Source organism: Asticcacaulis sp. MM231 (assembly GCF_964186625.1).
In the GTDB taxonomy this organism is placed as follows: domain Bacteria; phylum Pseudomonadota; class Alphaproteobacteria; order Caulobacterales; family Caulobacteraceae; genus Asticcacaulis.
Map to the genome: position 1 here is coordinate 427,501 of NZ_OZ075110.1, position 57,671 is coordinate 485,171.

The following is a 57,671-nucleotide window of genomic DNA, read 5'->3' on the forward strand; positions in this document are numbered from 1 at the left end:
GACCGATAGTGAACAAGTACCGTGAGGGAAAGGTGAAAAGCACCCCGACAAGGGGAGTGAAACAGATCCTGAAATCGGAAGCCTACAAGCAGTCGGAGCCCCCCAGCGGGGTGACGGCGTACCTTTTGTATAATGGGTCAGCGACTTCATGTGCCGAGCAAGCTTAAGCCGTTAGGTGTAGGCGTAGCGAAAGCGAGTTTGAATAGAGCGTTAAGTTCGTCGCATGACGACCCGAAACTAGGTGATCTATCCATGAGCAGGATGAAGGTTGGGTAACACCAACTGGAGGTCCGAACACGTGAATGTTGAAAAATTCTGTGATGACTTGTGGATAGGGGTGAAAGGCCAATCAAACCTAGACATAGCTGGTTCTCCGCGAAATCTATTTAGGTAGAGCGTCGAATGTATTCCTTGGGGGGTAGAGCACTGGATGGATGCGGGCTGCGCGAGCGGTACCAATTCTAACCAAACTCCGAATACCCAAGAGAACTGTTCGGCAGACACACTGTGGGTGCTAACGTCCATGGTGAAAAGGGAAACAACCCTAACCTGCATCTAAGGCCCCCAAATTATGGCTAAGTGGGAAACGATGTGGGATTGCTTTGACAATCAGGAGGTTGGCTTAGAAGCAGCCATCCTTTAAAGATAGCGTAACAGCTCACTGATCAAGCGATCCTGCGCGGAAAATGTAACGGGGCTAAAGCCATGTGCCGAAGATCAGGGCTCCTTCGGGAGCGGTAGCGGAGCGTTCTGTAAGCCTGTGAAGGTCAATCGTGAGGTTGGCTGGAGGTATCAGAAGTGAGAATGCTGACATGAGTAGCGATAAAGAGTGTGAGAGACACTCTCGCCGAAAGACCAAGGGTTCCTACGTAAAGCTAATCTGCGTAGGGTTAGCCAGCCCCTAAGGCGAGGCCGAAAGGCGTAGTCGATGGGAACCAGGTAAATATTCCTGGGCCAGTATGAAGTGACGGATGAGGTAACTTGTGAGGGCTTATTGGATTGCTCCTTGCAGGGAACTTGTCCCTGGAAATAACTCATACAGAGACTGTACCCGAAACCGACACAGGTGGTCAGGTAGAGTATACCAAGGCGCTTGAGAGAACTATGCTGAAGGAACTCGGCAAATTACACGCGTAACTTCGGGATAAGCGTGACTTGTATTTGGGCAACCAGATGTAAGTGGCACAGGCTAGGGGGTAGCGACTGTTTATCAAAAACACAGGGCTCTGCGAAGCTGTAAAGCGACGTATAGGGTCTGACGCCTGCCCGGTGCCGGAAGGTTAAAAGGAGTGGTGCAAGCTGCGAATTGAAGCCCCGGTAAACGGCGGCCGTAACTATAACGGTCCTAAGGTAGCGAAATTCCTTGTCGGGTAAGTTCCGACCTGCACGAATGGCGTAACGACTTCCCCACTGTCTCCAGCATAGGCTCAGCGAAATTGAATTCCCCGTGAAGATGCGGGGTTCCCGCGGTCAGACGGAAAGACCCTATGAACCTTTACTATAGCTTCGCCTTGGCGTTAGCAGCAACATGTGTAGGATAGGTGGGAGGCTATGAAGCGAGGGCGCCAGTTCTCGTGGAGCCATCCTTGAAATACCACCCTTATTGCTGTTGACGTCTAACCGAGATCCGTTATCCGGATCCGGGACATGGCGTGGTGGGTAGTTTGACTGGGGCGGTCGCCTCCCAAAGTGTAACGGAGGCGCGCGATGGTGGGCTCAGAACGGTCGGAAATCGTTCGACGAGTGCAATGGCATAAGCCCGCCTGACTGCGAGACTGACAAGTCGAGCAGAGACGAAAGTCGGCCATAGTGATCCGGTGGTCCTGCGTGGAAGGGCCATCGCTCAACGGATAAAAGGTACTCTAGGGATAACAGGCTGATTTTGCCCAAGAGTCCATATCGACGGCAAAGTTTGGCACCTCGATGTCGGCTCATCACATCCTGGGGCTGGAGCAGGTCCCAAGGGTATGGCTGTTCGCCATTTAAAGTGGTACGTGAGCTGGGTTCAGAACGTCGTGAGACAGTTTGGTCCCTATCTGCCGTGGGTGTACGAGACTTGAGAGGATCTGTCCCTAGTACGAGAGGACCGGGATGGACATACCTCTGGTGGACCTGTCGTGGCGCCAGCCGCGCAGCAGGGTAGCTAAGTATGGAATAGATAACCGCTGAAAGCATCTAAGCGGGAAACTAGCCTCAAAACAAGGTCTCGCTGAGGATCGTGGTAGACCACCACGTTGATAGGCTGGGTGTGGAAGCTCCGTGAGGAGTGAAGCTAACCAGTACTAATAATCCGATAGGCTTGATCGTTCCTCAATCAAATTTATGGAACAACATCAACATACACTGAAATTAATGTCATACCTGCTTGCCGCCTTAATCAGCCGGGCAAGCACGTTTAGCGCTAAAAGCGCACGCAATGTCTTCTCAAAACCCCTGTAATCTGTTGACCTGGTGGCTATGCCGGAAGGTCCCCACCCGATCCCATTCCGAACTCGGTCGTTAAGCCTTCCTGGGCCGATGGTACTTTGTCTTAAGTCACGGGAGAGTAGGTCGTCGCCAGGTCTACAGATTACAGAGGTTTATAGTGCTGAAAAGCACAGCCCTTCATTACAAATACACACTCGACCGTCAGGCCATTCGCTTGGCGGTCGTTTGTGTTTCTTACATATGGATCCGCTTCAAAGTACCCAAGGGCTAAGCCCGAGGAAAACCTGAAAGTGATGTTGGTGACGCGGGGTGGAGCAGCCCGGTAGCTCGTCAGGCTCATAACCTGAAGGTCGTCAGTTCAAATCTGGCCCCCGCAACCAATATTTATAACAACAATATCAAATAGATAGCCGCCTCACAAGGCGGCTTTTATGTGTCCGAAATCCACCTTCGGCTACCGCATAGCTACCATTTGAATCAAAAAGACACACACGGAAAAATGTGAACAAGGGTGGACGGTGAAGTCGGCCTGAGTTGGCCCTATCCGGACCTGGCGCAATTTGATCGACACCGGAAAAGCGGACCTTCCAGCGATCTTCCAGAGTTGGATCTGTTAGCCGATCATCCTGTGCCTTGCTTTCAACTAGTCAAACGATATAGTCTAAAATGGCTAGCTGTGGCTGGAGTTTGGGGGGGGGGAATGGGCCGATTACAAACGCGTATGCTGTTTGCGTCACGTATTGGGTTTGTGACTTTGTGCATGTTGACGGTGGCAGGTATCGCCTCTGCAGGGGATAAAATTCTGTATGAAGCCCCCGCCGGCTGGGTGAAAATTGTGGAATTGCCCAAACCGGATCCAGCGTACAGTGGGGCTCCCGGACAAATTCTCTTGCAAAACATGCAGGTGAATTTTTCTGATGACGGCACCAATACATATTTTACGGAAGTCGCTCTTCATATACAGACGCCTGCCGGCCTTCAGGCTGCGCAGGCGTTTGTTGTCTGGAACCCTGAGACCGACGAAGCAGCGGTTCACAAACTACAAATCATTCGAGGCGACCAGGTTATCGACGTGCTGGCCAGCGGCCAGACTTTTACGACGCTACGGCGGGAACAGAACCTCGACCGGGCGATGCTCGACGGCAATTTGACGGGGGTGCTACAGCCGGAAGGCCTTCGTGTCGGTGACACCATGGTGTTTGCATCTTCCATCAGGCGGCTTGATCCGGCCATGGGCGGAAACAATGAGGCTGTCTTGCAGGGACTGTCTGCCAACCCGGTTGTCCAGCAGTCGATACGCGCGACCTGGCTAGGCCAATCGGTGCGTTGGCGTCAGAGCGACGACCTGCATGGAAAAGTAATTCAGAGTGCAGACACCCGGACCTTCACGATGGACCGATCTCATGTGGTGGCGAAGGAATTGCAGGGAGATGCGCCCGCAAGGTTCAATCAATTTGGTTTGATTGAATTCTCACAATTCGCCACTTGGCAGGACCTGTCGAAACTGCTTGCTCCGCGCTACGACAAGGCGACGGTTCTGACGCCTAACTCTCCCCTTATGAAGGAGGCAGCCACCATCCGAGCGGCCTCAAACGATCCGAAGGTGCGGGCCGCGATGGCCTTGCAACTTGTCGAAAATCAAGTCCGTTATGTTTTTCTAGGCGTGAATTTGGGGGGATATACGCCAGCCGATGCCGACAGCACCTGGCAAAGGCGGTTTGGTGACTGCAAAGGCAAGACAGCTTTGCTCATCGCCCTCTTAAAAGTATTGGATATCAAAGCCGAGCCTGCCCTTGTAAGCACGGACGGAGGTGATGGGCTTGACCAAAGATTACCTAGTTTTGAGCTTTTCGACCATGTCGTCGTGCGAGCCGAGATCGAGGGCAATATTTACTGGATGGATGGCACTCGTCTGGGCGATACCAAACTTGACAGCTTGCCTGTACCGGCCTTGCGTTGGGCGCTGCCGATCAGTGATGCGGGCGCTACCTTAGAGGCCCTGCCAACAAAGCCGCTTGCACAACCTACCTCTGATACCTTTCTGCGGCTGGATGCCTCTGCAGGCCTAGATGTAACGGCCCTGGCCCATGCCGAAGCGGTTTTCAGGGGGGACACGGCGGTCCAGTTCAATATGGCATTGATGTCTATTCCTGCAGGCGACCGCGACAAGGGGCTGAGAGCATACTGGAACGGTCAATACGACTGGATTGAGCCGCGTAAGGTGTCCGCAGTCTTTGATCAGGCCACGGGCGAGGAGCGCCTCACCATGGATGGCGCTGCCAAGATGGAGTGGAAAGAAAGCGAAGATGGCAAAACCTGGCGCTACCAGACCGACATCATGAATATCGGCTGGTCATATAGCGCGAAACGCGAAGCAGGACAAAAGCGTGATATTCCGATCGTTATAAACTTCCCATACTTTCAGAGGACGCGCGAAGAGATTGTATTGCCTAAGCGTGGCGATGGGTTCACGACAGAAGGCGGCGATGTCGACCGGACGGACGGCGGCAGTGAGTTCAGGCGAACGATCGCCATGAAGGACGGAACCCTTTTTCTGGAATCGTCTAAGCGGGCGCTTGTCTCTGAAATAAGCTATGCTGACGCGATGGAAGTGGACAAAGCACTGACGGACCTGTGGGCTAAAGAGGTTATCCTGGTAGCGCCAAGGCGATACCACAAGGATACCGCGACAAAACCAAATCCGGAAACAACTGCTAATGCGTCGCCGGCGGATTCAGTGGACGACCTTTTGGCACAAGGCAAGAATTTCGCATCTCAGAACAAAATCGACGAGGCTTTGGTGGCCTACAACAAAGTGCTGCGCCTGGATGATCACAATGTGGCGGCTTTACAGGGGCGCGCCACTATCTTGGGGATGAGAGGGAACTTCGCCGCTGCTGCGGCGGACTATGAGCTAGCCCTTAAGCTGGACCCGACGCAGTGGATAACGCTCAATGGGCTGGGGGCTGCACGTCTTTCACAGGCTAGGTATGATGAGGCCATCGCCGCCTTTACCGCAGCATTGGACCTTTACCCCAACGATGTCATGGCGTTAATCTTCAGGGCTCGAGCGCATGTGGCCCAAAAAAAATTCGATCTGGCGCGCCAGGACGCAAAGTCCGCTAAGGATCTTTATGGTGAGCAGGCAGAAATATTGGTGTTGGAAGCTGATATCGAGGTTGCTGATAAACGTGTAGACGTTGCCAGAGATATTATTCGCCAGGGACTGTTGAAAAATCCCGAAGATTTCGATCTTCATGAAAAAATGGCTTCCCTTCTCGAAAACTGCACTGCGCTTGATGCTGACCAATGTGCTGAGTCCAAGAAGGGGGCGGTAGATGAATATGACGCCATCATTGCCCTCAAGCCCAGTGCCTGGGCTTTCTCAATGCGAGCGCAAGATCGTCCGAAGGCCGATCGGAAAAAGAGGCTTGAAGACATTGATGCCGGCATAAAAGCAGACCCTAAATCAACGCTCCCATTGCTCGTGCGTGCGGCCATCCTAATCAACGAAGACAAAGCCTATGACCAGGCATTGACGGACCTCGATGCGGCGGTAAAGCTCAATCCGAAGGATAGCCAGCCATATAGCATTCGCAGCGGGGTGTATTTCAAGCTCGGAAAACCCGAACTCGCCCTGGCAGATCTGGAAGCGGTAAAGCGCATTAACCCACAGCAGCCATGGGCTTTCAACGCGAGCTGCTGGAGCCGAGCAACTCATAATACGGAGCTGGACAAGGCGTTGGTCGACTGTGATATGGCAGTCAAAATGGCACCGCAGGCGCCAGCTTATTTAGATAGCCGTGCCTTTGTGAAGATGCGTCTTGGCCAACTCGATGAGGCCTTGACAGATTACAATTCGGTGCTCGCGCTTCAGCCGGACATGGCTCCGTCCCTTTATGGGCGTGGTCTTGTCAAGCTTCGAATGGGGGACAAGGCTGGAGGCAACTCGGATATCGCTGCTGCGCGCAAGAAAGTCGCCAAAATTGACGAGCAGTTTACTGAGTATGGTTTAAAACCATAATGTTGCGCCTTTTTCCGGGGGGAAGCGCAGTCAGCCCGATCTGTCGTCTTGATATTAGCTGACAGGCATCGCTCATGTCCAGTTGCGGGCCGACCACACAAACAAATGCAGCGGGTCTGGAATGGGCGCACAGGTGCCGTGTGTAATTCCGCCCATGTCGCGCGCGATTCGGGAAATCGATCTAGCGTCTCGTTCCGTACTCTTGCAGCCCGCTCGTTCTAAGCGTAGGAATTCATGTGAGTTGCTATTTGGGGGGGCATCATGTCGAGTACAGAAGAACGTTGGCGGCGCGAGCTCAACGCGGACGAAAAACTCTTATGGTCGGGGACACCTATCCAGGGCCTTCGCTTTCATCAGAGCGATTTTCTTCTCGTGCCTTTTAGCTTAATGTGGGGCGGCTTCGCCTTCTTCTGGGAGGCTAGTGTCCTCTATAGCTCCGGCGTTCGAGTCTCAGTCTCACCACCCTATATTACCGGCACTTTTTTTAGTTTTATGGCCCTCTGGGGAATACCGTTCTGCCTAGTTGGCTTGTACGTGATATTCGGCCGTTTCTTTTTTGACGCGGCAGCACGCGCAAACACAGTTTACGCAGTGACAGACCGTAGAATCATCATTGTTGCTCGTACTTCAGTCCGATCCTTGGCTTTCGGTACCTTGCCGCAGCTCGAACTGAAAGAAGGCAGCAACGGTCGCGGCTCGATCATATTTGGAGAATCGAGCTTCTTCATGGGAGCTGGATGGCCGGCATGGGGAAATCGTCGTTATAGTCGGCCCATGACGTTCGATGGAATTTCCAAGGTGCGAGAGGTTTATACATTGATAATAGACGCAGCGCACAAGGTCAGTGGTCGTTAGCCTCGATTGCTTCCGCTTTTGGGAATCGAAAGTTGAAGCGCTATATGTTCAGTTGCAATTCCGCAATAGGCGCAATCCGGCCTTGCATCTCGGCCGTGAAGCCTAGCTTAAGGGCGATATCCTCGGGGCCTTAAGTTGCGCCCTGTGGCTGAAAGTTGTTGTCCACTTTTAAGCCACTGTCTTAGCGCCAATTATAGGAGAAGCTCGAATGAAAGTCCTGTTCGCGATTCTGACAATTGGACTTTCGCTCATTGCTGCGCTTCCTCTCGCAGCGCAGGTGCCGTGTTTGGCGGGCAAGCAAAAAGCTTTAATCGAGGGTCATTTCAGTGGTCCAGTAATATGTTCAGCACGAGATGCGACCTTTGCCTTGGTCGGCCGAACATCTGGGAACGGATTTTCAATATATGACTATCGATTTAGATTCCTCCCTCAAGGGGGAAACGTCATGCATGGCGGCCAAAGGATCGTTGTATTCCAGCATGGCAGATACCTCGGCCAGTATATGTTGTCTCCGCCGCCCTTTTCGACGCTAACCGTTGACGGATCGCATGTCGTCGTAACGAAAATGGGGCACCTGGAGAATGATGTGCTCGATTTTTCAGCAGGGCCGGCTAAAGAGGCATTTCTGGATGGGCAGATTGAACAATTCGCCCGCTAAGCATGTCTTTCAAGGGCGAATACCGCCAAGGCCGGTAACCCGCCGACATTGCCCATTCTTGATCTCCCCGGCCGTATAAGAAGAAGTCCTCAATGACCGCTTGCGGGCGCTCTGTCGTTCGAACTCGGCAGTTGTCCGGATTGGTATAGGGTTATCGGATGCCTGCCGAGCGCCGACGTTGATCCAATCCTGAAGGCAGGCGTCGGATAAGCCTCCAGGGAGGAAGCCGCGGGAATGTCGAGCTTTGATTATGCCAGCCTATGGGGATTTGGTAAGTTTGGCACTTGGGGTGATGCCCATTTGAGCCTTTTTATGCATCCCGTTGGTTGCGAAGACGATCACAGAGTGTGGCTTTTGATAGGTTCTCTGCCAACTGCTATCGGCTGACTGGCCCAGGCATTGACCGGAACGCCAATTTGGCAACGACGGTGCCGATCGCTGTCTTTTAAGACAGCGGCACATTGCCCAACATGCGTTGTTCTGTTGCGCGATAGCGTCAGTCATGATGTGTCGATCCGGATTTTAGGTACGGGCTGATGCCGGGGCAAACACCCGCGCGCGAAGGTTTCGATCATGACCATACGCCCCCCGCAACAGCGGCAAGGATTGGGGCGTGATGGGAGCTCGTTATCATTCGCGGGCTCTGGTTCAGTTGGACATTGTGGTTCCGGCACATTGAGCAATTTGCGCGCCCGCGCGATATTCTCAGTCCGGCCACCATTGGCGAACAAGCCGTAATGGCGGATGCGATGGAATCCACTGGGAAGCACATGGATAAGGAAGCGACGGATAAATTCGTTAGGGGATAGCGTCATGACCTTGGCCTGGTCTTTGCCGCTGGCCCGGTAGTCTTTCCATTTAAAGGTTATCCCGGCATCGTTGATGGCGATCAGTCGTGAGTTGCCGATGGCAACGCGATGGGTATACCGCGACAAGTAAGCCAAGACAGCTTCTGGTCCGCCAAAGGGTCTCTTCGAATAGACGACCCACTCGGTTCTTCGAAGTGGTGCGAGATAGTCATTGAAGGTGTCTGGATCTGCCAATCTGGCGAGTTCATTGAAGACCTGAAGTCGCCCTTCGTTGTGTGCGGCCTTGAGCTTTTCCAAAAACAATCGGCGAAACAGGCGTGAGAGAACCCGGACGGGCAGGAAGAAGCCGGGGCGGCAGGCAATCCAGCTCAGGCCATCGCGTGATATGCCCCCTCCAGGCACGATGATGTGGACATGGGGATGGTGGGTCAAGGCCGATCCCCAGGTGTGAAGCACGCCTGTCACACCGATCTTTGCGCCCAGATGCTTGGGATCTCCAGCGATGGTGATGAGCGTTTGCGATGCGGCCTTGAACAGGATGTCGTAAACGACGGCTTTGTTCTGATAGGCGATGTCGGCGATAGCTGCCGGGAGGGTGAAGACGACGTGATAATAGGGAACCGGCAAAAGTTCGGCTTCACGATCTGCCAACCATTGCTTGGCGGCCATTGCCTGACACTTTGGGCAGTGCCGGTTGCGGCAGGAGTTGTAGAAAATAAGCAGGTGCGCGCAATCCATACACGCCTCGACATGGCCCCCAAGGGCTGCCGTTCGGCAAGAACTCGATGGCGGACATGACCTTCAATTGTCCAAGACTGATCCGTCCGGCGTTGGCGGATCGCCAAGCCGAGCCAAAGCGGCGGAAGATATCCGCGACCTCCAGTGTTGGGCGTGACACGGAATCTACCGGTCAGGCTGGCGGCCTTACTTCCGCAACGGGCAGAAAATCAAGGGGGCTGGTGATCTCGCCAATCGCTTTGAGGGCAACCCGGGTGTAAAGCGCCGTGGTGTCAAGTTTCTTATGGCCGAGCAGAACCTGGATGACGCGAATGTCGGTCTTGTTCTCGAGAAGGTGGGTGGCGAAACTGTGACGTAAGGTATGTGGGGACACACGCTTAACTATCCCGGCCTGTTCCGCGGCTACGTGGCAGAGGCGATTGATCTGGCGGGGCGTCAATGGCGCTATGCCTTCATTCCAGGGGCTTGGGAACAGCCAATAGCGCGGGCGATACTGAGACCAATATGTACGCAGCAACTCAAGGAGTTGCGGCGACAACATGACATAACGGTCTTTACGACCCTTGCCCTGTTCAACTCGAACGGCCATCCGTTCGCTATCAATGTCGCCGACTTTTAGAACGGACACCTCATGGACCCGCAGCCCGGTCGCATAGGCCGTGGTCAACATCGTCCTGGCCTTCAGGTTGGGCGCGGCAGCCAGAAACCTGGCGACCTCCTCCTGGCTAAGAACGACCGGCAAACGCCGTGCTTCCCGGGCGAAGACAACCCGATCCGTGACCTCAGGCCGGTTCAGCGTCGCCCGGAAGAAGAAAGTAGGGCGGTCATGGCAATATTACGGCTCGGAACGCCAAGACCAGAGGTGGACAGGTGAAGTTGGTATCGGCGGATATCCTCAAAATCCGCCTTGTCCGGGGAACGACCCAAAAAAACGGCAAAGTTCTTCACATGCCGCAAATAATCTTTCTGGACCTTTGGAGAAAACTGACGGATCGTCATCTCTTCAATCATGCGCCGGCGTAGCGGACTAACTGTCTCGTCGCTCATGGGGGAGCTCCTGTCTTGAGTGAGGTGGTTCGAAGCCCTCTATCTCAAGACAGGACATGCCCATCGCGCTACTGTTCTCTACTATTGACGTGCAAAACTACCGCGCCAGCGGTTTAGTCCTTGGGCGCATAGGCGAATAGTCGCTTTTTAGGTAGAATTGGGGAGCGGGTCGGTTCCCTCGCTCAGGATGGCGAGGTAACGCTGGTAACTGAACACGCGGCCACGTTTGCGCCCGGTAATTTCCTCGACGATGCCAAATCGCTCCAGATCGACGAGAGCCGCATTGACCGTAGGAGCCGAAAGCCCGGTTTGTTGGACGAGTTGGTTGGCCGTCAAGTACGGGTTCTGCTGAAAAAGATCGTGGATTCGCAGTGCTGAACCGGCACGGTCGCTTTCCGCAGTAATCCGTTCATGGTCTTCCTTGAAGAGATCGACGATGCGCGTAGCGGCCTCGAAGGCCTGATTGGCAGTATCCGCGACGCCGGAGAGAAAGAAGTCGAGCCACGCTTCCCAGGCCCCGTGTTCGCGTACCTGCTGAAGTAGGCGATAATAGTCGGCGCGATGCGATTTCAGGTATAGGCTCAAATAGAGCAGCGGCTTGCGCAGCACGCCGTTGACGCAGAGATACAACGTCACCAGGAGGCGGCCAATCCTTCCGTTTCCATCTAGGAATGGGTGTATGGTTTCGAACTGAACATGTAGCAGCCCGGCCTTGATGAGGGCGGGCAGACGCGACCCTTCCTCGTGCATGAAGCGTTCAAGCGCGTCGAGGCAACCCTCCATTTCGATCGGTGGCGGTGGCACGAATAGCGCATTGCCGGGGCGCGTCCCGCCGATCCAGTTTTGCGACCGCCGGAATTCACCGGGACTTTTTGTGCCGCCCCGCCCGCTCTCTAGCAACCGTTGGTGCATCTCGCGGATCAGTCGCAAAGAAAGTGGTAATTCTTCCAACCGTTCCAATCCATACATCATGGCATCGACATAGTTTGAGACTTCGCGGATATCATCGATCGGTTCGCCTGCCTGCGCTTCGGTCTCGAAGCGCAGAAGGTCTGATAAAGTCGATTGCGTACCCTCGATCTGGGATGAAAGGACCGCTTCTTTCCTCACATACATATACAGGAACAGTTCCTGACGTGGCAGCAACATGGTGATGCCGTCCAGCCGTCCGAGCGCACGTTCTGCAAGGCTGAGTTTTTCCAACAGGGCGAGTACGTCGATCGCTGGCGTCGGCGGCAGCGGTGGCGGCACAAAGGCACGCACGATTTCGCCCGCAACGGGGGTTTCGATGTAACGTCCAAGCCGAAGGTTGGGTGTTGATTCTGCCATGACCCATTATGTGACCGCAACGTTATTTAAGCAATATCCGTTTCGCTTAAATAGGGGCTGGGCTAAAGTAAGCGCACTTAAATAACGGACAATACAGTCATTGGTGGTTTGAATGAGTTTGGTTTTGCGAGAGCGCCACCTTACACCTTACGGTCGTTTTAGTCAGGACGGGACGACCATTGCCCCGTTGATACGCTGCATGGAGCGACGTTGCCCCGTTGATTGATCTGGCCTGTCAGAGTAAACAGAAGGCTCGATGACCGCTTACGGGCGATCCGACTTTTGGCTCCGCAGATGTCCGGAATGGCCGCGAAGGCGAATTTCTCCTGAGCCTTTTTCGACAGTTTTTAAAACGGTATATGGATTGATGCGGACGCTGGTTCGACATTGTTTTTATCGAGCAATTTTCTGACTTGGCGCACGGCTTAGCGGAAGATAGGGTGGCAGCATTTTACCGAGGCGGTGGCGTCGCGGTTGTTAGTACTTACGGAGCCGCTGTGCGTCGCGAAGCTGGATAGTATGAAAATCTGCGAGGAATTGGGAATTGTCAGTAGATCAGATTTTTGATGAGATAGAGTTTGTTGGCGAGATCTCGTTGGCAAAAACTTCGGCGGCTCTTATTTTGATAGGCCTTTGTCTGGAAAACCTTTTAAACAGTACTGTCCGTGATCATACCTATTATAGGTGGCTCTTTGAGCCATGGGCCACGCCTCTGAGGATTATTCTGGGGATGATTGCGGTCGTTGGAATAATACTAATTGCGCGAAGAGCTTTACAAAGTGCTTTGAGAATTCCAGCTGTCGAGGTCAAACAGGGCATAGTTAAGATAAACTACGATAAGAAGGGTGTGTTTCAGATATCCGATATTGACGAAATGGGTATTTTTTCAAATGGAAACTACTTCTTTCTTGTAAATGGAAAAAAGTACGGCATTTCACTTAGCTTTTGTAGTGATTCAAAATTGCTCAGGCAAAACTTGGAACTTTTACGAGTTTCGGTGTCGAATCGATTGGCTAAGCCAGTGTGTTAAAGCTAGGCCAAGCTCGCGGCGTTTTGTGTCCGGTAGGTGAGAGAGCTGATCGGCCAGCATCGAGATTCCTGTAAGGTGGAAATCTGAGTCTAGCACCGCTGCCGGGCGTGGGCTACCGCTTTTGCGGTCGCTCTATTACGAGTGAGGCCTACCTACGCTTCTTCAATGGCAATTCGAGCTGCGTCCATTGTGGAAGCCTGTTGGCGTCGGGCTTCGTCGTCGGCACAATCGCGGGCGCGGGTGGCGCGGGCGGTCTCACTGAATGCCCGCCGTCGATAAACTCCAACAGGTCACGGCGCATACTCAGACGCCGCCCGCCCACCTTCACCGACCGCAAAGCCCCTTCGGCGATCCTTTCGTAAAGGAATGACCGGCCCAGACCTGACGCCTTTACAGCCTCGTCTATGCGGTATGAAATCTTGTCGTTGGTGTCTGGCATATGGAAGCCCTCCAGACCGGATAATACCATGCCAAGCCGGTTTCGCTGATAGGCCTACGAGGGACAGGCACCGCCAAATGAGGCCAGCGAGCGCAACAAGCACGAGCCGTCGAAATTGCATTGAGGGTCTAAACATCATGCCGTGCGGGCTCTTGCAGGTCCGGCCAACCATAGGCCTGGGACCTGCCAAGAGGCTCTTTCGTGAGACATTTTTTGTGTGTCGCGCAAAAAGTCAATTAAATTAATAAAAACAATAAATCACAGCGAAATAACTCCTGTTTTTTCGGTAAATCCTTAAAAGCGATGTGCAGACAAAGACTTACGCGAAACGGGAGTTGAGCCTTTATCTTGCCTTCACTACGTACCCATTTTGTTCCGATTTTAATGCGGTGTTCAGTTGCCACATTTCGTGCGTTGCACACAATGGCGAGCGGGCTGCTGAAATAGCGTCGCCTGCGCCATCTTAGCGTGGCAGCGATTGCCTCATAACTGATAAATCGTTATCTTACCCCGCTTATCTGGCGGATAGCTATGTCCGATCAATTCTCGCTAAATCTTCAGCCGAGAGGGATAAAATTTTACCTTATAAGAGTCAATTTGCGATTGACTTGCAACATCAGCAGCGGTAATTGCGAGTAATTCGCATTAAGTGTTTCTGGGGTTTATGATGTTGTCCAAACTTTTATCAACCAGCGCCCTTACGGGCGTTTGGGCTGCGCTTGCCTGTGTCTGCGCATCTGCCGCTTTTGCCGCGCCGGACGCGCCGGTGCAGGTTCCAGGTGATGCCGCAGTCGAGGTGGTCGTGACCGGCCAAAAAGTCAGCCGCTCGCTGCAAAAGACAACGGACTCCGTGGCCGTAACAAGCGCGCGTAAGATTCAGGACGAAAACCTGCAGGATATCTACGATGTCTTCGCCCGCACCGCCAATGTCACCGAGACCTATGGCGGCACCGGTTTCAGTATCCGCGGCATCCGCAATGACAGCATCACCGGCGGTGGCGCCGGATCGCTGTCCACCATCTATTTCGACGGCGCGGCCCTGCCGGATGGTGCGGTCGCCTCGACCCCCCTCGATATGTGGGACGTGCGTCAGGTCGAGGTGTATCGCGGTCCGCAATCGACCCTGCAAGGCCTGAACGCGCTCGCAGGTGCGGTGATTATCAACTCTGTGGACCCCTCCAATGATTGGAATGTCAAGGCCCGCGTCATGGGGGCAGATTCTGGTGACCGGTCGGTTGCGGTCGCCGGCGGCGGTCCGCTGGTCACCGACAAACTGGCCTTCCGGATCGCGCTTGAAGACAGCCATACAGAGGGTCTGGTCTATAACCCAACCCGAAAGGAATATGTTGACGAAGCGGACGCCCTGAATGCTCGTGCCAAGCTGCTGTGGACGCCAACAGCGGATGCGAAGATTGGGCTGACCTTAAGCCATATCGAACGCGATGGCGGCTATCTCTATACCTATTCCCGCACCGATGTGCCGAACTGGTACGATAACCGCACCGATTATTCAGATGCGCCCAATGACGGCAGAAATCGCACCGATATCGTTACGCTCAAGGGCGACTATAACCTGTCTGATCGCTGGACGATGAGCGCCGTCGCGTCCTGGAACCATGTTAAGACCTATGGCTCCTATGACGGTGATTATACCGCGGCTGACGTCGCCTACGGCGTAAACCGCTACGACGACAAGACATTTTCACAAGAATTGCACTTCAACTATAAGGGTAACCGCCTGCAAGGCCTCGTCGGCATCTATCACGTCAAGCGCGACAGTTCCACCGTCACCGCCAGCCTGACCAATGTCGACCTGCCCAAAACGACTCTGGCCAGTGCTCTGATCGCTTACGGATTACCCGCCACGACCGCCAATGCGGTTGTCGATCTCTATGCGGCAGCCTTTCCCGTTATTCCTGTGGATTTTTCGGCGGACACGCCCGAGACGACTGAGAACGCGGCCATTTTTGCCGACGGCACCTACCAGTTGACGGAAAAGCTCTCCCTGATCGGCGGTCTGCGCTACGATTATGAAGATTACACCACGGGCACCAGCGCGACGGCCAAGCTCAAGGGTTCCTATCCCGATCCTGCTGCCTATGGGGCCTATGCGGCGCTTATCACGGCGCTCAATGGCGCCATCGATTCGCAGGTGACCGCCGCTGGCCAGACCACGCCGGCCTCCACACGCACCTTCCGCGCCTTTCTGCCCAAGGCGGGTGTGAAGTACGCCTTCACGCCGGATATCTCCGGCAGCTTCACGGTGCAGCGCGGCTATCGCGCCGGCGGTTCATCGGTCAATACGGCGCGCTCGTCGGTCGTGGCCTACGATCCGGAATATACCTGGAACTACGAGGCCTCGCTGCGCAGCGCCTGGTTTGATGGCAGCCTGATCGTCAATGCTAACGCCTACTACATCGACTGGACCGATCAGCAGGTGCTAGTTAATCTCGGCCTCAACGCCTATGACTACCAGACGGAAAATGCCGGCAAGTCGCATCTCTACGGGTTTGAGGTTGAGGCGTCGCAGCGCGTGTCTTCCGCCTTCCAGTGGTATGGCTCGCTTGGTTATTCACGTACAAAATTTGATGAGTTCGTTGTTACGAGCGGCACCTTGTTCGCCGACTATACCGATGCGGAATTCGCCTATGCCCCGCACTACACGATAGCTCTCGGCGGCACCTATCGCTGGACAAACGGGGTCTTCGCCAATCTGAACGCCAACCACACGTCGGGGGCTTATAGCGGCACCGATGTGACCGAACAGCAGGCCTACAGCGTTGACGCCAAGACCCTGGTCAATGCCAAGGTCGGTTATGAAACCGAGCACTGGGGCCTCTATCTCTATGCCAGCAACCTGCTCGACGAGCGGTACGTATCCTACTGGCGCAGCGAGTATAACCTGGCCTTGCCTGGCGCGCCGCGTAAAATCGGCATCAGTCTGGAGACACACTGGTGATGTTGACGGATATCCTTCATGGATTCGTTGTTGAAGCGCTCGCACTTGCGGGCGCTTTGGCGCTTCGCCGGGCATGGATCAAACCGGACGGCTTGCGCCCGTGGCTGATCGCCGGTGGCTGGATGCTGTGGCTTGGCGCCGTTATCATTGGCCAATCTTTCTGGGGGCTTGTCCTCGGCGTCGCCATTGTGGTGTCTCTGATCTGTATGACAGGCACCCTGGTCGTGCTTAGCAATGTCGAGCGCCGCAATATAAAGACACGCGTGCCGCGCGAAGCAGCTCTGGAACCATCTGATCGTAAGCGGGTGGTGTGGCGTGGCTGGTTGCGCGGCGTTCTGGCGGGGCCGTTGGCGGGCATCGCTGCCCTTGGCGTAGGCCTGGCCATCGCCATCTGCTCGCCCGGCCCACCGCAAACGCGCATGGTCATCGGCGGTCTGCTGGTGCCCTTCCTGTGGGCCGGTGGCATGGCCTGGACGCTGTCCGATAACAAAATCATTCGCGCCACCTGCGTTTTGGTGGGTGTCGCGGTCGTGTCCTTGGGCGCGGCCTTTCTCAAGGGGACCATCGCATGAGTGGGCAACCTATCTGGCCACGTATCGCGCCCGGCTTCGTGCGCGCCATGCTGGCCGGCCATTCGGCGCTCGGCCTTGCCTTTGCCGCTCTGATCTGGCTTGTCTGCTTCACGGGTTCGGTCGCCGTTTTCACGCAGGAATTCGCCCGGTGGGAACAGCCGGTTGCGCCCTTGAGCGAAACCGTCACGCCCGAGGCGGCCAATACCGCCTTCCAGGAAGGCATGAAGCAGATGCCATGGGCGCATGACGCCTATATCGGCCTGCCGACCAGGGCTCTGCCACGCCTGACCGTTCGGGCGTCGACTCATGAACCGTCCGAACACGAGGAAACCTGGCTGGCTGATGCCGGGGGGCGTTTGGTGCAACGCAGCCATGACCGCTGGTCGGACTTTCAGGGGCGATTGCATTTCGAGCTCCATCTTCCGCGTCCGTGGGGCGGCTATCTGATCGGCCTGACCGGGGTGGCTCTGCTCAGTTCGATCATTTCCGGCGTCCTGTCGCATCCGCGTGCCTTCAAGGACGCCTTTTCGCTGCGCCTGGGGGGCGCCAAGCGCCTGCAGGAGGCCGATCTGCACAATCGTCTGGGCCTGTGGGGCCTGCCTTTCTACCTCGTCGTCTCCCTGACCGGTGCTTTTCTTGGCCTCACGACCCTGATCGTCGGCGTCCTGGCGCTGGCCGTGTTTAAGGGCGATGTCAAACAGGCCTACGCCCTGTTCCTGGGGCCAACACCGGTCGATAATCCGGCCGCGGCTCCTCCACCCGACCTGACCCGGATGTTCGCCTATGTGAAAGCCGACGCGCCAAGGGCGGAGGTCCGCTATATTATGGTTGAGCATCCGTTCGAGCAGGGGGGGCGCTTCAGCCTCAACGCGTCGACGCCCGGCAAGATATCGCGGGGCGAAACCTATGTGTTTGCTGCCGACAGCACCTATCTGGGTGCGCTCGGTTATGAAAAGGGCGAATTCGGCCAGAAAATCCTTTCGGGTGTGGCGCCGATCCACTTCGGCTGGTTCGGTGGTCCGGTGGTCAAGTTCATCTACGCCATTCTCGGCATGGGGCTGGCCGCCATCACCTCATCTGGCGTGGCCATCTGGATGGCGCGCCGCCGTGACAAGGGCAAGCCTTCGGAGACTTGGGAGCGTCTATGGGCTGCTTTCATTTGGAGCCAACCTATCGCCTATGGGGTCACCGCTGCCACTGTGCTGCTGACACCGCCGGATAGCGCCGACCATCTTCTTGTCTGGGTGTGGGGGGGCGTGACCATTGCTGCCATGTTGTTACCAATCGTCATACGCCCAAAACTGATCTCCGTGATCTTGCGCTGTGTGGGCGCCGTCGTCCTGCTGGCCCTGGTCGGCGTACATGTATGGTTGTTTGGTCTTGTGCCAGGCGATCCGGTCGCGGTGATCGTGAATCTATGTCTGGTACTGATCGCGTTCAGTATGGTCTTAAGCGTTGTTTGGCGGCCCCACGTGAAGTCAAATCCCTAAGGCATAGGGCGCCTCACCCAGACAGGTGTGGCGCCCCTTTCGTTGGCCCTTAAGGTCGCGATGTGACGACAATCACGGCGACAAGGCGCCTGACCAGAGGCAAGGCCAACAGCAGGGTCGGGAAAGCGATGACCCATGACATGCTCCACGCTGCCATCCAGCAAGACGCGAAATTGTGTGCAAAGCCAATGTTCTTAAACGTGGATATGGCCGACACGACAAAAGTCATCATTACTGACAACAGCAGAGGCATGATATAAGTGGCATATTTTGAGGGTAGTTTTGTAAGCTTCATCATTATCTCACTTGATGAGACGGGACCGTCTTTGGCTACGAGAACACCTCTCTAGCCCGGCGGACCAGAGTAACCCGGATCAAGACGATCCCGAGGTTAAGGTGCGTTGCCTGACGTTAGACGCTTACGATCATGCTGAAACACGATAAGGCAGATTATCATGACTTAAATGATTTGTCACTTGCCATACGCCGGCGGACATATTGTCCTGTAACCTCAACAGCACCCCAGAGGGAAAAGGCAATGTCACAAGCTATAGAGACCGAGCTTTGTCAGCTTCGCAGAACAGTTAAAATTCTGGCGGTCGTTGTATGCGCCCTGTGTATTCCCGTTCTGATCGCCGCAACGAAAGCCCCGCCGAAGGAAATAATCGCTCATACCATCCGCGTCGTCGACGACAAGGGCGTCACAAGAGCCGTGCTCGCGGGATCCGTGCCTGATCCTATTATTAATGGAAAATCCTTGCCACGCATGGGACAGGCAGCCGGTTTGATTATATATGACCAAAAGGGGAATGAGCGCGGAGGATACTTGACCTCTTTGTCCGATGAAGGCCTTCTGACATTGGATGGTGCGCATGGGGGCGAGGTTTTCAAGGTAGTAGCGAACCCCGACGCGGGTGCATCTCTGTTTCTGCCTCACGCCAATGGGGCATTGGTGGCACTCACGACGTATCGGGGACAACCGGAATTACAAATGGTGGAAAAGGATGGAAGAGCGTTGATCACCTTGCCTGCCGACGCCCCTCCCATCCCTTGAATTCGGAGCTTTGGCTTTGTAAGGCGGTCCGGGTTGCCCTGCGGAAGGGTGGGGCGAATTTGGTCTGACTATCGGGCCCTAAGCGCCTCACTAATACTGTCAGCGATCCGGCTGGCGGCAACCTTGATCGGTGCATTGGCGAGGTGGGCGTAACGTGCCGTCGTTTGGACTTGGCTATGGCCTAACAACTTGCCAATCATCGGCAAGCCTTCACCGAGGGCGAGGGCGCCACTGGCGAAAGAATGGCGTAGATCGTGAATGCGGACGTCAGGCAAGCCAGCCGCTGCGCGGATGCGCCGCCATGGATGTTGCAGGTCGGTGAGGGGGCGTCTCTCATTCTTGCCGGTGATGACATAGGGGTTGCTGTTGATGCGCTCGATCTTGACCAGGATGTCGACTACACTCTGCCCGATATGTACCGTCTTCGCTCCGGTCTTGGAGTCTGGCAGACGTAATTCATAGTCGGCCAGATAGACGTCGTCCCACCTGAGCGTCATGATCTCGTTGAGCCGGCAGCCGGTCAGCATCAGCAGTCGGATGGCATTGATCGCCGAAGCGGTCTCCGTCTGTCCGTGTTCGGCTTCATGCAGCGCCTGGCCTAACGCCTTGTACTCTTCCACGCTCAGGAAGCGGGCGCGCTTGCGTTCGGGATATTTTTTGACGTGCAGGCACGGGTTGCTACCGTCCGGGCGGATATTCCACACCTCGGCCAGATTGAACAGCAGTGACAAGACTCCCAAGGTGCGATTGGCCTGGTAGGGGATATGACTGAACGCGCCATGCAGTTCGGCGATGTCTGCCCGACCGATATCCGTCACCTTGCGCGACCCAATACGGGGGACAATGAACAGATCGACATTGCGCTGATATTCCGCCTGTGTCCGGGGTTTGCACCGCACGGCGACATGGTCACGCATAAAGCGTTCGCACAATGCCTTGACGGTCGGCGACTTGCGCATCTGATCGAGCTCGAACGCCGGATCACGGCCTTTCTTCGCTTCCGAGAGGATATTGTACGCTCGGCTCCGGGCTTGTTCAGGGGACACAGGACCATGTGGCCCAAGCGTGATAAAGCGCTGGCGTCCTTTGACGCGGCACTTGACCAGATAGACCTTATGACCAGTCGGCCAGATACGCAGGCCGAAGCCGCGCAGTTCGTCGTCCCACAGGCAATAGGTCTTGTCCTGGATGCTGGCGGATTCCACCGCGCGCTTGGTCAGTTTTGTCATGTCGTCAAACTCCCGCAGCTACCGCATAGCTACCACTTGAACGAAAAACAGGCGTGGACAGGAGCGTATCGCTACGGCGCGAAATGTCAATAAAGATAAGTTAAAACAATTCTTTACAAAACAAATGCGGACGGCGGCGGACGAAAAAGCCGCGTTTTCAGCTATCTCATAACCTGAAGGTCGTCAGTTCAAATCTGGCCCCGCAACCAAAGAAAAATATTTTAATAATCAATAACATAATAACTATGTGCGATCGCGCGCGACGTACCTACTTGCGCGCAAATTACCGGCATTCGCTCGTAATCGAGTTTAGTTCTTTGATCTGATTAGAGATAATATTTAGCACAAAGGGCACAAAAAAACCTGACGGCCGTAGATGAGCAAAATAGACCTGCGCGGAGTATTAAGTGTCTATACCGACGAAATAGGTAAGGTCGAATTCAGGTCGGTCTGACCTGCCTTCACTGCTTCTTCTAGGGTTACGAATAGACCTGACAAGGGATAGCCCTCATGCCAATGGGCCTCGAATTCATCATCCTCATCTATTAGTCGATCAATTCGATATTGAAATAAGCTCTCATCGCGGGAAAACAGACATTGTCATCACGAATCGCCCAACCATTTGTGGGGACCGTCGGAGATAGCCACACGCGTATTCAAGAGGCGAGATGAACCCATGCGTCGCTGCTTGATTTCGCACGGAGCTTAACTGGCGGACAGCCAGCCACCGCCGCGTGCGACAAAGAGATCTCGTTCCCGAACCTCAAGCGGGAGGGACAGGGCGTCAGCCAGGTGCCTCAGATTGCCGCCGATCAGGTCATCGAAACCCTTCATGTTCTGACGAATAAGACCCTCAGCAAAGGCATCGAGCTGGTTGAGGAGGGGTTTGACCTCGGTGTCGAGGAAGCGGCGATAGCGGGAGCCTTCGATGCCGAAGGTGGCGAAGAAGGCTTCCACATCGGCGGCCGTCACATCTTCGAGGGTCTTGGCGGTGCCCAGGTTGAAGGCCAGTTGCTCGGTGTAGCGATCATTCAGTCGAACCGGCAGGATGTCGTAGAAGGGCGCGAGCACTGGCACATCTGCTGCGACATATAGCAGGGCGTGGTTCTTGGCGTGATTGTCGTTATTGCCCAGTGCCAGGTTGACTAGGGTGGCCAGCATAAACAGGCGCTTGTCGGCCGCCGGATTGCGGGTGCAGTTCAGCAGGCCTTCAACGGCCTGAGCGTTGAAGGCGCGGCCATCGCGACCCTGGCGTTCATATTTCAGACCGCGAGGCAGGCCCAGGGCTTGGGCGAAATCTTCCTGATGGAGGCGTCTGACGAACCCGTCGGCGTTCCAGCGATCGAAGCGAGTGATCAGCAAACCCTTGACACCGCTCTGATTCAGGCGCCGTGGCATGGACGTGTCGAGGCCTAGTTGCGACATCAGCACGCAGGCGGCCCATTCATGATCGACATCTGATTGGTCGGCACGCGCCGGCACCTTCAGGATGTGGGTCGAGGGCACTTTCTTGTCAGTGGCCGGCACGGCGAGGCGACCGTCGGGCAATAGGGTCAGGGCCATCTTTCCCTGGACGCCGGCCAGCGGAGACGGGTCCTTTGTCGCGTCTGGCAGTCGCTGGAATTCTGCCAGGGACACCATGATGTCGGTAAGTCCGTCTGGTGTCAGCGCTTCGTAATCCGCCGACAGATCGCCTGGTACTTTGACGGGCGCCGATCCTTCAGGCAGGCAGGAGATGGCGCCGGAGCAGTCGGCGCCGAGATGATACAGTATGCCTACGACATCATCGCGGCTGATGCCTTGTCGGTCGATGAGTAAGCGCGTCTGATCGTTTTCAGGCAGGAGGTTGTTGAAAAACGCACGCGTCAATACATCGCCGAAGCCATCCGCCTGTAGCGGGAGGGATTGGGAGAGGGGCAGGGCGGGATTGGCGAGATAGGTATCGTTATAGCGGAAATCCACCGAACCGCTGTCGAAGGATTCAAGTGTACCGACCGGCTGGTGTGCGCCGTCGAGCCAGACATCCAGTCTCATCGTTTCACCGCCTTCAGGTCAATACCTACGGCCTGGCAGACTTTGAGGATGCGCCCGAATTCCAGGGTGGGTTTGCCGGCTTCCAATTCCAGGATGAAGCGGCGTCCGACACCTGTCAGATCGGCGAACTGCTGCTGCGTGAGTTTCATGTCCTTGCGCTTGTCATGAACGATACGGCCGAGGTCGGCGACTGATGACAAGGCAGGGCTTTCCGCTTTCCGAACCTGTTGCTTCACATCGAGCTGAATGCGGGGTGCGGGCAGTGGCGCCGGCTGCAACGCGGTAATGGATTTTTTGACCGCTGAATCTAGGGCTGCCTGTTGTCTCTCGATTTCAGCGAAGGGGTCCCGGCCCATCGCGGCCTTGAACTTCTCGTTATGTTCCTGTTGTTGTGCGCGCAAGGTCTCACGCGCAGCGTCGTAAGCCGCAATCTCTATCTTGTATTTATCGAGGGGATGGGAGGCCGTACTTGCGAGAATTGCCTGGTGTTTCGCAGTCAAGGCGGCCAGCTGTTCGGGGCCTTTCGCAAGGTCGTTTGCCACGATTTGCTTCAAAGTATCCGCGTAGGGCGGAGGCTCCAGTGCGGCCATCATGACCTGATGGCGAGCCTCCATATCCGCGAGTGCGTTCTTGCCAGATGCCATGTCCAGTGCGAACTGAATCTTGTCTATATCGCCTAGTGGGTCGGGTTTCATGGCCTCGATGAAGAGGGCTTGCTGTCTCTTCTGCTCGGCAAGAACGTCCTTGCCTGTAGCCAGGTCGAGCGCTCTCTGAATAGAGGCTAATGTGTTTGCCCGATCGAGTTCTCCAGACATGACTGATTTAACCGAAGTGAGGCTTAAGCCTACGTCGGTCGCTTTCAGATTGGGCTTAGGATCTTGCTGGGACATGTCTAGCTCCTGTACGGGAACTTTTATCACCAAAATCGTTAAAAGTCTATGCTGAGTGCCCGAGCGGGAACAATTTGGTGATTGATCGACAATTTGGTGATTTTGGTTCCCGTTCGGGAATATTTATTGTCGCCTGTTCAACTTCTCAGTGATATCAGTTGGTATTGGACCGGCAAGAGTCGAAGGGCATGCACTATCAAGTGCTCAGCGCTCTCCCTTGAGCTCGGGAGCGACGTGTCTGTTGCTGAGGTGTGCCGCAAGGCCGGAATATCGGATGCAACCTTCTACAACTGGCGTAAAAAATACGCCGGCCTGATGCCGTCAGAGATGCGACGGATGCGTCAGTTGGAAGAAGAGAACGTCAAGCTGAAACGCATTGTCGCGGATCTGTCTCTGGACAAGGCAATGTTGCAGGATGTTCTGGCAAACAAGCGCTAAAGCCTGACGCCAGACGTGAGCTCGTTGACCGGGTGATTGCGGCCTGGCAGGTATCGGTTCGCCGGGCCTGCCGCGTTCTGCATGTAGATCGCCCATCATTAGCGACGATCCAATCATTCTGGCTCGTGCAGAAAAATTCATCACAATATGTCGTGCAAACCTAACACTACTTTGGCAGAAAATGAATTTTGAGGATTCCCCCGGCTGACATTGCGTGATTCATAGAGAGCCAGCTTTAAGGAGACTGGCGATGTCGGAACATTGGCGCGTAGATTTGGAAGATTGGTTGACGCCCTTCCTGGTGGCCTTGCGGCATAAGACCCGGATGCGGCTGTGCCCTGCCTATATTGCAGGCCTGATTGGCCCGGGTGACCGCAAGAGTGTCCAGCCGATGGCCGCCCGCGATGGCGAGTTTGGCTATGACCAACTCCATCATTTTGTCTCTGACGGCGTTTGGGAAAGTGGACCGCTTGAAGCCGTTCTCCTGAAGGAGGCCGACCGTCTGGTGGGGGATGATGCCGGTTATCTTGTCATCGATGACACGGCGCTGCCGAAAAAGGGCAGCCATTCGGTTGGCGTGGCGGCGCAATATGCTTCCTCGCTTGGCAAGACGTCCAACTGCCAGTCGCTTGTTTCGGTGACGCTGGCATCGCGCGAAGTGCCTGTGATGGTGGGCCTGCGCCTGTTCTTGCCCGAGAGTTGGACGAATGATGTCGCGCGGATGAACCGGGCTCGGGTCCCGCAAGAATGCCAGGTTGCCCTGACAAAGCCGGAGATCGCCATTGAGGAAATTGATCGTGTTATAGCCTCTGGGGCCCGGTTCGGGTGCGTGCTGGCCGATGCTGGCTATGGGTCAAGCGGGCCGTTCCGCGAGGCCCTGAGCAAGCGCGACCTGTTGTGGGCCGTCGGCATATCACGGCGTCAGAATGTGTATCAGGCAGACGTCGGCCTAATCTTCCCGGAAGCGGCAACCGGAAGGCGGCGCAAATACCATGTCCCTGACGATGTTGCTGTCTCTGCCGAAAAGATGTTGGCTGATGGGAAATGGAAGAAAGTAAGTTGGCGGCGCGGAACCAAAGGCAAGCTGAACTGCCAGTTTGCCGCTTGCCGCGTTCGGGTCGCAGATGGCCACAGGCATCGTATGAGCGACGGTCGTGTCCAAGCCATGCCTGGCGAGGAGGAGGTCTGGCTGGTCGGGGAAAGGCGTTCAACCGGAGAACAGAAATACTACCTGTCAAACCTGCCTGCCGACGCCCCCCTCAAGATGCTAGCCGCGGCTATCAAGGCAAGGTGGATCTGCGAACAGGCACATCAGCAACTCAAGGAAGAGCTTGGGCTTGATCACTTCGAAGGCAGGTCATGGACCGGTTTGCACCGACATTGTCTAATGGCGATGATCGCTTTTGCATTTCTCCAATCCCGCCGCCTCAAAGCAGCGGGACGAAAAAAAAAGTCGGGGGGCCACCGCCTCAGCCGACAATGCCCGCCATCCGCCAGGCCATTCTCGACCTCTTCATGCGACCGCCACCAAGGCGCTGTCCCCACTGTGACAAACGCCTCGCCGAGCCCGCCAAGAATAATATGCCAAAGTAGTGCTAAGAGCCCGACTCAAAAGTTCATGAGACATAGCAGTACCTTGCGAGCGTGCGGGTCAAGAGCCTTACGCTGGCGATGACTGTCCAAGCGGTTGCGCTTTGAAGAGTTGTCTCCCAATCCTTGGCTAGGCGTCTGCATCGGCCCAGCCAGGCGAAGGTACGCTCGACGACCCAGCGGCGCGGCAGGACCTCGAAGCCCTTGGCTGCGTCGCTACGCTTTATGATCTCGATGGTCCAGTCTCCGTGGCCCTTCATAGCAGCCTTAAGTTTGTCACCAGCATAGCCACCATCGGCGAAGACGTGGCGCAGCCAGGGAAAATGGTAACGAACGGCGCGAAGCACAGCTGGGGCACCATCACGATCCTGAATATCCGCCGCATGGATGACAACAAATAACAGCAGTCCCAAGGTGTCGGTGATGATATGCCGCTTGCGACCCTTGATCTTCTTACCAGCATCATAGCCACGAACACCGCCACTTTCGGTCGTTTTGACGCTCTGACTGTCGATGACGCCGGCTGAGGGGCTGGCTTCACGGCCCTCCAGTTCGCGTGCCGCCATGACGAGCAGGTGATTGATCTTCTGCCATAGACCGCTGCTACGCCAATCATAGAAATAGCCCTGAACGGTCGTCATCGGGGGAAAGTCCTTCGGCAACATCCGCCACTGGCAACCCGAGGACGCAATATACAGGATCGCATTCACCACGGCCCGCATCGACGTTGTGCGCGGTCGACCGCCACGTTTGGCAGGCGGCAGTAATGGGACCAATAAAGACCACTCTTGTTCCGTCAAATCGCTTGGATAGCGCGACGATTTGCGTCTATGTTCGACGCGGGCAATATCATCCCAAGGCATCCGAATCTCCGTTTCTTCGCAACAAACAGAGAATCACAACCTATTGATATTGCCCACCTTCTTTTCGGTCAGGCTCTAAGAGCTTCACAGGGCTTCGGAAGATTCCCGACCCGGATAATTACTGGCCCCATCTCTGTTGGAATTGCTGCTAACAAGAAAGATCCTTGGGCTTTAGGGGCAGAGCGATTTCGACACATGGTCAATGTAGCGGATCTGCCATTCTAATTTTCAGCTAGAAAACGTCCGTCGCAGCTTGAAATCAATGTTAGAATGAAAGAATCAAACCTGACTATGCGTAGGCCATCACGCTATTCAACGCCTCTGATGGCTATTGATCGTTGTTTCCAGTTTCATCAGCGTTTGCATGACGGTATCGAATCCTGGCGCATCGCCCATGAACATTTCCGCCATAGCGGTATAATCGCGCTTTAGTTCATCCACCGGATCACCTGTCGGCATCAGTTTCAACGTGCCGAAGTCGGCTGTGTCGTAAGAGGCTTTAGGATCGCGGAAAAGCAGGCTCTTATTGCGGACGACCAATGCCAGCAGTTCGGGTTGCTTCATCGCCGTATCCGCGATGCCCGCTTCCGCCAACATGTGAAGGTCATAATAATGACGTGACATCCGGTCCCGCATTTTCGAGCCGTGATGCAGGGCATGCAGGATCGTTGCTTTCTCCCAGAAAGTCCGTTCTGCAGCCAGCGTTGAAAAGGGCGTGTCCGCATTCCCGAACAGGTCGGGGAATTCGTCAGCCAGATAGGGCCTGATAACGCGCGTCTCGTTCGGTTCAATCTCGCCGCGTGCGCCGAACTCCAGCTTAATCTGCGGCTTGATGTAGCCGATCTCGCCTTCACCGAAACGGCCAGCGCCATATCCGCCATGTCCATACCCCATGCCGTAATTGGTAAGACGCGGATACCGGAACTGGATCGTCTGCGCGTCTTCGTCGGCGATGACCAGTTCCCAGCCGTCTTCCGTGCCAAGGGCCTCCGCAATCGAAGTCCGGATCGCAGGCATGGCAATCTCAGCGATGTAACGCTCCGCCTCCGCCTTTACCGCATCGGCGCGGCGCTTAATTTCGTTCGTGCCTATCCCCGGTTCCATCGGCGACGACGTATCCCGGAGAAACGGCGCTGTGCGGCCAATCGTCAGGTCGATATCTTCTGAAAAGCGGGCAATAATGCCGTAGGCCTTCGAGAGAGCGAAGTGCCGCCCTTAAAAGTCAGATGCGGTCCAAGCTCGGCGTGTTCGGCCAGACGCCGCAGCGTCCAGCAGACCCAGAAATCCTTCTCGATAATCATTGGCCGCAAATCGCGCCGGGCCGCTGCTTCCTCAATGGCTGCAATGCGGTCTTCGGCGGAACTGCGGGCAAAATCATCCATATTTCAGGCCTTCAATCTTTGTGATGGCGTTCGCCATCCAGCCGGAAACGACCAGCCTGGCACCAGTAAGAGCCTTAACGTCGCGGCTGTCCAGTTGGTCAGCACAGCGTTTCAGCAGATCAGCGTCAATCCCGTTTTTGCCGAGGTAGGCGAGGGCTTGCAACGTATAATTCACCTTCGCAGGCACACCGTCGAGAATGGGTGTGCGCGCGTGCCTGAATGCGATGGTGCGTCCGCCTATTCGCGTTACACGAGTTGCGCCGCTGGTCATATAGGTCGGACGTGCCGGAACCTGTGTCGAGAGCCCCAGTATGTTTGCTGCTGCCGCGCCGGACGGGAAAACCGTGTCGCCGGACTTCTTGGCTACGGCCCCGGCGAGTTGGTCAATGTCCGGCGACATCGTGCCCAATTTGGAATGCTGGCGAGGATAATCATAGACCCCGCGATCCACACGGCGGATCACGCCCTGGCGCGCTAGCCGCGACAGCGTTTGGTCCACAGCGGCGCGGCTTCCCAGATCGAGGAAGTCCCTGGGCGTAAACACCCAGCCGCGCTTGCCCGTCAGGCGGCGCTTGATCTTATCAATGACAGCCACTTGGTGTCTCCTTTGTTGTCAGAAATATAGCATATTTTATCTGACAAACAAATATAGTCTTACATCCCTTAAAGATTGCCTAAAGCTATAAATATCAATGAATTAAAGGAAGCCTATCAGCTTGATTGAAAACAATTGGCTAATTTTCCTGCCCTGCATAAAAACCGCCTGCGATGCCGATAGCAACAACACGACCGCCAGCGCTGTAAGAGACTTACGCATGACGTCCCCCTGATTGTTATTTTTAGGTGATGTAATCACGGTTGTGATTTCATGGCAACAGTGGAAATTGGCGTCTATCGCCTGTATGCAGAGATTTTAATTTGGTCAGTCTAACTAGGGCCCGTGATAGTTATCCGGTTTCTCGTTGGAATAAGATCGGTCTAATGCATTCCGAATGAGCCTAGGCTTTTGGCGTTAGGAGGGCCGCTTTCGGGCAAAGCACCGCCGTATGAGATCGAATTCGCCTTGGGCGCATAAGCAACGTCGACCGGCTTGTTAAGGCCAGTAAGGCGTCGCGACCTCGCACGTGTCCGAGGCGCGTGTCAGGCCCCTAGTGAACTCGTCTTCTTCCGAACGGGCTTAGAGGCTGTCTTGGACTGAGCCACGGAGGGCGGCGTATAGGCTGGATAAGAGGCCGTGATGTTCTTGATGACGTATGCATATTCAAAGCCAGGGTCCTGTCCAGGAATAATACCGTTCATACCGGAGAGGTCCTGCCTCCCAAGAATGGGGGATGGGCCGGGCGCCGAATTATTATATGTCCCCCAGGCGGAGCCACCGTTTGACACCATGATTTCAACTGTTTTGATCGAGTCTGGCAAAAAGGCCGCAGCCCTTTTCGTTGGCGTTTCAAGACGCGCTGCGTGAGAATTTCCGCCGTACGCAATGACAAAGCCCTTCGTCATCGAGGCTTTGATGCTCTCGCCTATGCATCTATTGCCGAAGGCATCCGGATCGGCCGGGACGCCGTCAAATCGACATCCAAGCTGATAATCGATCGTGACGCGACCAGTTTTGCCGCGAAGGGTCCGCAGCCAAGTGATCAGATCAGCCATCGCCTGTGAGGTGCGACCATCCGAAGGATGCGCCCACTCCACGGCCCAGGCAGGACTGGTCTCGGCTGTAAGCTCCATGGAGACGACGACCGACCCCTCGGTTTGGGCAAGGGCCTGCGTTACGAAACAAGCCAGAACCTTTGGCATCTCCCGTGTCCCGTGCAACTCGCCGACGTAAATACCGCGTCCCGCTAGCAACTCACGTGGCAAAGGCGAGCAATCTTGGGAATTGACAGGTGACTTTCCCGCCTTTGCAGCGTTAGCGGAAGAGGCAGCCCCACTTAGGAGAAAAAGAAGCACAAGCGCGCTCAACGGTCGGCCGTTTGACATTTGGATCGCCCTATCACTTCGCGGGGTTGTTGATAGCTAGGAAATCGACCACGGCCTGTGCTGTGCCAAGGCGGCAGGCCTCGGTGGCGAGTGCGTGGCCGCAATCAGCCAGTTCAACATAGGTGACGGGCTTGCCGGCCTTTTGCAGGGCGTCGCGCAAGGTGCGGCTGTGGCTTGGTGGCACGGTCTTGTCGTATTGGCTGTGCACCAGCAACACCGGCGTGCGAACCGCCGTCGCTGTAATGGCCGCAGGCGTCTGGCTGCCGAAGTAGCGCTGCACCAGGGCCGGCGAATTGGCATCGGCGCGGAAGGCGCGCGGTTGGGTAGGATCGGCCTTGAGCGCGGCGATCTCGTCGGCCACGGCGTTTTGCTTGGCGGTTTTCAGATAGTCATCGGGATCAGAAATGCCGTTGATGGCGATGGCGCAGCGATACGGGTTGCCGGATTGCGCACCGGCCAGCGCCGCGTAGCCGCCATAGCCCTCGCCGGCGATGCAGACGCGCTTGGCATCGACAATCCCCTGACCGGCGAGATAGCGCACGCCATCGGCCATGTCGCTCAAGATTCGGCCCGACCATTCGCCCTTGCCGGCTTCGGTCAGGGCCGCGCCATAGCCATCGGAACCGCGGTAGTTGGGTTGCAGCACGACATAGCCGCGTGACGCCAGGGCCTGTGCCAGCCCGTCAAAGCCACGTGCATCGTGGCCAAGCGGTCCGTCATGCGGCAGCACGACCAGAGGCCGGTTCTTCGCCTCGCCCTGCGGCGGCAGGGTGATCAGGGCGCGGATCTCCACGCCATCGGCCGCCGTGTAACGAACCGGTCGCTGCGACGCCACCCATTCCGCCGGCACCGAGGGATACTGGCTGCCGATATCGACGCGCTTGCCGGTGGCAAAATCGTAATAGTGCCACGAACCCGGATCATCACCGCCCTGATTGAACAGGATCATCTGATGCGGATCGCGCGCGGTGGCGACGACGCGCACGGCCTGGCCCGGCGCGGTGTCGACGGCGTGCTTGTAGACCTCGGCGAGATCAGGATCGAAGAAGGTGTAGGTGGTGATTTCGCCATCGTGGGCGAAGCCTGACAGGGCGCCGGTCTGCGGATCGAAGAGCGGCCGGTCGCGGGTGGCGTCGCCGCTATCGAGCGCTTCGGACAGCTTGCCATCGGCCGACAACTCGTAATAGTGGAAGCGGCGCTGGCCATCGGCACCAATGGCCACATCGAGGATCAGCAGGGACTGGCCGTCGCGGCCTAACCCTGCCAGAAACGGCGCAAAGGTATGCGCCTTGGCGTCGATCTTGCGCTTGAGAATCGGCGTCCACTTGCCGGACTTTTTCATCTCGATGCTGAAGGTCTCATCGAGATAGGTGTAGAGCGCTCTGACAGTGGGCTGTCCGGTCTCATCGGTCAGCCAGTCATCGACATAGGCATTAAGGCGATCCATATCACCGCCCGCATCATCGATGATGCGGGCCCGGCCGGTCTTAGGGTCCACCCGCCACAGATAGACGCGCTGCGCCACCTGGCCGCCGATCGTTTTGTCGCGCAGTTCAAGGAACGGCCCGACGAGCGCAAGCTTGCCGTCGACCATCACCGGCTTGGGCAGACCCAGCGGCATATGGTCGTAATCGCCTGCCATCTTGGCGCCGAAGCTGATCGACTGGCTGGTGCGAAGATCGACAATCGTCGCGGCTTCATGTGAGCGCACGCCGTAGTCGGCGCAGGGGGGCGGAGTCAGGGCATTATGCATAATAGACTCGGTGAGGCCGTTGTGAAACTTGATCCCAAAAGCTTCGTTGTCCGGATCGCGGGTAAACGGCGAATTGATCCAGGCGCCGAGATCCGACACGGACTGCGCCGTTTTGAAGTTCTTGTCCATACCTGACGGGCAGGTGCTGCGTAGAACCGTCTCGGTGTCTGAAATCAACATGTGATCATTGTCGAGCCAGTTGATCGACGAAATAGGATCTTCGCTCAGGCGTATGGTTTGGTTGCTGCCGTCGGTCACATTGTAGGTCGTCAGCAGACGCAGACCCGCCTTGCGGGTGACGAAGGCGAAGCGGCTGCCATCTGAGGACAGGGCGATCTGTTCGACGCGCGGCGACTGGGTAAAGACATCGAGCGGCGGCGGTGGGACCTCTTCCGCCGGCTTGGGGCGAATGGCGCCCTTGACGATCACTTCGGTGGAATCGGCCGGCACTGCCTGTGCGCCAGCCTGCGATGCCGATAGCAACAACACGACCGCCAGCGCTGTAAGAGACTTACGCATGACATCCCCCTGATTGTTATTTTTAGGTGATGTAATCACGGTTGTGATTTCATGGCAACAGTGGAAATTGGCGTCTGTCGCCTGTATGCAGAGCTTTTCATTTGATCAGTCTAACTTGGGCCTGTGATAGTTTCCCGATTTCTCGATGGAATAAGATCGGTCTAATTGCATTCCCGACTGAGCCTGGGCTGTTGGTGTTAGGAGTTCCGCTTTCTGGCAAAGCACCGCCTTATGAGATCGACTTCCGCATTGGGCGCACACGCGACCTGTGCTGTATTTTACTCTGGGATTTGACTATTGTGTTGTAAAATCGACAGCTTCAGTGGCAGCTAAGTACGCGCATGGCAACATTTGTACACTTGACGATCGAGCCGTCCGTCCCGTCCATTAGACGCAATGGGTTGAAAGCGTCCCGCTTTGGAAAAGGGAATGACACATCTAAAGGTGTCTTCTGCTTTCCAGTCCAGGCTGATTTTTTTGCGACCCATCAATGGGTACGCGAACTCCGTCGGCGAAGCAGAGCGATGATTTGTGGCGTCTATTTTCGCGTTCCAGATGCGGAGGCTGTTCAGATTGGGCGCTTCGGTAAAAAGGGACAAGAATTGCGCGCGGATGAAGCTCTGACCATAGCTCACAATAACAGTTTATTGGGCTGGGAAGTCGTTGTCCCGCGCTCGATTGCCCCTTCCGAAATAATACGGATTAAAAAGCTTCCTCAGATCATCGGCTGGCGGCTTTACCCGGAGGCAAAGGGGACGCGACCAGTTTGGCCAACGGCTGGAACCTTTGGTGCCAGCAAAATGCGCGATGCTATCACTGAGTCAGAGCGACTGGAGGAAGACAGATATTTCTCGCGCTTTCCAGCGGAATGGTACTCTGATCAGGGATCAGAATAAGCGATTATGTAGCTGGGCCAAGGAGTCCGCATCGGATCAAGTGGACCTTGGGTCGTTGGTTATTTGGTCGTCGGGCGCCATAACGCGCTTTCAACTGCCTTTCTAACCCATCCAGAGTCATGTTTGCGAGCGTAGGCGAGATTATACCACCTTGCGGCGTCCCCGCTTGGGTCGCATGCCATTCGCCTTCCTGCATGTAGCCGGAGTTCAGCCATTTCCGGAGCACCGCCTTGTCCGTAGGGATGTTGGCGACGAGCCAGTCCTTGCTGATGTTGTCGAAGCACCCAGCGATATCTGCATCCAAAATCCAGTCCGCTGCACCCCGCAGACGCAGTACGCAGAAGCACTGCCCGGCGGCATCGCGTGCAGCCCGGTGTGGTCGGAAGCCATAGGAGACGGTATGAATTGATTTGCCAGCTTTGCTGGATCTGGGAAACTGCTTTCCAGGGTGGATAGGCGGCAGGGTGCATAGCTTGTTGAGTCCCCGCGAGCGCTGGCAACGGCGGGAGCGGGATCAGACCTCGTTTAGGAGACTGCCCGCCCCTGCCACTGAATGGCCGCCGTGAGGCTCACAGCTTAGTTTTACCAGAACTAACTGTGATGATCTCGAATAGGAGAATGGAAGATCAAATCCCGGCTGTTCGCCCAGGACTTGAGATAAGATTGCGGCACATAGTGCTGGTTGGTGGTCTTTTTGGAGTCCATACTGTTCCCGCCCTACCATTGACGGATTGATCCCCAATGCGACAGTTGCATGGGTTGGTGTCTTTAAACGCCCAGGTGTGCGATCAAAGCCTCCGCCGCATCGCTCACGGAGCGTTGACGCAGAATTCTTCTGTTCCTGGCCTCTTCATCGTCTCCGGCCGGCGCCTCCATTTCGAAAATTACGGCTTTGACGGGGCCATCCTTCCGATAGCCCTCGATCTTTTCGTCGCTGCAAAAACGCTTCTTAATGACGCGTAATTGCGTCCGGATCATCTCTGCGAATTCCGTTTTCATAGCGCTTGTGAATGCCTCAACCATCTTGTCCAGAGGTACTTGTTCGAGACAATAGGCAAGATCATGCGCATCCTTTTCCTCGCCTCGATCGTCAAGCGCGTCAGCCTTGGCGCATAGGTAGCTGACGATGTTGGCGTGACGAAGGGTCTCAGTCGCAATCCCGCGGCCGCCAATCAGCTCTGCTGTGACCTCTATTTTGTCGTAGAAGTGATAGACGAGATGCAAAACCGGATAGTTGTAGGCATTGAGCTTGTGCCCCTTTGCCGGAAGTTTTTCCAACTCGCCTCGGCCACCTTCAAGGTCGCCGGTCAAGAACTCCAATACGATCGAGTGGTCCTTATCGGTCATGATCTGCCAGCGCCAGGTGAAAAATCCACCAGCGCCGAGCGGGACACGGCTAAAGCCGAGCCGAGCCAGGTTTTCTTCGAGTGTAGCGTAGGCTTTCGTATCGGCGAGCACCGCCATCCTGACTACGATATCGACATCGGCGGTGCCGCCGTGGGGGCGTTCCGGATCGGCAGGAGCGAGGTAACGAGGGGCCAGGCCGCCGACGAGGTAAACGCTATCCTTCCACGGGCCCATACCATTCAGTAGCGTGACTAGGACGCGCTCGCACTCGTCGGTCTGGTCCGGGGGATAGCCGGTATAATCTTTAGGCTTCTTGTCGTTCATTAGAGTTGCAACTTTTGTTCGCGCAGCATTTTGGCGGCGTCTTTGCCTCGCCCGCCAGTGTTCAGCAGATCGAGGTAGGTTCGAAGTGGCGAAGCGATCCAAAGCTCGCCGATGCGTCGCCTGAACGGAAGTTCCACACTCTCGTTGATCGAGAGTAGATTGAACCCTTCATTTACCGGTCGGGCGTCAATGGCCTCCAGCGCCGCTTCTGCCAATTGACCTGCGGAAATGCGCGCCCGGATGACGGACACGCTGGAAAAGAGCGCGGCGTGCACGTTGCCGGCGAACTCCCCAGTGATCTCGTAGTCGATGCGGCGCTCGGCCAGAGCACTGTCCAGTGCGGCGGGAATGGCCTGTGCCTTCAACCTCGGTACAAAGTATTTTGTGGTGGCAGCTGGTTTGCGGCGTTGTTCGTGATCGGTCCAAGCATCAAGGAGCCCATTCCAATCCGTCAGGCGCCTTTCCTTGGCCGGGCCATTTCCTTGCGTCTCAATCCAATCATGCCTTTCCAATTCCTGGAGCGTCGAAGATACGAGCGAGGGGGCAGCGTTGATACGTTCGGCGATAGCCTTGACGCTGCTCCACGCTCGCCCGCGCTCCCATAAGGCCTCAAGCACTTCAGACCTCCGCCCGTAAAAGACGGAACCTATGACCTTTTCCTGTTTTTTGGTCGTCGGACGGTCGATGAGAATATAAGCCTCCTCAGTCGGTAAGAAGAGACTGCCGCTGTTGTCATAATAGCCTACGCCTTCGGCTTGCATCCATTCTTTGGCGCCGTTTGAGATCGTGTCGGCCAGCAGGACCAGAAGGTTCTTGCTCCCCATATGGTTCGTGCGGTTCCTCTTTATCGTCCACACGATTTGGGGCAGGTCGCGCGGATAGAGGTTTTTCTTCACCTCAAGTGCGAAGTATCTGGGCTTCTTGCTGCCGAGTTGGAACAAGGCGACACCGTCGAATCCTTCGTCATACGCACCGACGTGCTCCTGGGTCAGGTGGGCACCTGGAATCGCGTTGACGGCCTCTGTGAAGCCGCTCAACATGTTTTTCTCATATTCGGTACGGAAGGGCATGGCTGATATTTTCTGCTCAGAGAATATGGCGTTTATAGAGAATATTCCTTAAAAAGACAATATTCTCTGTGCAGAAAATATTGATTGTCATCCAGAGCGACTATCGTTTTTCGGGCCTTTCCATACTGTCCAATTCACGACAGATGGCGTCTCATTCAGTGAACGGAACTGTTGAGAAGGGGATCGGCTGCTGTATCAGATAAAGTCCATTTCAGCGTCGACTTAATGTGATCATTCGCTTTGTAAGTGCCGGGTTTCATCTGCATGGCGCCTTTTAAAAACGCAATCGTAGCCTGGCCGAAGCCATAACCGCGCGGGGACTCGGATATGACTGAGCAGGCAATGACTGACCCGCCAGCACCAATCTGGCAGTCCAATACGGCAAGGCCTTCGACTTCGTCACTATATGCTTTGCTTGGATAATATTTCGACATTGCTTTGGGCGTTGGCGCCTTAACCCATTGCGGGACTGTGTACCGGATATCCGATAACGGCGTCGATTGTGTTGATGGGCCGGTGATCGCTTTTGGCTTTAACGGTATGGGTTTAAGAGCCCCCAACCCGGTCCATTTGCCGGTCAGAATGTCGGCGGGAGGCGCCAAGTCAGCATACACAAGGGTTCGACGTGCCAAGCGAGCGGCGCTTCCGCCATAGGAACTGCCCCACCCACCGGTGCGCTCAGATAGCGTGAGACCGTCTTTTGTCAGACATTGCAAATTGCTGTAATCCATTACGCCTGGCGCCATATCGAATACCTGGCAGCGTTCACCGAGTACCGTCTGGTATTGGGGTGGTTTGAGAGGCACGCGGCGGACGCCACGCTCTTGCTCTGGATGGCGTGGAACGAGGTCCATGCGCTCAAGGATTCCGGACGGCAATTCAGAAACGGTCAGGCGATAGTCTACACTGAGATAGGTTCTTATTCGCTGCGATTGTGTTCTATCATCCCGCATCGACAGGTCGCCAAACCGGCGTATCAGAATGGATTGTGTCGGGCCTTGCATATCGGGCCTTGAACTAAACAAAAGAACCTCGTCATTGGGTGAATCAGACGTGCCCGCGTTCCATCGTATCCCTCCGTAAGGGGCCACATTCCAATTGCGCATTTAATCTGTGATGCTGCGCTGTTAGGGACGTCCTTACGAGTGCAGGCTGCAAATTATGACGCGTGGAATTCTATTAAATGGCCCGGAACGTCGGCGGAAATGGCATGATAGTCAGCGTCGCGAGATTGTCTCTCTGGCGTTTTCGCCTGGTTCGAGCGTGACAGAGGTTGCCCGGCAGTTCGATGTGGCGACAAGCCTGATTTACAGATGGCGGGATCAGTTTCTGGCGGCCAGCAGCGGCGTTTCTTTCAGTCCCGCTATACTTGCGGATGGGCCGGCGGGCGCTGGGTCAGAGTCAGGCGCGGGTTTGATAACAGTCGACTTCAAAATCGGCGCTCGTGTGAGCATTGGCGCTGGGGCTTCTCTTGAACTGGTCTCGGCGATCATGAAGAGCTTGCGATGATCCCCATCGGTTCGGGCGCTAAAATCTGGATTGCCACAGGTCACTTCGATATGAGGAAAGGCATGACTGGACTGTCCTTGTTGGTCCAGGAACATCTTCACCGACAGCCCTTCGCCGGCGATGTCTATGTCTTCCGGGGGCGTAGTGGTCGGTTGATTAAGGCGATCTGGCATGATGGGGTTGGGCTGTCGCTTTATACCAAAAGACTGGACCATGGACGCTTCATCTGGCCTTCAACCGTTGACGGCGCGATCCAGCTGACGAGCGGTCAGATGTCTTTTTTGCTCGAAGGTATTGAGTGGAGAAATCCCCAACATAGCTGGCGACCGACCAGCGCCGGCTAGGATTTAAGGTCACAGAATGTTGAATCAGATATAGCGAAAACCCTATACAGGGAAAGGGATTTATGATTCATTCCTGTATATGGATCACGCCCTGGACGCCTTGCCGGATGATGTCGCTGCCCTACGGGCGGAGCTGGTATTAGCGCGCTCAGAACGGCTGGCAGCTGAAGAGGCCCTAAGGCATAAATCGGCGTCTCACAGCACCCTTGCGGCGGAATACGCTGTGGCTCAGGCCAAGGCAGCTGAGGATATGGCGATAATCGCCCACCAGAAGCTTGTCATCGAGAAGCTTCAGAGGCAAATCCATGGCCAGACATCTGAACGATCGGCCCGCCTGACCGATCAGCTTGAAATGACCTTTGAAGAGCTTGAGGCGACAGCGACGGAAGCCGAGCTGTTGGCGGAGATGGCGGTCTCAAAAGCGACGCATGTGGCTGGCTTTACGCGCAGCCGGCCTCATACCCGTTTAAACTTCCCAGAACACCTGCCTCGCGAACGCGTCGTTGTGCCTGGACCAACCGTCTGCGACTGCTGTGGCAGCGATCGTCTGCGCAAGCTCAGCGAAGATGTCACGAAGACGCTCGAATCTATTCCGCGCACGTGGAAGGTCATTGAAACCGTACGCGAGAAGTTCTCATGCCGGGATTGCGAGAAAATCAGCCAGGCGCCATCGCCGTTCCATACCATTCCACGGGGGTGGGCCGGCCCCAGCCTTATAGCCATGATCCTGTTCGAGAAGTTCGGTCAGCACCAACCTCTCAATCGTCAGATTGAGCGCTATGCGCTGGAAGGGGTACCGATCAGCCTGTCAACGGTCGCTGATCTGGTTGGCGCCAGCTGTCTGGCGCTGGCGCCTCTGATCCGACTGGTTGAGGCGCACACCTTCAAGGCCGAGCGTTTACACGGCGATGACACCACAGTGCCTGTTCTGGCAGAGGGGAAGACGATTACGGGCCGAATATGGGGCTATGTAAAAGACGACAAGCCCTTCGGGGGCACGTCGCCACCATCGGCCATGTTCTATTATTCCCGCGATCGCGGTGGAGAACATCCTCAAGCGCATCTGATTAAATTTAAAGGTCTGTTCCAGGCCGACGCCTACTCCGGGTATGGTGAAATTTATAAACCGGGGCGAAGTCCCGGGCCCATTTTAGAAGCTGCCTGCTGGGCGCATGCGAGGAGGCCCTTCTTCATCATGGCCGACGTCGAACAGAATGCACGCCGTAAGGCCGAAGGTAAGAAGCCGTCCGTCCTGTCGCCTGTTGCCATGGAAATGGTGCGCCGGATCGATGCCCTCTTCGAGATCGAGCGTGGCATCAATGGCAAAAGTCCTGAAGAGCGTCACGCTGTCCGCCAAATGCTAAGTAAACCCATCATCGACGATCTGGAGCCCTGGATGCAAGATCAGAAAGCGAAGCTGCCTAACGGGCATGACCTGCGCAAAGCCTTGAATTACATGCTCAGCCGCTGGCACGCCTTCACACTCTTCCTGACGGATGGTCGGGTCTGTCTGTCGAACAATGCTGCCGAACGGGCGTTAAGAGGCATAGCTTTGGGCCGTCGAAACTGGACCTTCTGTGGGTCAGATCGCGGAGGCCAAAGGGCTGCGGCCATGTACAGTCTGATTGTTACCGCCAAGATGAACAAAATCGATCCGCAGATCTGGCTTGCTGATATCCTCGCGCGTATTGCAGAGCATCCCGCTCGACGTCTTGATGAGCTGCTCCCCTGGAACTGGCAGCCCTCAACCCAAAACAAAACTCAGGCGGACTGATGGCATATCGCGACAGTCATTTTTTTACGCTTAAATATGTCGCCCGGCAGCTCGAGGAAGACGAAGATCTTCTACGCGAAGTAACGATAGAAATGTTCTCTGAAGACGGGTGCTTTACCGTTTACGACGATTACCCAGCCGATGAAACAAAGGAGTCGATTACTGTTTTTAACACAGATGGGATCGACTACCTGATCGAGGCTCTGAAAGACAATCGGGAGCATTACGTCGAGCAACGTAAGAAAACTGAACTGTTCTACAAAAAGAAATAATCATACCCCCTGTGGCCTTGGGCGAATGGGTACGTTCCATCGGCTATATGAAGACAATGTTAGGGCATCAACGGGTACGACGACCTCGGCCAATTTAATGGGGCGACGTTTGACCGCGACGGCCTTGGCCGACGACATGATTGACCCGCTCGAATAGAACGTCTTTGTCCAGAGTAAAATGCCGTCCGATGTAATGCACTTCTTCGAAATGAGGGGCGGCATTCCGGAGCCCATATCTTGGCTAAACGCCCAAACGTGACAGCGCTCCCCGATAAGCCGATCCGTTGCAGACGTTCTCGTAACAGTGGCAGGGTAGTGCTTTGTTGGACCGCTGGCGGCCAGAGAAAACAGCTTCTTGTCGGCCTTTCGAGTTACCTGCCAGGAGAAGCCGGTTGCAAGATCGGCGTAGCTGTCTTGGACGAAGCCGTTGGACGAGGTCACCCGTTCATGCTGCCGAGAGCCTGACCGGTAGATGAAGACGTGGCCGCGCCCGCGTTGTGTCGGATTGTCCTCCACCATTTCAGCCGTGTGATCTACGGATTTCGCTGTCACATAGCTAATCTAGTCGGGCTGGCTAAAGGACTCGGCGTGCGAGCCTTCGGCGTAAGCTATTCCGGCACAGATTAGAACCCACCTAAGCATTTCGAAATTCCATATTGTTACTTCAATCCCGTACCACACGGTAGCATGTGGCCATTAAGATTGGGCTGAAATCCATGATTAATTCGGAGACTAAGTACCTTTCGCTTCAGCCACTGCCTTGCGGATGCGTTTCCCCTACGACAATACTTCGGTCAATCAGCCGGATACACCGCCACGCAGCACACGATCGGCTAGACTAATTCATAGTGGGCGCGACATTGCGCTATTCCTTGATCCGTCTGCTTGGAGAAATCTGACCCGTCGATGACCGGTTTCGGGCTTGCCAGGCGATCTACACCCAGATGTCCGGAACGGGCGCACAGGCGACCATGTACCGCAGCGAACTCTATCCGATTATGCGGTTGGGATGCCAGGTGCTAATCTCCGAACTCGTCCTTAAGCTGGGCGATCTGGTGCATGCGCTGGTGGAGGATTGTCACAATACCTATATCGCCACTCGATAGGCGACGCCAATAGACGAAATGGCCTTGGTATCGGAAGAAATACCCATTGACGCCAAATTCTGCCGGTACTGGCCTCGAGATCGCGCCTTGCATCTCGATCCGCTCAAAGGCATTGAACAAACCAGTGATGTATTTTTCTGCTTGGTCGTCGCCCCAGGTGTCCCTAGTATAGCGGTAAATTTCATCAAGACGAAAGGATGCAGCCTCTTGGATAAGAACGGCCACGACTAAGTCCGGTTCCGAGCAATTACGTCAGTGGCAGACAGAGGCTTGTAGGAGGCTTCAGGTGTGGCAAAGGCGTGCGTCAACTCGGCCTTCAGCTTTTGAAAGGCAATCTCGTCGGCTTGAGCCTTGTCCCTTCGGATCAGGTCGCGAATATACTCACTGACGTTTTCGTAAGTACCACTGTTGCCTACATTTTGAGCGACAAAATCGCTAAGGACTCCGCTTACACGAACGGTCAGGGTGGTCATCTGAGACATTTAAAACCTCGCTTCCGTATTCAAGATAATTAAAAATGAATACAAAGGCAATATTTGCAAACAGGGAATCTTACGGGTCGCCGATCAGATGTGAAGTTAAAGTTCAACATAGCGACCTTTTGCAGTGATTTCCGCATCGGGCCGTTTGTTGGCCCATTGCGAACATGTCTCAATGAAGCAGCGAATCCGGTATTTCGGAATAGGGGCGGCATACGCGCCCGATGATGGCAATGATAATCTTTCCGTATCTGCCTCAGAAGAGAATGTAAGCCAGTTCCTGACCACGACCGAAGGCCTTGAACTGGCGAAATCTTTTCCGCATATTGCCACGGCCAACCACCGCCGCCGCATCCTCAATTTGGTCGCCACGTTGGCCGAGGATGAGGCGTAAGATGCCTGCCTCAACTGCCCGTGTCAATACCGCGCTGGATGGTGGCGATTTCATACCTGGTCATATGCTGTAATTCTTTCAGCCGATTTGGCATGTCCATGCTTTCATGGAAAATCCCGATGATGATAATGGTATCTTTGTCATAAGGCTGAAAGGCAATATAGCGGTGCTCCACCAAATGGATTAAAAAGCCTGTGCCTGCGGCCAGATCATCGCGGTGGGGCGAGTTGAAGCCCTCGTGGTTTTCAGCAATGTGCTGAAATCCGGCCAATAAGGCCGCACTGTATTTTCTGGCCTGCGCGATGCCCCATCGTTCCTTTGTGTCGCGCACAGCCTTTTTTAAATGCGTTTCGGCAGTCAAGGTCAGACGATAGGTTTTACTGTTCATCGTCGGCGTCAGCGATCCAGGCCGTCGAGGAAGTCGTCCATATGCTGTTCCACGTCTGCTGCAGAATAGGTGCGACCGTTTTTAATATCGTCGGAAGATTTCAGGAGTTCTTTGAAGACGTAAAGCCGTTCCGCCTCTTTTTCCATATCGCTGCGGATCAGGGCGCGGACATATTCGCTGGGGGTGGCAAACGCCTCTTTGCCGCTGGTGCGAAGATCGACGTAGGCGCGCATTTCATCAGGCAAACTTACGTGCAAACTACTGGTCATGACAGCCCACTTCGTCGGTTTCAACAGCTTTAAAATGCCCTTATCGGGCGAAAATGTCAATAGATGACATTTGCGCTAGGCGTCAGGCAGCTTAAAAGGGGACCTACATGATGCCATGCGTCCAACCTGGATCAAGCACACAAAAAGTTGACAACATTGATCTAAAATTGACACACTTGTTGGCACACCCGCCAATTTGTTTTGTAAAATGTGAAAAAATAAGCTTTATAAATCAGTATAGAACACCTGTAATGCCCGGTAGCTCGTCAGGCTCATAACCTGAAGGTCGTCAGTTCAAATCTGGCCCCCGCAACCAAAAACTAAAATAAAATCAATAATATAATGTCTCCTCGCATTGGGCCGCGAGTCCAAAATGTGAGCAACGGCGGACGGCTCACATCGGATTGAAAAACGGCGCGATAGAGCCAGCCTAGATGCATGGAACGCAATTGTGATATTTGCAGGATGGTTAATGGGCTAGAATGTGAGACCATTCAGAGCTGCATTGGAACAAAATATGGCCCTCAACCCGGAATTTGTCTTTCAGCAAAAGTATATTTCTATCCCTCTTAAGCGAGCCCTTGGCTTGCCGGACGATGTCTGGTCCTTGGTTCTGAACGATAGCCTCGACAGTGCATATTTTCTGAATGGCGACTTCAGGCCGCAGACCATAGCTCTGAAACCGGATGTTCGCCCCCTGATTGACTTAGCGCTGCGACAAAAGCGTGAGGCCGAACTCGCGCTTCCCAGAGAATTAAGGCCGAGATATTTGGCTGAAGTGGTCTAATTGGTCCACCGGAAGATGGACGGGCTGGCCGCTCAAAAAGCCGCTGCGGGCAGGTAACGGCTTCGGGATATTTCAAAATCCAGCTTCGTCGGCTATTTGTATTCGCTCGCCTGATATTTTCTGGCGGTCAGGCTGCAGCCCTGAGCATCATTAGCATATCGTCAAGAACGTTCAGGCTGAGCGGCTTTGAAAGGCACAGGTCAAAGCCCGAATTGGCCGTCCGGCGTCTGGACTCGTCATCGTTGAAACCGGTCTGCGCAATTATCTTTAGGCCCTCGAATGTGCGATCCTTCCGCAGTAAATTGGCCACTTCGAAACCATCCATGCCCGGCATCGCCAGATCGAGAAACAAAACGTTAGGCCGAAAGACTCGGGCGACCGAAACCGCATCCGGCCCATTGCAGCAGGATTGAACCACATCGCCGAAGTCCTCGATTGCAGCACGAACGCTTTCGGCAGCTCCGACGTTATCGTCGACCACAAGAACGCGCAGCGGTTTCTGTAGAACCGGCAGTCGAGGGGTGAGTAGTGGTGCGCGAGCGTTTACGGCCGTCAAGTGACACCTGTAGAAGACTGGCGGATGAATGAATATGCTTCTGTACCATATGCATGTGACACAAATGCGGTGCAAAAAGTTAATGCCAACCGATCGTCGGGCGAGTTTTCACAAATATGGACCTTGCGGTCACGAGTGAATGGTTTTCGCGAATTAAAACTAACGCTTTTCCTGGGATGTTTTCTTGGGATATTTTTCTCTGTAACCGCCAAACCTTATGCGTTAAGTGCTGATTTATTTGATTTTACGTTGGCTTTTTTGATGTGATTGCCCCCTCTGGAATTATTGAAATAAATGCAGTATACTGACGAATTGTGGTCACGAATTTGTGGCCGGGAATAAGGTTATCCAAATGAGTGCTAAGAAGAAATCGGGCAATAAAAAGCCGAAGAAGGCTATAGTCTATGACAGTCTGGTTCAGGGCGCATTGGACGGATTGACCGGCGACGCCCTATTCGATCATGTGAAAACAATTTTACCTGAAGTCAAAAATAAGGCCGTCATCAAAGCCGGCATTTCGGCATTGCAAGATCCCAAACTTACCGACAGGACAATTTTGGATTCACTCTATGGCCTCGCAATCCAGAGACGCCTTGCCGGCGTAACAACCGTTTCCGAGACTAAATCCAGCCAGGATTTAGAGGCCAATACCTCTGACGCAACGACTACTGAAAAGAAGCGGCACAAGAAAGCGGTATAATCAAACAGCTCGGAACTCGCGCTGGTGTGCGGGTTTGTGAGACCCTTTATAGGTCTCGGTCATACCCGTCACCAGCCATAGAGCTCTAACCGCATGAGATATCGTCTTTCGCGTTCGTTCCCAGATTGTAAGGAACGTTCATCCGCGTCCAACCCATATCCGACGTTATGGCGCAGGTTGAACACGTTAGCCGCCACGTGACGCTTGCTGGTTTTTCTTGAAGCGCTGAAAAAGCCCCATAATTGACCGGACAGGGTCTCGATCTTAATAAGAGGCGGGCTAAATGTCGTCATTATGTCTGCGTCATTGTCTCACGATAAGTATGATCTAAAAGGCGCACTGAGGTAATCTTTGCGTTGTTATTTGTTGCGGTGCGGCTTAGCATCATTTTACCAGCACATCGTAATCCCGAGCAGGCCATGCCATGCCATGCCAACCCAGCCCGATCTCCATAATGACGTGTCCAATGTAAAAAATGATGAGGTCTCTGCTGACGTCGTCCCGACTGGTGAGGCAATACAGGTGCCCACGTGCGGTGGAAATCGGGGCGTGAAGCAACCCGCACCCGAATTAGATGAAGAGAATAGCACGGCGTGGATATAGTCTGTGTGGGAAGTGGCGGGGCGGATAGCCATGCAGGAGTGATAGAGCCAAGAGCATCGCAAGGCCAAGTTTCTTTGAGAGGGTTACAAAGGGGGGCTTGGAGGAAAACGCGCCAGGAGCGACCATGAACCAATATATTTGCATTGACGTTGCAGCAATCAGTAATTCAGCCTTCTCCTAACCGGTCTTCAATTTCCCTTATTGATCGTCTACCAAATTCTTCGAACTGACGTGCTTGAGGGCGTAATTCTGAATGCGATCGCGTATATTGAAGTTAGCCCAGGCTTTTAAGAACAGCAATATGGTGCCCGATTGCGCGCGCACCTGCTCCCCGCCGGGTGTGGCCTAGCATCTTTCCATGCGGGAAGGCATAAGTTTAGGATGCGCGGGGGCCAGCCAAAAAGCTGTCGACGGCCTGACGTCCAATACCTGGATCATCGGTGAAGAAGCCATCCAGTCCATTACGCAGGTAATGGTGTATTTCCTTGATGGAGCCTTCAACATTGCGGGCGCTGTCGCCCTCAGTGTTTCGGAAGTTCGCGGCGATGAATTGGTTTTCGGGGCGGAACTCGTATCCCTGTACCTTCAGGCCTGCCGCGTGAGCGAGGCCGATCATAGGATGGGGTTGGCCAAGGTGGCCCTTGGAGTCGAGGGGAATGAGGGTCCGGATGTCCGGAGAGATAATATCGGCGTATCTAGCAATCTCCTTTAAGCCCTGGGCAGACGTCATGTCTGCAAACGTCATGTTGCCACCGGCCATCATGACGTCGATAGGTTTCTGATCGAGGTCATTGATCAGTTGCATCACTTTCAGCCGTTCATTGCGACCGAGTTTTGCGCGCAGATATTTGAGATTGGCGATTTCAAATGACTGAATAATCAGGGGCGCACGCTGGAGATAGCTATGGCGCGACAGAATGTCGAGAAACCTGTCCTCCAGAGGCAGGCCGATAGAAGCGAAGTAGGTGGAAAATTTCAATTCGGGCACAAGACCGATCAGGCGGCCGCGTGTTACGGATTCGGCGGCGACAAAATCAATCATCTCTTCGAAACTGACCATCTGAAATTCACCATCGTAAGCGGTATTGGCCTGGCGAACCTTGGGCATGGTTTCCTTACGTCGTAAGCTCTTGAGCTCAGTAAAAGTCAGGTCGGAGACGAACCAGCCTGTGACGGTTCTGCCGAGTATGGTGAGATCACGTTTGCGATCGGCGAATTCTGGCCGGCTGGCAATGTCGGTGCCACCGCTCAGTTCGCCATCGTGGGTCGCTACAAGGACTCCGTCCTTCGACGGCATCAGATCGGGTTCGATATAGTCCGCCCCGTCGGCAATCGCCTTGGCGTAGGACGCCAGGGTATGCTCCGGTCGCAGGGCGCATGCCCCTCTGTGCGCCAGAACGGGGATGTGGCGCGAGGACGTGGCCTGCGCCCTGGCTGTACCCTTTAGGCCGAGCAGCCCTCCGCAGACAGTGGCCAGCGATGCGGTTGATTGTAAGACGGCGCGGCGGCTGAGGTCGACCATGGACGTTCCTTGAGGGCGTGAGGTAATGCGGGAATAGACGTGAAGCCCCCGGATTATCCGAGGGCTTCATAGGCAGGGGGTTATCTACCAGGCGTAGCTGGCCGTAAGGGTTATGACGCGGCCTGTCTTGACGTAGGAGCCGTTGCCGCCACCGTCTTGGGTGCCGAGATAGGCCTTTGACTTGCCGGTCGTCTTGTAGAAGCTGACATCGTCAAGCAGGTTTTTCGCCGACAACCCAATATTCATATGGCTAAACCGGTAGTTCAGACCAAAATCGACTGTTTGGTAAGGTTGCAGGTACGTGTCGAGTTTGGTGTCGCGCAGGCTCAGCAATTGCTCGCTGACGTGCTGATAGATTAGGGTCGATGACCAGGCCCCACGATCATAATAGAGGCTGACGTTGTATTGCAGTTCCGGGGCGCGCGGTAGCCAGGTCTTGCGGCCATCGGCACTGGTCGCTTCGCTTTTCATGACCGTAACATTGCCGCCCAGGCTGAACCCATTCAAGGTCGTCGTCAGGTTTTCTAATCGGTACTGACCATTGATTTCCACACCGTAGATATTGGCCTTCTGTCCATTTTGCGGCTGTGAGTAGATGATGCCGTCAGGACCGGCCTGGTCAGCATAAGGCAGAACCGCACTGCCACCCGTCACGGCTGTATTGTAAATGTAGTTGGTCATGTCCTTGTAAAAGCCATTGACCTCGAACAGGCTACCTGCATCGCCGTAAAACTCTGCAGAGGCATCATAGTTGATGGCTTCCGTGGGTTTCAGATTGGGGTTGCCCTTGCTGATGGCAATGACCTTGCCGGTCACATCGTCGCGTGTGACCGTCTCAGGCGAAGCGAGGGCCCCGAAGGAAGGTCGCTGGAAGGATTTGCGAACCGAAGCCCGATAGACCCAGTCTGAATCCGTGGGCCGGAACGTGGCCAGAACGCTTGGCAAAACATTATCGTAGCTCGTTTCGCTGGACACAAACGCGCCGGAGCGGTCGGGTTGTTTTTGCCAATGGCTTTCACTGAACTTGGTATGTTCATAGCGCAAGCCGGGTACGATCTCGACCTGATCCCATTTCAGCAAGGCCTGAACATAGGTTGCGGCGATCGCTTCTTCAACATTGACGGTTTTTTCGTTGAAGTCAGTCGCGTCGTAAGCGCCCGGATTGCCGACGGTAGCGCCCGAAGCGTCCTTGGCGAACTGGCTGGTATATTTGTAAGGCACGATGCCGTTCACAAAAGTGGCGCGATCATAGATTCTGAAAAGACCGTCATAAGCGCCGTCAAATGCGTCCTCGACGTTACGGCCAGGCATGTTAGCGACGGTAGGACCAGCGCCTTCGTAATATTCCCGCTTGCGTCCGTCAGGCCCCAGAATGACGAAATTATCGCCATCGTGCATGAAGGCATGGTCGTACTGGCTGCGCTTGTTCTGGCTGAAGACGATACCGGCTTTCAGCGTGTCAAAGACGCCGTTTTCCACCTTGTAGGTCAGATTGGCCTTGGCGCCAGTGACGGCGCTGTCCGAATAGCCATCGTGTCCCTGGAATTTCCACAGTCTATCCGTAGATTGGCTATACATGTAGTCGTGGGTGGCCTGGGAGTCGAAGGCGACCGTCGGGTGCTCTGGATCGCTCAGTGTGATCACTGCGGCCCCGGCCACGCTTGGCATGCCGTAGAGGCTGCCTTCAACATAGTTCGGGTTGGTGATCTTACCGAAGCTATAATTGACGTCATAGTCCCAGGTCCATTTGTCACGCATGGTGGCGCCGCCGGCCTGCAGGGTCCAGAGCGAATCCTTTTGATCGCGGATCTGGTAATAGCTCCCCGGCATAACGCCTATACCGGCATAGCGGCCGTTGGCGTAGCGCTGAACCAGGCCGGTGAGGACGCTATGCTGAGTGTCGCTGCCTTCGGTTTCATATTGCCCAAGCGAGCCGCGCAGATAGGCGGTTTGGCCCTCTGCACGATAATCGAGGGTGAAGTTACCGCCCGACCGCGTCGTCTTATTTTCATAGTAGTCGTACTTGACGTTGCGAGCCGTCAGGCCGCCGGTCAGCTTTGTCCAGTCTGAGATGTCTTTTTCAGATTCCAGGGTTGGAGAATAGTCTGCCGCTTCAATGGCCTCACCGGCGCTGCTGCGCTGGTCATAATAGAGCGCACCGTAAAAGCCGAATTGGCTCGAATGGCCGAATTTGCGAGCCAGTTCGTACTGGATATTGCCGCCGGCGTAATCGGCCCCACGATCCTTGGCCAATTGTGACATGGTTCCGGAGATGGTCAGCTTGTTGAGGCTGGCATTATAGTCGAAGGCCGAGGGGGTGCGCAGGTCCAAAATGCCACCGATCGCCGCGCCTTCGTCCTGAGCGCCTGGCGTCTTAATGACCTTCACTGAACTCAGGCCATATGGTGCTAGCATCTTAAGAGATAGGGCGCGTGTCGACGGATCAGCCTGAGCGACGGTGACGCCGTTCAGTTGATAAGCGTTGTAGCTGGAGTCGAGGCCACGCAAGGTCAAGTATTCCTTCTCACCTGTGGCAGCCATACCTTGACCCATATCGCTGTAGGCCGTGACGCCAGGCAGACGGCTCAAGGTATCCACGACGTTCGCTGAGGGAATGCGGCGCATGTCTTCGCCCGATATCAGGCTGCTTGTGCCGATGTCTTCACGCTTTTCAGCGAGCAATTTTGAACGCTTCTTACCGGTAATCACCACCTCGTCGATGACTTCGCCGGACGTTGGCGTTGGTGCTTCAGCCGCGTGAGCGGTCGAGAGAGCCATACAGGCACTCATCGTCGAAAGCATAAGGTAAGCATGAAGTTTAACGGGTGGGCGTATTTTTACATTCATTACAGTCACCAAGGGTTACTGGTCAGTCATTCTTGTATAGGAATGCTGCCTGTTAAAATAACAAAAGCGACATAGTTCTTCTTATTCGCACATTGTATTGTGCGAGTAATTTAATATTATTTTTTAATTATATGTCGGTAATTTTGTATACTGTGTATTAGTATTTCAAATTCTATATTTATATGAATTTTTTTATTAATGATTGTCGATTTGCGGTTGCGGAGCGCAATGCGCCACGACTGGGTTGCATCTGAAATAGGGGCCTTGAAAATCGGCGGTATAATTCAGGGCCAGGGGATCGGGCACGCCAGAATAATAGTCCGTGCTGATCAGTTGTGCGCCGGAGGTCAGCGCGGCTCTCATGCGCGTGTCGTCGTGCAGGCGGGCCTCTTCTGTATCAGCGTCAGCGCGCGTGCGCACGATGAACCCTTTTTGCACCATTTCACGGATATGACCCTGCTCATTTACAGGGTCCTGAATATTGAAGATAGCGGCTTCCGGCTCAGATGCATCGTAAAAACCGAACATGAGGCGCCCGCTTAAGGATGGATGCCCTTCACGATAAAGGGCCTCGTGGTTTGCGTTGCCATCAAGGACAAACAGGAAGTGACCCCGCACATGCGCGATGTCCGGCCAGTTCCCCGCCAACACGGCATCGCGCAGGGTGACAAAATGTCCCCGTACTTTGTCTGGGGTAACCACGCGTTCAGAACCTATGACCGCCGCTATGTCCGCGTCGAGATCATTGATCGTAGACGCATCGAAATTCGCATCGTGCGGCAGTTGTCCAAGTGTCTTTGGAAAATCACTGCTGTTAACGAGGATGACGATCGGGTCATGATCAGGGTGTGCTTTCGACCAGCGGTCAAAAATCGCCAAGCATGTACGAAAGGTCAGGCAGTGCGTGTCTGTGTCGAAGTTTGGGAAGTGCAAAACCTTGGCGCCGCTTGCGGCCATCAATGCCTGAACCTCGGGACGTGCCTGATCATAGGGCTGGGCATAAAGTCCACCCGTGGGGTCGGCGCCAACATCCAGCTCGAATTGGTGAAGGCCTAAAGCCAGCTGCGTTTCAAGAGGTGGGTGACCATAGGCTAACTCATGCCAATGCTCCTCTGAAAGATGTCGCATCCTGGCTTCCGTTAGGGGGGAGGGGTAGGGCCTGTAACTATTGTGAGATCCTAAAATCTGCAATTGATTGAGGCGAAGCGTGGTTGGGACCTGAGATAAGGCGGCGTTTGCGCAACCCATGGCAATCGCCAGCAGTGATAGGGGTAGGGCCACCCGGCACCTGAATTCCCGTCTCATAAATGACCAGAGGATATACATGTTCACATAGACCCATTCTGCGCCGGGTATGTCCCCGGCATGGTGCCAAAATACCGACCTCGCGCGAACGTAACAAAACGCTATCCTGAATATTTTATGACGCTAGGCTAGGTGATAAATGCCTATATCTGATGGTGAAGGATAAGCAGAATGTAACCTTGCGGTTCCCGGCGGCGGCACAAACGGTGGCTCTCTTATCAGTCAGACAGGCGGCCGTCCGCGCAGTTCCAAGTGACTAGGGTAAGGCTTTTTACCCTGTGTGCACTTAAGCTGAGCGACTGGGGGCGCATGTTAAGTCACTTAACCTTGGTGCATGCGATGAAGCCCTCTCTAAATTCCCATTTCCGACCCAGACACAGTGAATGGAAAAAATTTTACGCAAATGTGAATTATTCGTGTTGGCAAACGTCATACGTTTGGAGGCCATTGTTGAATGGTCTCCGTACAGTAGCCGGTCTTTGTTATTCAGGGGCGCGGCCGCTATTTTTGCGGAAACATGCATATGACACTGAATATGAAGATTGACGGGCGTTCAAAGAGGTTAAAGGGGCGGACGGTCGCGACGCATGATCGGCTCGACATGGCAATCATGGCGCACGATCCGTTCACCAGCGTGGAGAACTACGTAAAGCTCCTCAACGTGCAGTACCTGTTTCACCGTGACATCGCCGCGCTCTACGCCGTGGCGGAGTTGGATGCGCTGCTGCCTGATCTGGAAGGCCGCCGGCGGCTCGACGCAATAGTCTTGGACTTGCGCGATGTTACCGTCGGATTGCCTGAAACCGACGGTGCGCCGCATTTTACATCTGGTGAGGCCGTGGACCTGCCGACGGCGCTGGGCTGGCTCTATGTCGCCGAAGGCTCCAATCTTGGGGCTGCCTTCCTTCTGAAATTTGCCGTCAAGCTGGGGCTCGACGCCACCAAGGGCGCGCGCCACTTGGCTCCCGCCGATGAAGGCCGGGGCCTGCACTGGCGTACCTTCACAGCAGCGCTAGACGCTATCGAATTGACGCCTGACGAAGAAGCACGCGTGGCCGCCGGGGCGGCGGCGGCCTTTAACCGCGTGCATGGCTTGGTGCGGCGCTTCTTCGATGGCGTTTGACCGGTTAAGCGATTTTCGCCCGCCGCCCGCCCTGCAGCGGTTGGAGGGACGGGCCAAGCCCCGGCCCGGCCGTATGGTGTTTAGCGTCCTTGTCGCCGTCACGCTGCACGCGCTTCCGGTTGCCGTGGCCCTGTGGTGGGGGCTGTATCCGCCGATACCGCTGACGGTAGACGAACCGGCAGTTGCTGTGGAGATTGTGACGCTTCAGGCCCCGCCGGAGCCGCCGTCCGAGCGTCCAGATGGCAAGCGTCAGGTCGAATCCCTGGCGTCTCGCGCGGAACCACGTCCGGTGGAGCGCGTGCTGCCCGAAATGTTTCCCACCGATGTCGAGCCTCTCATGGTGCCACCGCCTACGCCGCGTCCAGCCACGGCGATTGCGGCCGCGCCGGCACCGGAAAACACAGCCCCGGCAGCAAAACCGGCACCACCTGCGCCATTGGCGGCGACCACGCCCCAAACCTGGCACACGCAACTGCTCAGCCATATCGAAAGGCACAAGCGCTATCCGACAGCGGCGCGTGGCCGTCAGGGCGTGGTGCAGGTGCGCTTCAGCATGGACCGCGAGGGCCGGGTGCTGAGCAGCGCCGTGTCGCGCTCATCGGGCTCGGGCGCTCTGGACCGCGCGGCGCTCGACACGCTGAAACGCGCCAGCCCCTTGCCCAAACCGCCTGCCGACATCCCGGGCAACCCCATCGAACTGGCCTTCGACATCGAGTTTTTTACACGATGACCGATCCGCATACGCTCCTCCGCACAGGCCGTCTCGGCCGCGTCCTCTATACCTGCCTCGGTCTGCTCTTCGTGGCGCTGGGGCTGATCGGCGCCATGTTGCCGGTGATGCCGACGACCATCTTCCTGATACTGGCGGCGTGGTGTTTCGCGCGGTCTTCGCCGAAGCTGGAGGGATGGCTGCTCGATCATCCGCAGTTCGGCCCGGTGCTGCGCGCGTGGCGCAAGGACAAGGCCATTCCGCGCAAGGGCAAGATCATGGCCTGTATCGGCATGGCGACGGGGTTCGCCATATTCCTCTTCGCCGCGCATCCGGCCCTGTGGCTGATGCTGTTAATCGGTGCGATCATGGTGGCTTGTGCGTTGTTTGTGGTGACCAGACCCGCTCCAGGCGTTCCGTAAAATCATTCCTCCCAACAAGACAAAAAGAAAGGCCCGCAGGTGACTGCGGGCCTTTCTTTTTAGTATCGGTAGGTGAGGGCCAGCCGCACCGTCCGGCCCGGTGCGGGCACGACGGCCAGAGACAGCGGATCGAGATAGTATTCATCGGTCAGGTTGTCGATATTGAGATCGACGGCCATCTGATCGTTGAGCTTATAGCTGGTGAAGGCGTCTATGATCGTCGCCTGATGGTACAGTTGCTGGATGGCCGACAGGCCGACATTCCATTCCTGATCCAGCTTGCTGATCGGGCCGGAATTGTAGACGGCGCGTGTGCCGACCGTCAGGCGCTTGTCGAACAGGCGCGCGCCCAGCGTCAGGTTGACATTGTACTTCGGCGGGTTCTGCGTGTTGGTGTAGGAGCCTTCGAAGCCGCCTTCAGCGCAGTCCGGCGTATTGAGCAGGTCGGCGATCTTGCGATCCTTACCGTACTGGCGACGTTCGGCGGCAATATCCGGGGCACAGGTTTCGGCCTTGAAGTAGTGGTGCGCCGACAGTTCGGCGAACAGCTTGCCCGTGTCGTAGCCGCCCTGAAGCTCGATGCCGGTGACGTTGAAGCTGTCGACATTGCGGATCAGGCCCGCCGAGATCGAACGATAGTCGCGGGTGATCAGGTCTTTGATCCGCGTGTCGAAATAGGCGATTTTCAGCGAGGCGCGGTCACCTGTGCGGAACAGGTCGCGGCGCAGGCCGCTGACTCCGAGCTCCCAGCTCTTGTTGCGCTCCGGGCGCAGATCGTCGGTCGGTTTGGCGGCGGTGAACAGGCCGAGCGTCGATTCGAACAGGCTGGGCAGCTTCACGCCTTCGGCATATTTGGCATAGACCAGCACGCCGTTGTCGAAGCGGTAACTGGCGCTAAGCGACGGCATGACGGCGTCGTGGGTGCGCTGGATAGGCGTCGTCCATGTCCAGCTCGTCGCCGCGACCAGATTTTGCGCCGCACCCGCCGTATAGGTGGTCCAGCCGGTGATGTCACCGACTATGCCGCGCTCATAGGCGGAGGCGCGCAGCGAGGCTTCGGTGAAATTGCCCTGGGCGTCCGGATACCAGTAAACGCGCTGGATGTTGATCAGGGCGTTCGGATTGGCCGGGTTGGGTCCGCGCAACTGCGTGTCGCGATAGCGGCCGATGACGGCTTCGGTCAGGACATCGGCATCGCGATTGCGATCAACGATCTTGACGTGATTATAGCGCACGCCCAGTTCCAGCTCGATCTTCTCGGTCGGCAGCCACTTCACCGCGCCGATCAGGCTATATTCGTGGCGCCGGGCGTTCTTCAGATAACGGTTATTGATCAGATCTTCGAACAGGATGGGCGAGTTTGGGCCGGGGCGGATGTCTTCATTGGTGAAGGATGCGCCGTAGGTGAAGTCGAACTGTCCGGCATCGGTGAACAGGCGCGAGGTGTTGGTGACGTCGCCTCCGGTCTTTTCGATGCTCAGTTCGTTCCAGTAAGCGGCGCGATAGCCTTCCTCGGTATTGAAGGTCGGGCCATCGAACCATTCGGTGTGGTGTGCGATGAACCACGGCGTCACACCGGTCAGGCCGTTGTACATCAGGCTCTCGGCCCTGGTCAGCCACAGATTGGCCTTCAGGTCGATCAGGTCGTTCTGCGGGCGGTAGCGATAGCGCAGATTATAGCTGTCGAGCTTGATCTGGCCGGGCTCCCACTGCGGCACGCGCTGACGGTTCACGCGCAGGATCTGCGAGGCCATGATCTCGCCCTGCTCGCCGTCATAGCGGCGGTAGCCGGCCTCCAGCGTCTGAAAATCGTCGATCCGCCACGTGCCTTTGAGGAGGATCGACTCGGAGTCACTGGAGGTATTGAATACCTCGGCATTGGCCGGGTTCAGCGGGGCGACGGTGCGAGCGGTTTGCGGAAAACGGTCATAGCCGTCTTTACCTGCGAAATAGTTGCCGTTCTCGCGGCGGGCATAGGCGGCGACCACGTCAAAACGCTCGCCGGTGCGGGCGGCAGCGATGTTGAAGAACCAACTCCCGGGATCGGTGATGTCGTTTCGGTCTTCGCTCTGGAAGCCGTCATAAGGTGGCAGGTCTTTGGTCGAGGCATCCGAAACGCCGGTTCGGATACGCAGGCCCTGCGTCTTGCCTTCGCGCAGGATGTCGGCGGGCTTCAGCGTGTCCATGCTGACCGTGCCGCCGATCGCGCCCGAGGCATTGGCTTCGAGGCTGGGGCCCTTGGTGATGGTGACGCTGCTGATCAGGTCGGGATCGAGATAGCTGCGCTGGGCCTGACCGGCATAGCCGCGATAAGTGTCCAAACCCGACTGCGTGCCGTCGATGATGACGGGGATGCGGCTCTGGCCCTGAATGCCGCGGATATTGACGTCGAGCGCGTTGGCCGAGCGCGGATCGCCCGCCGTCACCCCGGCGACGCCCTTGATCATGTCGCCGACCGAGGTGCCACGAAAGCGCTCCAGCGTCTCGCGTTGGATTTCGGCGGTCGAACTGGGGCGCGAATAGACGCGATCGGCGCGACCTTCGGGGGCCTCATCCTCGGCATAGGTGCCGGCGATTCCTGTTGTGCCGCCGCCGTTTGCGCCTTCGACGCGGATGGTGCCCAGCGATAGGGCGCCTGTCGAAGACGGGGCTTTTTCAAGCACGACGGCGCGTGGCCCGGCGTGACGCCATACAAGCCCGGTGCCGGCCAGCAGGCGGGTCAGGGCGGCCTCGGGAGCCAATTGCCCCGACACGGCGCGCGATTTCAACCTGGCAACCAATGCGGTATCCACCGTCACCTGCATGTCGGCCTGATCGCCGAAGCGCGTCAGGGCCGAAGCCAGTGGCTGAGACGGAATGTCGAAACGACGGTTGATTTGGGGCGCGGTCTCCTTCTGGATTTGGGCATGGGCGGCGACGGCAAAGCCCAGCGGCGAGGTGGTGGCCAGCAGCAGGGCCAGCGCCGTGACGCGGATCGGAAAAGTCATCTCATATATTTCCCGGTTGATGCGATTAAGTCGCATTGGTGTCAGTTTTGCGGGAAAGACGGATGCGTTACCGAAATCTTCAGAACTTTTTTCGCCTATTTTGGTTTTCTCTTGTTACGTATTTGATCCGAAACGAAGTTCGGCGCAGCCAATGCGCTTAGGGTCCCGAAACGACGATCAGCCACGGCGAAATCTGCGTTACGCGGCCGCCATATGGGGCGACGGCAACGCGCAGGGCCGCAGCTGGATCGCGCAGGTCGAACACGCCTGTGACGGTTTCGTGGGCGAGGGCGTCGTCGGTTACCCAGATGAAGCCGCGATGATAGGGGCGGATTTGATCGACAATGGCCGACAGGCGATCGCCTTCGATCAGCAACCTGCCACGCCGCCACGCCGACATGTCGGCAACGGCGGTGCGCGTGACTGCTGTCGTCCGGGTGTCGCGGCCATAGTGCAAATGGTCGCCGGGCGTCAGGCGATTTTGGCCGCCCTTATGGTCGAAATTAACGCTGCCTTCGGACAGGGCAACATCGACGGCCTTAGGGGCCAGTGCCACATCGAACTGCGTGCCGGTGACGGTTACGCTGGTATCGGCGGCCTCGACGGTGAACGGATGTGCCTTGTCCCGGGCCACGGCGAAGAAGGCGCGCCCCTTGAGCAGGTGAACGCGGCGTATGTCGCCGAAAGTATCGATGGCGATGGCGCTGTTGGTATCCAGTTGCACCTGCGATCCATCGGCCAGCGTCAAGCTACGGGTTTCGCCGAGGCCGGTTCGGTAGTCGGCCTTCAGCCACAGGGTGGCCGTTGGGGCTATGGCCAGCGCCAGACAGGCAGCGAGAGCAGTGACCGCCCCCCCCTCGATCTGACGGCGAGTCGGGCGGAAGGGAATGATTTTCACCGAGGCCGGAGCATGGGCCGTAGCGGGAGGCATCTGACCGGTCAGGCCCCATACCTTTTCTGCTGCTTGCAACGCCGCTGCATGGTCGGTGCTCTGCGCCGCCCACGTCCGCGCCGTCTCGCGCAGTCCGGCATCCTCCGGCGTGTTATGAAAGGCCAGCCACAGGTGCGCGGCCTGCTCAAACAGGTCGTCGGTATCGGGCGTTGCCGTCACATCTTGTGAAATCAAAGGTCGAAATCCCTGCGGTGCGCGGATCGGCGGATTGAGGTCAGAGGTTATGACGAACTGGTCGCGCCGATCTTCAGAATTATTTTTCCATATCTTGTTTTTGATTCAGACGCTTCATGCAATGAACCATCGCCGCGGCGACCAGACTATGCGCCAGTCCCTGCGATATGCCTAGTTCGGCGGCGATCTGGCTGTAGGTCAGATTGTCGAGGCGATGCAGGTGAAAAGCGCGCTGTGTGCGTTCGGGAAGTTCTTTTAGTGCCGTCATCACCTGCCGTAACTCGTCCTTATGGACCGTAGCGGTTTCCGGCCCGGCGCTGCCTTCGGCTGTGGTTTCCAGCACCATCTCCGCGCCAGCGCCATTGACCTCGCGTGACTGACGTCGGCGGGCGTCGATGGCGATGTTGCGCACGATGCGGTACAGTAGACTCGACGGATTAAGGATGAAGGCCTGCTTTTCGGCGAACCGCACATAACGCAGCCAGGCGTCCTGCACCACGTCCTCGGCCCGCGCATCGTCACCGACAATGGGGCGTGCATAGTTGATCAGCGCCTTGCGATGGCGCAGAAACAGATCGAGGCTATGGTCAGGACTCACATGGACACCGGGATCGCAAGGCCGTATCTGTGGCCGTAATTGCGAATTATTCTCAATTTTAAGCGCCGTCAACCGTTGTAAATATGGCGCAGTAGATGGTGT

Annotated in this window: 46 protein-coding genes, 2 tRNA genes, 2 rRNA genes and 4 pseudogenes (1 of these 54 running past the window's edge); 25 read left to right on the plus strand and 29 right to left on the minus strand. The window is 55.8% G+C overall.

The genetic code is table 11. The features are described from left to right. The 6 genes from ABQ278_RS21010 to ABQ278_RS21035 form a co-directional block, all read left to right on the plus strand. Window positions 1-2,307: ribosomal RNA gene (locus ABQ278_RS21010) — 23S ribosomal RNA — on the plus strand; it begins 475 nt to the left of the window's first position. A gap of 140 nt (window positions 2,308-2,447) precedes the next feature. Further along, a 5S ribosomal RNA gene (rrf, locus tag ABQ278_RS21015) occupies window positions 2,448-2,562 on the plus strand. Window positions 2,563-2,730: 168 nt separating this feature from the next. After that, window positions 2,731-2,807, plus strand: a tRNA-Met gene (locus ABQ278_RS21020). 320 nt (window positions 2,808-3,127) lie between these two features. After that, entirely contained in the window at window positions 3,128-6,451 is a 3,324-nt protein-coding gene (locus ABQ278_RS21025; protein ID WP_349322965.1) for a tetratricopeptide repeat protein, read from the plus strand. Between the two features lie 261 nt (window positions 6,452-6,712). Next, window positions 6,713-7,306 (plus strand): hypothetical protein, encoded by a 594-nt coding sequence (locus ABQ278_RS21030; protein WP_349322966.1) that lies wholly within the window; start codon window positions 6,713-6,715, stop codon window positions 7,304-7,306. A gap of 208 nt (window positions 7,307-7,514) precedes the next feature. Beyond that, window positions 7,515-7,964 (plus strand): hypothetical protein, encoded by a 450-nt coding sequence (locus tag ABQ278_RS21035; protein WP_349322967.1) that lies wholly within the window; start codon window positions 7,515-7,517, stop codon window positions 7,962-7,964. 500 nt (window positions 7,965-8,464) lie between these two features. Here ABQ278_RS21035 and ABQ278_RS21040 read toward each other — a convergent pair. The 3 genes and pseudogenes from ABQ278_RS21040 to ABQ278_RS21050 form a co-directional block, all read right to left on the minus strand. Then, a pseudogene (locus tag ABQ278_RS21040) lies at window positions 8,465-9,671 on the minus strand (IS91 family transposase). Between the two features lie 12 nt (window positions 9,672-9,683). Continuing rightward, window positions 9,684-10,558 (minus strand): annotated as a pseudogene (locus ABQ278_RS21045) (tyrosine-type recombinase/integrase). 147 nt (window positions 10,559-10,705) lie between these two features. Continuing rightward, entirely contained in the window at window positions 10,706-11,887 is a 1,182-nt protein-coding gene (locus ABQ278_RS21050; protein WP_349322968.1) for a Fic family protein, read from the minus strand. Between the two features lie 544 nt (window positions 11,888-12,431). Here ABQ278_RS21050 and ABQ278_RS21055 point away from each other — a divergent pair. Beyond that, window positions 12,432-12,917: a hypothetical protein gene (locus ABQ278_RS21055; protein WP_349322969.1), complete on the plus strand. Its 486-nt coding sequence runs from the start codon at window positions 12,432-12,434 to the stop codon at window positions 12,915-12,917. A gap of 148 nt (window positions 12,918-13,065) precedes the next feature. On the opposite strand, the gene ABQ278_RS21060 is transcribed toward ABQ278_RS21055, so the two are convergent. Continuing rightward, window positions 13,066-13,386: a hypothetical protein gene (locus tag ABQ278_RS21060; RefSeq protein ID WP_349322970.1), complete on the minus strand. Its 321-nt coding sequence runs from the start codon at window positions 13,384-13,386 to the stop codon at window positions 13,066-13,068. Window positions 13,387-14,020: 634 nt separating this feature from the next. Between ABQ278_RS21060 and ABQ278_RS21065 the strand changes: the two genes are divergently transcribed. From ABQ278_RS21065 to ABQ278_RS21075, 3 genes are read left to right on the plus strand one after another with little or no spacing between them, the layout of a single operon-like run. After that, window positions 14,021-16,315, plus strand: coding sequence for a TonB-dependent receptor (locus ABQ278_RS21065; RefSeq protein ID WP_349322971.1), 2,295 nt, complete (start codon window positions 14,021-14,023; stop codon window positions 16,313-16,315). Further along, complete coding sequence (locus ABQ278_RS21070; RefSeq protein WP_349322972.1) at window positions 16,315-16,887, plus strand: hypothetical protein; 573 nt, start codon at window positions 16,315-16,317, stop codon at window positions 16,885-16,887. Before ABQ278_RS21065 ends, ABQ278_RS21070 begins: the two co-directional genes overlap by 1 nt. Continuing rightward, complete coding sequence (locus tag ABQ278_RS21075) at window positions 16,884-18,377, plus strand: PepSY-associated TM helix domain-containing protein (protein ID WP_349322973.1); 1,494 nt, start codon at window positions 16,884-16,886, stop codon at window positions 18,375-18,377. The genes ABQ278_RS21070 and ABQ278_RS21075 overlap by 4 nt, the downstream gene beginning before the upstream one ends. A 49-nt stretch (window positions 18,378-18,426) precedes the next feature. Here ABQ278_RS21075 and ABQ278_RS21080 read toward each other — a convergent pair whose 3' ends face one another. Beyond that, entirely contained in the window at window positions 18,427-18,675 is a 249-nt protein-coding gene (locus tag ABQ278_RS21080) for a DUF2798 domain-containing protein (protein ID WP_349322974.1), read from the minus strand. Window positions 18,676-18,804: 129 nt separating this feature from the next. Between ABQ278_RS21080 and ABQ278_RS21085 the strand changes: the two genes are divergently transcribed. Then, the gene (locus ABQ278_RS21085) at window positions 18,805-19,431 is read left to right on the plus strand and encodes a hypothetical protein (RefSeq protein WP_349322975.1); all 627 of its coding nucleotides are present in this window, start codon (window positions 18,805-18,807) and stop codon (window positions 19,429-19,431) included. Between the two features lie 68 nt (window positions 19,432-19,499). Here ABQ278_RS21085 and ABQ278_RS21090 read toward each other — a convergent pair whose 3' ends face one another. Continuing rightward, on the minus strand, window positions 19,500-20,660 hold the full coding sequence (locus tag ABQ278_RS21090) for a tyrosine-type recombinase/integrase (protein ID WP_349322976.1): 1,161 nt from the start codon (window positions 20,658-20,660) through the stop codon (window positions 19,500-19,502). A gap of 125 nt (window positions 20,661-20,785) precedes the next feature. Between ABQ278_RS21090 and ABQ278_RS21095 the strand changes: the two genes are divergently transcribed. Then, window positions 20,786-20,869: transfer RNA gene (locus ABQ278_RS21095), tRNA-OTHER, on the plus strand. A gap of 496 nt (window positions 20,870-21,365) precedes the next feature. Here the strand turns inward: ABQ278_RS21095 and ABQ278_RS21100 are convergent. Both ABQ278_RS21100 and ABQ278_RS21105 read right to left on the minus strand, forming a co-directional pair. Next, window positions 21,366-22,694, minus strand: coding sequence for a HipA domain-containing protein (locus ABQ278_RS21100; RefSeq protein WP_349322977.1), 1,329 nt, complete (start codon window positions 22,692-22,694; stop codon window positions 21,366-21,368). Next, window positions 22,691-23,584: a helix-turn-helix transcriptional regulator gene (locus ABQ278_RS21105; protein ID WP_349322978.1), complete on the minus strand. Its 894-nt coding sequence runs from the start codon at window positions 23,582-23,584 to the stop codon at window positions 22,691-22,693. Before ABQ278_RS21105 ends, ABQ278_RS21100 begins: the two co-directional genes overlap by 4 nt. A 195-nt stretch (window positions 23,585-23,779) precedes the next feature. Here ABQ278_RS21105 and ABQ278_RS21110 point away from each other — a divergent pair. Both ABQ278_RS21110 and ABQ278_RS21115 read left to right on the plus strand, forming a co-directional pair. Next, window positions 23,780-24,102: pseudogene (locus tag ABQ278_RS21110) on the plus strand (transposase); the annotation flags it as partial. Window positions 24,103-24,272: 170 nt separating this feature from the next. After that, window positions 24,273-25,572 (plus strand): annotated as a pseudogene (locus ABQ278_RS21115) (IS701 family transposase). A 66-nt stretch (window positions 25,573-25,638) separates the two neighbouring features. Here ABQ278_RS21115 and ABQ278_RS21120 read toward each other — a convergent pair. The 6 genes from ABQ278_RS21120 to ABQ278_RS21145 form a co-directional block, all read right to left on the minus strand. Beyond that, complete coding sequence (locus tag ABQ278_RS21120; protein WP_349320265.1) at window positions 25,639-26,475, minus strand: IS5 family transposase; 837 nt, start codon at window positions 26,473-26,475, stop codon at window positions 25,639-25,641. 312 nt (window positions 26,476-26,787) lie between these two features. Beyond that, window positions 26,788-27,657 (minus strand): nucleotidyl transferase AbiEii/AbiGii toxin family protein, encoded by an 870-nt coding sequence (locus tag ABQ278_RS21125; protein ID WP_349323063.1) that lies wholly within the window; start codon window positions 27,655-27,657, stop codon window positions 26,788-26,790. Next, complete coding sequence (locus ABQ278_RS21130; RefSeq protein WP_349322979.1) at window positions 27,624-27,857, minus strand: hypothetical protein; 234 nt, start codon at window positions 27,855-27,857, stop codon at window positions 27,624-27,626. Before ABQ278_RS21130 ends, ABQ278_RS21125 begins: the two co-directional genes overlap by 34 nt. Then, complete coding sequence (locus ABQ278_RS21135; protein ID WP_349322980.1) at window positions 27,850-28,452, minus strand: DUF6088 family protein; 603 nt, start codon at window positions 28,450-28,452, stop codon at window positions 27,850-27,852. The genes ABQ278_RS21130 and ABQ278_RS21135 overlap by 8 nt, the downstream gene beginning before the upstream one ends. Window positions 28,453-28,997: 545 nt before the next feature. After that, the gene (locus ABQ278_RS21140; RefSeq protein ID WP_349322981.1) at window positions 28,998-29,657 is read right to left on the minus strand and encodes a hypothetical protein; all 660 of its coding nucleotides are present in this window, start codon (window positions 29,655-29,657) and stop codon (window positions 28,998-29,000) included. Between the two features lie 196 nt (window positions 29,658-29,853). Then, window positions 29,854-32,112, minus strand: coding sequence for a prolyl oligopeptidase family serine peptidase (locus tag ABQ278_RS21145; RefSeq protein ID WP_349322982.1), 2,259 nt, complete (start codon window positions 32,110-32,112; stop codon window positions 29,854-29,856). Between the two features lie 401 nt (window positions 32,113-32,513). On the opposite strand from ABQ278_RS21145, the gene ABQ278_RS21150 reads away from it, so the two are divergent. Further along, window positions 32,514-33,008, plus strand: coding sequence for a hypothetical protein (locus ABQ278_RS21150; protein ID WP_349322983.1), 495 nt, complete (start codon window positions 32,514-32,516; stop codon window positions 33,006-33,008). 4 nt (window positions 33,009-33,012) lie between these two features. Here the strand turns inward: ABQ278_RS21150 and ABQ278_RS21155 are convergent, their stop codons facing one another. The 4 genes from ABQ278_RS21155 to ABQ278_RS21170 form a co-directional block, all read right to left on the minus strand. Then, entirely contained in the window at window positions 33,013-33,471 is a 459-nt protein-coding gene (locus tag ABQ278_RS21155) for a reverse transcriptase domain-containing protein (protein WP_349323064.1), read from the minus strand. A gap of 305 nt (window positions 33,472-33,776) precedes the next feature. Continuing rightward, the gene (locus tag ABQ278_RS21160) at window positions 33,777-34,679 is read right to left on the minus strand and encodes an antitoxin (protein WP_349322984.1); all 903 of its coding nucleotides are present in this window, start codon (window positions 34,677-34,679) and stop codon (window positions 33,777-33,779) included. Next, window positions 34,679-35,749 carry a winged helix-turn-helix domain-containing protein gene (locus tag ABQ278_RS21165; RefSeq protein WP_349322985.1) on the minus strand — a complete coding sequence of 357 codons (1,071 nt, stop codon included), beginning with the start codon at window positions 35,747-35,749 and terminating at the stop codon, window positions 34,679-34,681. The genes ABQ278_RS21160 and ABQ278_RS21165 overlap by 1 nt, the downstream gene beginning before the upstream one ends. A 155-nt stretch (window positions 35,750-35,904) precedes the next feature. After that, window positions 35,905-36,753, minus strand: coding sequence for an energy transducer TonB (locus tag ABQ278_RS21170; RefSeq protein ID WP_349322986.1), 849 nt, complete (start codon window positions 36,751-36,753; stop codon window positions 35,905-35,907). Between the two features lie 501 nt (window positions 36,754-37,254). On the opposite strand from ABQ278_RS21170, the gene tnpB reads away from it, so the two are divergent. The 3 genes from tnpB to ABQ278_RS21185 all read left to right on the plus strand — a co-directional run bounded on the left by tnpB (window position 37,255) and on the right by ABQ278_RS21185 (window position 39,648). Continuing rightward, a complete protein-coding gene (gene tnpB, locus ABQ278_RS21175; RefSeq protein WP_349319573.1) occupies window positions 37,255-37,602 on the plus strand; it encodes an IS66 family insertion sequence element accessory protein TnpB in 348 nt (115 codons plus the stop codon). Between the two features lie 79 nt (window positions 37,603-37,681). Beyond that, window positions 37,682-39,376: an IS66 family transposase gene (locus ABQ278_RS21180; protein WP_349322987.1), complete on the plus strand. Its 1,695-nt coding sequence runs from the start codon at window positions 37,682-37,684 to the stop codon at window positions 39,374-39,376. After that, window positions 39,376-39,648, plus strand: a complete 273-nt coding sequence (locus ABQ278_RS21185) for a hypothetical protein (protein ID WP_349319574.1) — start codon at window positions 39,376-39,378, stop codon at window positions 39,646-39,648. The genes ABQ278_RS21180 and ABQ278_RS21185 overlap by 1 nt, the downstream gene beginning before the upstream one ends. A 1,019-nt stretch (window positions 39,649-40,667) precedes the next feature. Here ABQ278_RS21185 and ABQ278_RS21190 read toward each other — a convergent pair. Continuing rightward, entirely contained in the window at window positions 40,668-40,979 is a 312-nt protein-coding gene (locus tag ABQ278_RS21190) for a type II toxin-antitoxin system RelE/ParE family toxin (protein ID WP_349322988.1), read from the minus strand. A gap of 2 nt (window positions 40,980-40,981) precedes the next feature. Then, entirely contained in the window at window positions 40,982-41,236 is a 255-nt protein-coding gene (locus tag ABQ278_RS21195) for an addiction module antitoxin (protein WP_349322989.1), read from the minus strand. Window positions 41,237-41,408: 172 nt separating this feature from the next. Here ABQ278_RS21195 and ABQ278_RS21200 point away from each other — a divergent pair, with 172 nt between their 5' ends. Next, on the plus strand, window positions 41,409-41,627 hold the full coding sequence (locus ABQ278_RS21200) for a hypothetical protein (protein WP_349322990.1): 219 nt from the start codon (window positions 41,409-41,411) through the stop codon (window positions 41,625-41,627). 10 nt (window positions 41,628-41,637) lie between these two features. On the opposite strand, the gene ABQ278_RS21205 is transcribed toward ABQ278_RS21200, so the two are convergent. Together ABQ278_RS21205 and ABQ278_RS21210 are read right to left on the minus strand one after the other, a co-directional pair. After that, window positions 41,638-42,015 (minus strand): type II toxin-antitoxin system RelE/ParE family toxin, encoded by a 378-nt coding sequence (locus tag ABQ278_RS21205; protein ID WP_349322991.1) that lies wholly within the window; start codon window positions 42,013-42,015, stop codon window positions 41,638-41,640. An 8-nt stretch (window positions 42,016-42,023) separates the two neighbouring features. Beyond that, window positions 42,024-42,344: a hypothetical protein gene (locus tag ABQ278_RS21210; protein ID WP_349322992.1), complete on the minus strand. Its 321-nt coding sequence runs from the start codon at window positions 42,342-42,344 to the stop codon at window positions 42,024-42,026. Window positions 42,345-42,801: 457 nt separating this feature from the next. Here ABQ278_RS21210 and ABQ278_RS21215 point away from each other — a divergent pair, with 457 nt between their 5' ends. Next, window positions 42,802-43,071 carry a hypothetical protein gene (locus tag ABQ278_RS21215; protein WP_349322993.1) on the plus strand — a complete coding sequence of 90 codons (270 nt, stop codon included), beginning with the start codon at window positions 42,802-42,804 and terminating at the stop codon, window positions 43,069-43,071. A gap of 127 nt (window positions 43,072-43,198) precedes the next feature. On the opposite strand, the gene ABQ278_RS21220 is transcribed toward ABQ278_RS21215, so the two are convergent. Further along, a complete protein-coding gene (locus tag ABQ278_RS21220; RefSeq protein ID WP_349322994.1) occupies window positions 43,199-43,627 on the minus strand; it encodes a response regulator in 429 nt (142 codons plus the stop codon). Here ABQ278_RS21220 and ABQ278_RS21225 point away from each other — a divergent pair, their 5' ends adjacent. Then, window positions 43,628-43,894 carry a hypothetical protein gene (locus ABQ278_RS21225; protein ID WP_349322995.1) on the plus strand — a complete coding sequence of 89 codons (267 nt, stop codon included), beginning with the start codon at window positions 43,628-43,630 and terminating at the stop codon, window positions 43,892-43,894. An 85-nt stretch (window positions 43,895-43,979) separates the two neighbouring features. Beyond that, window positions 43,980-44,327 carry a hypothetical protein gene (locus ABQ278_RS21230; RefSeq protein ID WP_349322996.1) on the plus strand — a complete coding sequence of 116 codons (348 nt, stop codon included), beginning with the start codon at window positions 43,980-43,982 and terminating at the stop codon, window positions 44,325-44,327. A gap of 979 nt (window positions 44,328-45,306) precedes the next feature. Here ABQ278_RS21230 and ABQ278_RS21235 read toward each other — a convergent pair. The 3 genes from ABQ278_RS21235 to ABQ278_RS21245 form a co-directional block, all read right to left on the minus strand. Beyond that, entirely contained in the window at window positions 45,307-46,452 is a 1,146-nt protein-coding gene (locus tag ABQ278_RS21235; RefSeq protein WP_349322997.1) for a glycerophosphodiester phosphodiesterase family protein, read from the minus strand. 84 nt (window positions 46,453-46,536) lie between these two features. Further along, on the minus strand, window positions 46,537-49,230 hold the full coding sequence (locus ABQ278_RS21240) for a TonB-dependent receptor (protein WP_349322998.1): 2,694 nt from the start codon (window positions 49,228-49,230) through the stop codon (window positions 46,537-46,539). A 264-nt stretch (window positions 49,231-49,494) separates the two neighbouring features. Further along, entirely contained in the window at window positions 49,495-50,625 is a 1,131-nt protein-coding gene (locus tag ABQ278_RS21245; protein ID WP_349323065.1) for a Ca2+-dependent phosphoinositide-specific phospholipase C, read from the minus strand. 502 nt (window positions 50,626-51,127) lie between these two features. Between ABQ278_RS21245 and ABQ278_RS21250 the strand changes: the two genes are divergently transcribed. From ABQ278_RS21250 to ABQ278_RS21260, 3 genes are all read left to right on the plus strand, one after another. Beyond that, window positions 51,128-51,727 (plus strand): biliverdin-producing heme oxygenase, encoded by a 600-nt coding sequence (locus ABQ278_RS21250; RefSeq protein WP_349322999.1) that lies wholly within the window; start codon window positions 51,128-51,130, stop codon window positions 51,725-51,727. A gap of 73 nt (window positions 51,728-51,800) precedes the next feature. Then, the gene (locus tag ABQ278_RS21255; RefSeq protein ID WP_349323000.1) at window positions 51,801-52,457 is read left to right on the plus strand and encodes a TonB family protein; all 657 of its coding nucleotides are present in this window, start codon (window positions 51,801-51,803) and stop codon (window positions 52,455-52,457) included. Then, on the plus strand, window positions 52,454-52,858 hold the full coding sequence (locus ABQ278_RS21260) for a YbaN family protein (protein WP_349323001.1): 405 nt from the start codon (window positions 52,454-52,456) through the stop codon (window positions 52,856-52,858). Before ABQ278_RS21255 ends, ABQ278_RS21260 begins: the two co-directional genes overlap by 4 nt. 59 nt (window positions 52,859-52,917) lie before the next feature. Here ABQ278_RS21260 and ABQ278_RS21265 read toward each other — a convergent pair whose 3' ends face one another. From ABQ278_RS21265 to ABQ278_RS21275, 3 genes are all read right to left on the minus strand, one after another. Then, on the minus strand, window positions 52,918-55,845 hold the full coding sequence (locus ABQ278_RS21265; RefSeq protein WP_349323002.1) for a TonB-dependent receptor domain-containing protein: 2,928 nt from the start codon (window positions 55,843-55,845) through the stop codon (window positions 52,918-52,920). 157 nt (window positions 55,846-56,002) lie between these two features. Next, complete coding sequence (locus tag ABQ278_RS21270) at window positions 56,003-56,971, minus strand: FecR domain-containing protein (protein WP_349323003.1); 969 nt, start codon at window positions 56,969-56,971, stop codon at window positions 56,003-56,005. A 79-nt stretch (window positions 56,972-57,050) separates the two neighbouring features. Beyond that, window positions 57,051-57,569 (minus strand): sigma-70 family RNA polymerase sigma factor, encoded by a 519-nt coding sequence (locus ABQ278_RS21275; RefSeq protein WP_349323004.1) that lies wholly within the window; start codon window positions 57,567-57,569, stop codon window positions 57,051-57,053. Window positions 57,570-57,671: the final 102 nt, after the last annotated feature.

What these genes read in the sequence shown, in the direction of transcription:
- ABQ278_RS21025 (WP_349322965.1), top strand. Translation starts at nt 3,128, where the DNA reads ATGGGCCGATTACAAACGCGTATGCTGTTTGCGTCACGTATTGGGTTT.
- ABQ278_RS21030 (WP_349322966.1), top strand. Translation starts at nt 6,713, where the DNA reads ATGTCGAGTACAGAAGAACGTTGGCGGCGCGAGCTCAACGCGGACGAA.
- ABQ278_RS21035 (WP_349322967.1), top strand. Translation starts at nt 7,515, where the DNA reads ATGAAAGTCCTGTTCGCGATTCTGACAATTGGACTTTCGCTCATTGCT.
- ABQ278_RS21050 (WP_349322968.1), bottom strand. Translation starts at nt 11,887, where the DNA reads ATGGCAGAATCAACACCCAACCTTCGGCTTGGACGTTACATCGAAACC.
- ABQ278_RS21060 (WP_349322970.1), bottom strand. Translation starts at nt 13,386, where the DNA reads ATGGTATTATCCGGTCTGGAGGGCTTCCATATGCCAGACACCAACGAC.
- ABQ278_RS21065 (WP_349322971.1), top strand. Translation starts at nt 14,021, where the DNA reads ATGATGTTGTCCAAACTTTTATCAACCAGCGCCCTTACGGGCGTTTGG.
- ABQ278_RS21070 (WP_349322972.1), top strand. Translation starts at nt 16,315, where the DNA reads ATGTTGACGGATATCCTTCATGGATTCGTTGTTGAAGCGCTCGCACTT.
- ABQ278_RS21075 (WP_349322973.1), top strand. Translation starts at nt 16,884, where the DNA reads ATGAGTGGGCAACCTATCTGGCCACGTATCGCGCCCGGCTTCGTGCGC.
- ABQ278_RS21080 (WP_349322974.1), bottom strand. Translation starts at nt 18,675, where the DNA reads ATGATGAAGCTTACAAAACTACCCTCAAAATATGCCACTTATATCATG.
- ABQ278_RS21085 (WP_349322975.1), top strand. Translation starts at nt 18,805, where the DNA reads ATGCTGAAACACGATAAGGCAGATTATCATGACTTAAATGATTTGTCA.
- ABQ278_RS21090 (WP_349322976.1), bottom strand. Translation starts at nt 20,660, where the DNA reads ATGACAAAACTGACCAAGCGCGCGGTGGAATCCGCCAGCATCCAGGAC.
- ABQ278_RS21100 (WP_349322977.1), bottom strand. Translation starts at nt 22,694, where the DNA reads ATGAGACTGGATGTCTGGCTCGACGGCGCACACCAGCCGGTCGGTACA.
- ABQ278_RS21105 (WP_349322978.1), bottom strand. Translation starts at nt 23,584, where the DNA reads ATGTCCCAGCAAGATCCTAAGCCCAATCTGAAAGCGACCGACGTAGGC.
- ABQ278_RS21120 (WP_349320265.1), bottom strand. Translation starts at nt 26,475, where the DNA reads ATGCCTTGGGATGATATTGCCCGCGTCGAACATAGACGCAAATCGTCG.
- ABQ278_RS21130 (WP_349322979.1), bottom strand. Translation starts at nt 27,857, where the DNA reads ATGGATGATTTTGCCCGCAGTTCCGCCGAAGACCGCATTGCAGCCATT.
- ABQ278_RS21140 (WP_349322981.1), bottom strand. Translation starts at nt 29,657, where the DNA reads ATGCCAAAGGTTCTGGCTTGTTTCGTAACGCAGGCCCTTGCCCAAACC.
- ABQ278_RS21145 (WP_349322982.1), bottom strand. Translation starts at nt 32,112, where the DNA reads ATGCGTAAGTCTCTTACAGCGCTGGCGGTCGTGTTGTTGCTATCGGCA.
- ABQ278_RS21160 (WP_349322984.1), bottom strand. Translation starts at nt 34,679, where the DNA reads ATGAACGACAAGAAGCCTAAAGATTATACCGGCTATCCCCCGGACCAG.
- ABQ278_RS21165 (WP_349322985.1), bottom strand. Translation starts at nt 35,749, where the DNA reads ATGCCCTTCCGTACCGAATATGAGAAAAACATGTTGAGCGGCTTCACA.
- ABQ278_RS21170 (WP_349322986.1), bottom strand. Translation starts at nt 36,753, where the DNA reads ATGCAAGGCCCGACACAATCCATTCTGATACGCCGGTTTGGCGACCTG.
- tnpB (WP_349319573.1), top strand. Translation starts at nt 37,255, where the DNA reads ATGATCCCCATCGGTTCGGGCGCTAAAATCTGGATTGCCACAGGTCAC.
- ABQ278_RS21180 (WP_349322987.1), top strand. Translation starts at nt 37,682, where the DNA reads ATGGATCACGCCCTGGACGCCTTGCCGGATGATGTCGCTGCCCTACGG.
- ABQ278_RS21185 (WP_349319574.1), top strand. Translation starts at nt 39,376, where the DNA reads ATGGCATATCGCGACAGTCATTTTTTTACGCTTAAATATGTCGCCCGG.
- ABQ278_RS21195 (WP_349322989.1), bottom strand. Translation starts at nt 41,236, where the DNA reads ATGTCTCAGATGACCACCCTGACCGTTCGTGTAAGCGGAGTCCTTAGC.
- ABQ278_RS21200 (WP_349322990.1), top strand. Translation starts at nt 41,409, where the DNA reads ATGAAGCAGCGAATCCGGTATTTCGGAATAGGGGCGGCATACGCGCCC.
- ABQ278_RS21205 (WP_349322991.1), bottom strand. Translation starts at nt 42,015, where the DNA reads ATGAACAGTAAAACCTATCGTCTGACCTTGACTGCCGAAACGCATTTA.
- ABQ278_RS21215 (WP_349322993.1), top strand. Translation starts at nt 42,802, where the DNA reads ATGGCCCTCAACCCGGAATTTGTCTTTCAGCAAAAGTATATTTCTATC.
- ABQ278_RS21230 (WP_349322996.1), top strand. Translation starts at nt 43,980, where the DNA reads ATGAGTGCTAAGAAGAAATCGGGCAATAAAAAGCCGAAGAAGGCTATA.
- ABQ278_RS21235 (WP_349322997.1), bottom strand. Translation starts at nt 46,452, where the DNA reads ATGGTCGACCTCAGCCGCCGCGCCGTCTTACAATCAACCGCATCGCTG.
- ABQ278_RS21240 (WP_349322998.1), bottom strand. Translation starts at nt 49,230, where the DNA reads ATGGCTCTCTCGACCGCTCACGCGGCTGAAGCACCAACGCCAACGTCC.
- ABQ278_RS21245 (WP_349323065.1), bottom strand. Translation starts at nt 50,625, where the DNA reads ATGTATATCCTCTGGTCATTTATGAGACGGGAATTCAGGTGCCGGGTG.
- ABQ278_RS21250 (WP_349322999.1), top strand. Translation starts at nt 51,128, where the DNA reads ATGACACTGAATATGAAGATTGACGGGCGTTCAAAGAGGTTAAAGGGG.
- ABQ278_RS21255 (WP_349323000.1), top strand. Translation starts at nt 51,801, where the DNA reads ATGGTGTTTAGCGTCCTTGTCGCCGTCACGCTGCACGCGCTTCCGGTT.
- ABQ278_RS21260 (WP_349323001.1), top strand. Translation starts at nt 52,454, where the DNA reads ATGACCGATCCGCATACGCTCCTCCGCACAGGCCGTCTCGGCCGCGTC.
- ABQ278_RS21265 (WP_349323002.1), bottom strand. Translation starts at nt 55,845, where the DNA reads ATGACTTTTCCGATCCGCGTCACGGCGCTGGCCCTGCTGCTGGCCACC.